Origin of the sequence: Sphingomonas sp. DC1600-2, from assembly GCF_049897605.1 — a bacterium.
In the GTDB taxonomy this organism is placed as follows: Bacteria; Pseudomonadota; Alphaproteobacteria; order Sphingomonadales; family Sphingomonadaceae; genus Sphingomonas.
Genome location: NZ_JAFCWO010000001.1, coordinates 678,005 through 732,972, shown reverse-complemented (window position 1 = coordinate 732,972; position 54,968 = coordinate 678,005). Strand labels below are relative to the sequence as shown.

57 protein-coding genes and 3 tRNA genes (2 of these 60 running past the window's edge) are annotated in these 54,968 nt (G+C 64.5%); 34 read left to right on the top strand and 26 right to left on the bottom strand.

Going from position 1 to position 54,968, the window contains the following annotated elements:
* Positions 1–1,285, top strand: the 3' portion of a protein-coding gene (locus ACP7BL_RS03390) for a PAS domain S-box protein (protein ID WP_426257640.1). The gene continues 1,613 nt to the left of window position 1, outside the view; 1,285 of the gene's 2,898 nt are visible here — the last part of the coding sequence; the start codon falls outside the window, past its left edge; the stop codon is at positions 1,283–1,285.
* Between the two features lies 1 nt (position 1,286).
* Entirely contained in the window at positions 1,287–2,006 is a 720-nt protein-coding gene (locus tag ACP7BL_RS03385; protein ID WP_033965562.1) for a response regulator transcription factor, read from the top strand.
* Here the strand turns inward: ACP7BL_RS03385 and ACP7BL_RS03380 are convergent.
* Positions 1,982–2,605, bottom strand: coding sequence for a response regulator transcription factor (locus ACP7BL_RS03380; RefSeq protein WP_033965563.1), 624 nt, complete (start codon positions 2,603–2,605; stop codon positions 1,982–1,984). The genes ACP7BL_RS03385 and ACP7BL_RS03380 overlap by 25 nt on opposite strands.
* 201 nt (positions 2,606–2,806) lie before the next feature.
* On the opposite strand from ACP7BL_RS03380, the gene ACP7BL_RS03375 reads away from it, so the two are divergent.
* The gene (locus ACP7BL_RS03375; RefSeq protein WP_426257613.1) at positions 2,807–4,204 is read left to right on the top strand and encodes a hypothetical protein; all 1,398 of its coding nucleotides are present in this window, start codon (positions 2,807–2,809) and stop codon (positions 4,202–4,204) included.
* Between the two features lie 37 nt (positions 4,205–4,241).
* Here the strand turns inward: ACP7BL_RS03375 and ACP7BL_RS03370 are convergent.
* The 3 genes from ACP7BL_RS03370 to ACP7BL_RS03360 form a co-directional block, all read right to left on the bottom strand.
* Positions 4,242–4,318, bottom strand: a tRNA-Pro gene (locus tag ACP7BL_RS03370).
* A 64-nt stretch (positions 4,319–4,382) separates the two neighbouring features.
* The gene (locus ACP7BL_RS03365; protein ID WP_426257612.1) at positions 4,383–5,069 is read right to left on the bottom strand and encodes a hypothetical protein; all 687 of its coding nucleotides are present in this window, start codon (positions 5,067–5,069) and stop codon (positions 4,383–4,385) included.
* Positions 5,070–5,098: 29 nt separating this feature from the next.
* Entirely contained in the window at positions 5,099–5,410 is a 312-nt protein-coding gene (locus tag ACP7BL_RS03360; RefSeq protein WP_033965565.1) for a putative quinol monooxygenase, read from the bottom strand.
* A 135-nt stretch (positions 5,411–5,545) separates the two neighbouring features.
* On the opposite strand from ACP7BL_RS03360, the gene yajC reads away from it, so the two are divergent.
* From yajC to ACP7BL_RS03335, 5 genes are read left to right on the top strand one after another with little or no spacing between them, the layout of a single operon-like run.
* On the top strand, positions 5,546–5,890 hold the full coding sequence (gene yajC, locus ACP7BL_RS03355; protein ID WP_033965566.1) for a preprotein translocase subunit YajC: 345 nt from the start codon (positions 5,546–5,548) through the stop codon (positions 5,888–5,890).
* 4 nt (positions 5,891–5,894) lie between these two features.
* Positions 5,895–7,484 (top strand): protein translocase subunit SecD, encoded by a 1,590-nt coding sequence (secD, locus tag ACP7BL_RS03350; RefSeq protein WP_033965567.1) that lies wholly within the window; start codon positions 5,895–5,897, stop codon positions 7,482–7,484.
* 12 nt (positions 7,485–7,496) lie between these two features.
* Positions 7,497–8,450 (top strand): protein translocase subunit SecF, encoded by a 954-nt coding sequence (gene secF / locus ACP7BL_RS03345; RefSeq protein WP_033965568.1) that lies wholly within the window; start codon positions 7,497–7,499, stop codon positions 8,448–8,450.
* A complete protein-coding gene (locus ACP7BL_RS03340) occupies positions 8,450–8,830 on the top strand; it encodes an Mth938-like domain-containing protein (protein ID WP_426257611.1) in 381 nt (126 codons plus the stop codon). The genes secF and ACP7BL_RS03340 overlap by 1 nt, the downstream gene beginning before the upstream one ends.
* A 54-nt stretch (positions 8,831–8,884) precedes the next feature.
* Complete coding sequence (locus tag ACP7BL_RS03335) at positions 8,885–10,075, top strand: DUF3089 domain-containing protein (RefSeq protein WP_426257610.1); 1,191 nt, start codon at positions 8,885–8,887, stop codon at positions 10,073–10,075.
* Here the strand turns inward: ACP7BL_RS03335 and ACP7BL_RS03330 are convergent.
* Together ACP7BL_RS03330 and ACP7BL_RS03325 are read right to left on the bottom strand one after the other, a co-directional pair.
* Entirely contained in the window at positions 10,061–11,233 is a 1,173-nt protein-coding gene (locus tag ACP7BL_RS03330) for a glycosyltransferase (RefSeq protein WP_426257609.1), read from the bottom strand. The genes ACP7BL_RS03335 and ACP7BL_RS03330 overlap by 15 nt on opposite strands.
* 61 nt (positions 11,234–11,294) lie before the next feature.
* Positions 11,295–12,119, bottom strand: coding sequence for a class I mannose-6-phosphate isomerase (locus tag ACP7BL_RS03325; protein ID WP_033965571.1), 825 nt, complete (start codon positions 12,117–12,119; stop codon positions 11,295–11,297).
* Positions 12,120–12,255: 136 nt separating this feature from the next.
* Here ACP7BL_RS03325 and ACP7BL_RS03320 point away from each other — a divergent pair, with 136 nt between their 5' ends.
* Positions 12,256–13,209, top strand: a complete 954-nt coding sequence (locus tag ACP7BL_RS03320; RefSeq protein ID WP_033965572.1) for an outer membrane protein assembly factor BamD — start codon at positions 12,256–12,258, stop codon at positions 13,207–13,209.
* A gap of 64 nt (positions 13,210–13,273) precedes the next feature.
* On the top strand, positions 13,274–14,938 hold the full coding sequence (gene recN, locus ACP7BL_RS03315) for a DNA repair protein RecN (RefSeq protein ID WP_033965574.1): 1,665 nt from the start codon (positions 13,274–13,276) through the stop codon (positions 14,936–14,938).
* Between the two features lie 89 nt (positions 14,939–15,027).
* On the opposite strand, the gene ACP7BL_RS03310 is transcribed toward recN, so the two are convergent.
* On the bottom strand, positions 15,028–15,345 hold the full coding sequence (locus ACP7BL_RS03310; protein ID WP_033965575.1) for a hypothetical protein: 318 nt from the start codon (positions 15,343–15,345) through the stop codon (positions 15,028–15,030).
* A 367-nt stretch (positions 15,346–15,712) separates the two neighbouring features.
* Here ACP7BL_RS03310 and ACP7BL_RS03305 point away from each other — a divergent pair, with 367 nt between their 5' ends.
* The 4 genes from ACP7BL_RS03305 to ACP7BL_RS03290 all read left to right on the top strand — a co-directional run bounded on the left by ACP7BL_RS03305 (position 15,713) and on the right by ACP7BL_RS03290 (position 21,888).
* On the top strand, positions 15,713–15,919 hold the full coding sequence (locus ACP7BL_RS03305) for a cold-shock protein (protein WP_010185321.1): 207 nt from the start codon (positions 15,713–15,715) through the stop codon (positions 15,917–15,919).
* 55 nt (positions 15,920–15,974) lie between these two features.
* The gene (locus ACP7BL_RS03300; RefSeq protein ID WP_231565191.1) at positions 15,975–16,202 is read left to right on the top strand and encodes a hypothetical protein; all 228 of its coding nucleotides are present in this window, start codon (positions 15,975–15,977) and stop codon (positions 16,200–16,202) included.
* Positions 16,203–16,242: 40 nt separating this feature from the next.
* A complete protein-coding gene (ligA, locus tag ACP7BL_RS03295) occupies positions 16,243–18,378 on the top strand; it encodes an NAD-dependent DNA ligase LigA (RefSeq protein WP_426257608.1) in 2,136 nt (711 codons plus the stop codon).
* 177 nt (positions 18,379–18,555) lie between these two features.
* The gene (locus ACP7BL_RS03290) at positions 18,556–21,888 is read left to right on the top strand and encodes a TonB-dependent receptor (protein WP_126847840.1); all 3,333 of its coding nucleotides are present in this window, start codon (positions 18,556–18,558) and stop codon (positions 21,886–21,888) included.
* 85 nt (positions 21,889–21,973) lie between these two features.
* Here ACP7BL_RS03290 and ACP7BL_RS03285 read toward each other — a convergent pair whose 3' ends face one another.
* Positions 21,974–22,570, bottom strand: coding sequence for an HD domain-containing protein (locus tag ACP7BL_RS03285; protein ID WP_426257607.1), 597 nt, complete (start codon positions 22,568–22,570; stop codon positions 21,974–21,976).
* A gap of 120 nt (positions 22,571–22,690) precedes the next feature.
* On the opposite strand from ACP7BL_RS03285, the gene ACP7BL_RS03280 reads away from it, so the two are divergent.
* Positions 22,691–23,815, top strand: coding sequence for a sensor histidine kinase (locus ACP7BL_RS03280; RefSeq protein WP_033965578.1), 1,125 nt, complete (start codon positions 22,691–22,693; stop codon positions 23,813–23,815).
* Positions 23,812–24,612 carry a LytR/AlgR family response regulator transcription factor gene (locus ACP7BL_RS03275; protein WP_010404257.1) on the top strand — a complete coding sequence of 267 codons (801 nt, stop codon included), beginning with the start codon at positions 23,812–23,814 and terminating at the stop codon, positions 24,610–24,612. Before ACP7BL_RS03280 ends, ACP7BL_RS03275 begins: the two co-directional genes overlap by 4 nt.
* A gap of 117 nt (positions 24,613–24,729) precedes the next feature.
* On the opposite strand, the gene ACP7BL_RS03270 is transcribed toward ACP7BL_RS03275, so the two are convergent.
* The gene (locus ACP7BL_RS03270; RefSeq protein WP_426257606.1) at positions 24,730–25,008 is read right to left on the bottom strand and encodes a DUF3297 family protein; all 279 of its coding nucleotides are present in this window, start codon (positions 25,006–25,008) and stop codon (positions 24,730–24,732) included.
* A gap of 93 nt (positions 25,009–25,101) precedes the next feature.
* Complete coding sequence (locus tag ACP7BL_RS03265) at positions 25,102–25,500, bottom strand: hypothetical protein (protein ID WP_033965581.1); 399 nt, start codon at positions 25,498–25,500, stop codon at positions 25,102–25,104.
* 142 nt (positions 25,501–25,642) lie between these two features.
* Between ACP7BL_RS03265 and ACP7BL_RS03260 the strand changes: the two genes are divergently transcribed.
* Positions 25,643–26,044 carry an EVE domain-containing protein gene (locus ACP7BL_RS03260; protein ID WP_126847834.1) on the top strand — a complete coding sequence of 134 codons (402 nt, stop codon included), beginning with the start codon at positions 25,643–25,645 and terminating at the stop codon, positions 26,042–26,044.
* Positions 26,045–26,051: 7 nt separating this feature from the next.
* Positions 26,052–26,720 carry a peptidylprolyl isomerase gene (locus ACP7BL_RS03255; RefSeq protein ID WP_426257605.1) on the top strand — a complete coding sequence of 223 codons (669 nt, stop codon included), beginning with the start codon at positions 26,052–26,054 and terminating at the stop codon, positions 26,718–26,720.
* Between the two features lie 227 nt (positions 26,721–26,947).
* Here the strand turns inward: ACP7BL_RS03255 and ACP7BL_RS03250 are convergent, their stop codons facing one another.
* The 4 genes from ACP7BL_RS03250 to ACP7BL_RS03235 form a co-directional block, all read right to left on the bottom strand.
* Complete coding sequence (locus ACP7BL_RS03250) at positions 26,948–27,595, bottom strand: outer membrane protein (RefSeq protein WP_033965583.1); 648 nt, start codon at positions 27,593–27,595, stop codon at positions 26,948–26,950.
* A gap of 202 nt (positions 27,596–27,797) precedes the next feature.
* The gene (locus ACP7BL_RS03245) at positions 27,798–28,073 is read right to left on the bottom strand and encodes a hypothetical protein (protein WP_126847830.1); all 276 of its coding nucleotides are present in this window, start codon (positions 28,071–28,073) and stop codon (positions 27,798–27,800) included.
* 308 nt (positions 28,074–28,381) lie between these two features.
* The gene (gene typA / locus ACP7BL_RS03240) at positions 28,382–30,223 is read right to left on the bottom strand and encodes a translational GTPase TypA (protein WP_033965586.1); all 1,842 of its coding nucleotides are present in this window, start codon (positions 30,221–30,223) and stop codon (positions 28,382–28,384) included.
* A 127-nt stretch (positions 30,224–30,350) separates the two neighbouring features.
* Positions 30,351–32,720, bottom strand: a complete 2,370-nt coding sequence (locus ACP7BL_RS03235; RefSeq protein ID WP_426257604.1) for a TonB-dependent receptor — start codon at positions 32,718–32,720, stop codon at positions 30,351–30,353.
* A gap of 172 nt (positions 32,721–32,892) precedes the next feature.
* Between ACP7BL_RS03235 and ACP7BL_RS03230 the strand changes: the two genes are divergently transcribed.
* Both ACP7BL_RS03230 and ACP7BL_RS03225 read left to right on the top strand, forming a co-directional pair.
* Positions 32,893–34,092, top strand: coding sequence for a toxic anion resistance protein (locus ACP7BL_RS03230; protein ID WP_426257603.1), 1,200 nt, complete (start codon positions 32,893–32,895; stop codon positions 34,090–34,092).
* Between the two features lie 5 nt (positions 34,093–34,097).
* Complete coding sequence (locus ACP7BL_RS03225; protein ID WP_033965588.1) at positions 34,098–34,790, top strand: hypothetical protein; 693 nt, start codon at positions 34,098–34,100, stop codon at positions 34,788–34,790.
* A 161-nt stretch (positions 34,791–34,951) separates the two neighbouring features.
* Here the strand turns inward: ACP7BL_RS03225 and ACP7BL_RS03220 are convergent, their stop codons facing one another.
* Genes ACP7BL_RS03220 through ubiA form a run of 3 tightly spaced genes read right to left on the bottom strand, consistent with a single transcriptional unit; the run spans position 34,952 to position 38,052 of the window.
* Positions 34,952–35,731 (bottom strand): 3'(2'),5'-bisphosphate nucleotidase CysQ, encoded by a 780-nt coding sequence (locus ACP7BL_RS03220; RefSeq protein WP_426257602.1) that lies wholly within the window; start codon positions 35,729–35,731, stop codon positions 34,952–34,954.
* Complete coding sequence (locus ACP7BL_RS03215; RefSeq protein WP_426257601.1) at positions 35,724–37,082, bottom strand: TldD/PmbA family protein; 1,359 nt, start codon at positions 37,080–37,082, stop codon at positions 35,724–35,726. The genes ACP7BL_RS03220 and ACP7BL_RS03215 overlap by 8 nt, the downstream gene beginning before the upstream one ends.
* Before the next feature lie 52 nt (positions 37,083–37,134).
* Entirely contained in the window at positions 37,135–38,052 is a 918-nt protein-coding gene (gene ubiA, locus ACP7BL_RS03210) for a 4-hydroxybenzoate octaprenyltransferase (RefSeq protein ID WP_426257600.1), read from the bottom strand.
* Positions 38,053–38,180: 128 nt separating this feature from the next.
* On the opposite strand from ubiA, the gene ACP7BL_RS03205 reads away from it, so the two are divergent.
* The 3 genes from ACP7BL_RS03205 to ACP7BL_RS03195 all read left to right on the top strand — a co-directional run bounded on the left by ACP7BL_RS03205 (position 38,181) and on the right by ACP7BL_RS03195 (position 40,564).
* Positions 38,181–38,339 (top strand): hypothetical protein, encoded by a 159-nt coding sequence (locus tag ACP7BL_RS03205; RefSeq protein WP_185867649.1) that lies wholly within the window; start codon positions 38,181–38,183, stop codon positions 38,337–38,339.
* A gap of 47 nt (positions 38,340–38,386) precedes the next feature.
* Entirely contained in the window at positions 38,387–39,127 is a 741-nt protein-coding gene (locus ACP7BL_RS03200; RefSeq protein ID WP_426257599.1) for a 16S rRNA (uracil(1498)-N(3))-methyltransferase, read from the top strand.
* 63 nt (positions 39,128–39,190) lie between these two features.
* Entirely contained in the window at positions 39,191–40,564 is a 1,374-nt protein-coding gene (locus ACP7BL_RS03195; RefSeq protein ID WP_033965593.1) for a glutamate--cysteine ligase, read from the top strand.
* Here ACP7BL_RS03195 and ACP7BL_RS03190 read toward each other — a convergent pair.
* A complete protein-coding gene (locus ACP7BL_RS03190; protein ID WP_209515369.1) occupies positions 40,561–41,037 on the bottom strand; it encodes a MarR family winged helix-turn-helix transcriptional regulator in 477 nt (158 codons plus the stop codon). The genes ACP7BL_RS03195 and ACP7BL_RS03190 overlap by 4 nt on opposite strands.
* Positions 41,038–41,074: 37 nt before the next feature.
* Between ACP7BL_RS03190 and ACP7BL_RS03185 the strand changes: the two genes are divergently transcribed.
* The 3 genes from ACP7BL_RS03185 to ACP7BL_RS03175 all read left to right on the top strand — a co-directional run bounded on the left by ACP7BL_RS03185 (position 41,075) and on the right by ACP7BL_RS03175 (position 42,722).
* A complete protein-coding gene (locus ACP7BL_RS03185; protein WP_426257598.1) occupies positions 41,075–41,659 on the top strand; it encodes an NADPH-dependent FMN reductase in 585 nt (194 codons plus the stop codon).
* A gap of 132 nt (positions 41,660–41,791) precedes the next feature.
* Complete coding sequence (locus tag ACP7BL_RS03180; protein ID WP_426257597.1) at positions 41,792–42,211, top strand: SgcJ/EcaC family oxidoreductase; 420 nt, start codon at positions 41,792–41,794, stop codon at positions 42,209–42,211.
* A 151-nt stretch (positions 42,212–42,362) separates the two neighbouring features.
* The gene (locus tag ACP7BL_RS03175; RefSeq protein ID WP_033965595.1) at positions 42,363–42,722 is read left to right on the top strand and encodes a BTAD domain-containing putative transcriptional regulator; all 360 of its coding nucleotides are present in this window, start codon (positions 42,363–42,365) and stop codon (positions 42,720–42,722) included.
* A 57-nt stretch (positions 42,723–42,779) separates the two neighbouring features.
* Here ACP7BL_RS03175 and ACP7BL_RS03170 read toward each other — a convergent pair whose 3' ends face one another.
* The 5 genes from ACP7BL_RS03170 to rutB all read right to left on the bottom strand — a co-directional run bounded on the left by ACP7BL_RS03170 (position 42,780) and on the right by rutB (position 47,201).
* Positions 42,780–44,096 carry a methyltransferase family protein gene (locus ACP7BL_RS03170; protein ID WP_426257596.1) on the bottom strand — a complete coding sequence of 439 codons (1,317 nt, stop codon included), beginning with the start codon at positions 44,094–44,096 and terminating at the stop codon, positions 42,780–42,782.
* 69 nt (positions 44,097–44,165) lie between these two features.
* Entirely contained in the window at positions 44,166–45,236 is a 1,071-nt protein-coding gene (gene rutA / locus ACP7BL_RS03165; RefSeq protein WP_033965596.1) for a pyrimidine utilization protein A, read from the bottom strand.
* A 4-nt stretch (positions 45,237–45,240) separates the two neighbouring features.
* Entirely contained in the window at positions 45,241–46,041 is an 801-nt protein-coding gene (rutD, locus tag ACP7BL_RS03160; RefSeq protein ID WP_033965597.1) for a pyrimidine utilization protein D, read from the bottom strand.
* Positions 46,042–46,081: 40 nt separating this feature from the next.
* Positions 46,082–46,465, bottom strand: coding sequence for a pyrimidine utilization protein C (gene rutC, locus ACP7BL_RS03155; protein WP_033965598.1), 384 nt, complete (start codon positions 46,463–46,465; stop codon positions 46,082–46,084).
* A 4-nt stretch (positions 46,466–46,469) separates the two neighbouring features.
* The gene (gene rutB, locus ACP7BL_RS03150) at positions 46,470–47,201 is read right to left on the bottom strand and encodes a pyrimidine utilization protein B (protein WP_137902993.1); all 732 of its coding nucleotides are present in this window, start codon (positions 47,199–47,201) and stop codon (positions 46,470–46,472) included.
* 129 nt (positions 47,202–47,330) lie between these two features.
* On the opposite strand from rutB, the gene ACP7BL_RS03145 reads away from it, so the two are divergent.
* From ACP7BL_RS03145 to mtnA, 5 genes are all read left to right on the top strand, one after another.
* Positions 47,331–47,404 (top strand) — tRNA-Gly (locus ACP7BL_RS03145).
* 20 nt (positions 47,405–47,424) lie between these two features.
* Positions 47,425–48,039 carry a methylthioribulose 1-phosphate dehydratase gene (locus tag ACP7BL_RS03140; RefSeq protein WP_137902994.1) on the top strand — a complete coding sequence of 205 codons (615 nt, stop codon included), beginning with the start codon at positions 47,425–47,427 and terminating at the stop codon, positions 48,037–48,039.
* Positions 48,036–48,578, top strand: coding sequence for a 1,2-dihydroxy-3-keto-5-methylthiopentene dioxygenase (locus ACP7BL_RS03135; RefSeq protein WP_426257595.1), 543 nt, complete (start codon positions 48,036–48,038; stop codon positions 48,576–48,578). Before ACP7BL_RS03140 ends, ACP7BL_RS03135 begins: the two co-directional genes overlap by 4 nt.
* The gene (gene mtnC, locus ACP7BL_RS03130; RefSeq protein ID WP_033965659.1) at positions 48,575–49,204 is read left to right on the top strand and encodes an acireductone synthase; all 630 of its coding nucleotides are present in this window, start codon (positions 48,575–48,577) and stop codon (positions 49,202–49,204) included. The genes ACP7BL_RS03135 and mtnC overlap by 4 nt, the downstream gene beginning before the upstream one ends.
* Positions 49,205–49,213: 9 nt before the next feature.
* Positions 49,214–50,245, top strand: a complete 1,032-nt coding sequence (gene mtnA / locus ACP7BL_RS03125; protein ID WP_426257594.1) for an S-methyl-5-thioribose-1-phosphate isomerase — start codon at positions 49,214–49,216, stop codon at positions 50,243–50,245.
* 10 nt (positions 50,246–50,255) lie between these two features.
* Here mtnA and ACP7BL_RS03120 read toward each other — a convergent pair whose 3' ends face one another.
* Together ACP7BL_RS03120 and ACP7BL_RS03115 are read right to left on the bottom strand one after the other, a co-directional pair.
* Entirely contained in the window at positions 50,256–51,398 is a 1,143-nt protein-coding gene (locus ACP7BL_RS03120) for an aminotransferase (protein WP_033965660.1), read from the bottom strand.
* A gap of 26 nt (positions 51,399–51,424) precedes the next feature.
* A tRNA-Tyr gene (locus tag ACP7BL_RS03115) sits at positions 51,425–51,510 on the bottom strand.
* Positions 51,511–51,691: 181 nt separating this feature from the next.
* Between ACP7BL_RS03115 and ACP7BL_RS03110 the strand changes: the two genes are divergently transcribed.
* The 3 genes from ACP7BL_RS03110 to ACP7BL_RS03100 all read left to right on the top strand — a co-directional run bounded on the left by ACP7BL_RS03110 (position 51,692) and on the right by ACP7BL_RS03100 (position 54,918).
* The gene (locus tag ACP7BL_RS03110) at positions 51,692–53,302 is read left to right on the top strand and encodes a M20/M25/M40 family metallo-hydrolase (RefSeq protein WP_033965661.1); all 1,611 of its coding nucleotides are present in this window, start codon (positions 51,692–51,694) and stop codon (positions 53,300–53,302) included.
* Between the two features lie 78 nt (positions 53,303–53,380).
* Positions 53,381–54,124 (top strand): 23S rRNA (guanosine(2251)-2'-O)-methyltransferase RlmB, encoded by a 744-nt coding sequence (gene rlmB, locus ACP7BL_RS03105; RefSeq protein ID WP_033965662.1) that lies wholly within the window; start codon positions 53,381–53,383, stop codon positions 54,122–54,124.
* A gap of 14 nt (positions 54,125–54,138) precedes the next feature.
* Positions 54,139–54,918, top strand: a complete 780-nt coding sequence (locus ACP7BL_RS03100) for a hypothetical protein (protein WP_260591555.1) — start codon at positions 54,139–54,141, stop codon at positions 54,916–54,918.
* 35 nt (positions 54,919–54,953) lie between these two features.
* On the opposite strand, the gene ACP7BL_RS03095 is transcribed toward ACP7BL_RS03100, so the two are convergent.
* A protein-coding gene (locus ACP7BL_RS03095; RefSeq protein ID WP_126847794.1) for a 2Fe-2S iron-sulfur cluster-binding protein crosses the window boundary here: on the bottom strand, positions 54,954–54,968 show its 3' end. 303 nt of this gene lie beyond the right edge of the window; the window shows 15 of its 318 coding nt (coding positions 304–318); its start codon lies off the right edge, out of view; the stop codon is at positions 54,954–54,956.

Genomic DNA, 54,968 nt, shown 5'->3' with positions numbered 1-54,968 from the left:
CGACATTCTCGATTTGTCGAAGATCGAGGCCGGGCATGTCACGCTGGCGCACGATCGGGTCGACCTGCGCCATCTCGCCCGAAGTTGCGCCAAACTGATCCTGCCGATCGCCATGCGCAGCGGGCTGGAATTGCAGACGGAAATCGCCGACGATGTTCCCAATATGGTGATCGGCGATGGGCTGCGGCTGCGCCAGATTATCCTGAACTTGCTCGGTAATGCCGCAAAATTCACCGAACACGGCGCAATCACGCTCAGCGTCGCGATGGTAGATGGCGATGTCGCCATTTCGGTCGGTGACACGGGCATCGGCATCGCGCCGGACCGCCAGGCCGCGATTTTCGGAGAGTTCGTCCAGGAAGACAGCTCGACCGAGCGCCGATATGGCGGCACTGGGCTCGGCCTCTCGATCTCGTCGAAATTGGCCAAATTGATGCAGGGGTCGCTGTCATTGTTCAGCGCGGTGGGGATCGGAACGACGATCACCTTGCGTGTTCCCCTGCCGGTGGCACCCCCTAATGCGCCGGCGATCAAGCCCACCCCGGCCGCGACCTTGCCGCCCGTGCCCGGCGCACGCGTGCTGGTGGCGGAAGATCACGAGGTCAACCAGCTTCTCATAAAGGCAATGTTGACACGACTCGGTTATGATCCGGTCATTGCGCGCGGCGGTATCGAGGCCATTGCGATGGTGCAGGATGCCGCGACACACGGGAATCCGTTTGGATTGGTACTGATGGACATGCAAATGCCGGACATTGACGGACTGGTCGCGACGCAACGCATCCGTCAAGGCGGCATAGCGCCCACCACCTTGCCGATCATCGCACTGACCGCAAATGCCTATGCCAGCGACATCGAGGCCTGCCGCGCGGCCGGCATGCAAGACCATCTGGCCAAGCCCGTCCGCCTCAGCGCGCTTGACCATGCCGTGCGGCGCTGGGCGATACCGCCAACGGGTGTGCCAACCGAAGCACCGCTTCCCGCAAGCGCGGATCCCGAACTGATTGCGCAGTTCGAAGCGCGTGTGCAGCGAACCTTCACCGCGCTCGACATTGCGTTGGGGGAAAACGGAGGGCCTACTACCGACCCGAAACGGGCGATCGATGACGTGCAGGAGGCTTTACACCTGCTGGCGGGCACGGCGGCTTTCTTCGGTAAAGCAGACCTGGGCACCATCGCAGCCGATCTCGACGAGCAGCTCGGTGCCGGGCATCATATCGGCACCGCGGCGTTTCTGCAGGCTGCACGAGCGCAATTGCGGGCTGCTGCTGCCGAGAGCGTGTAAGATGGCGACGATTGTCATGGTCGACGATGACGAGCTGCTATGCGCCATCGTTGCCCGTACGCTGGCACCGCTCGGCCACACGGTGGTCGCAGTCCGCGACGGGGATGATGCGGTGGACGTGTTGTGGGAATGCGGCCCCGATCTGGCGATTCTGGATTGCGCTTTGCCAGGCAAGACCGGCCTCGCCATTCTCCGCGAAATCCGCCAGTCCGCGATGTTCCAGACGTTGCCGGTGTTGATCCTGACGGCGCGGCGCAGCGAATGGCATGCGAAGCTCGCCATGGAGGCGGGTGCCAATGACTATGTCCGCAAACCCTTCAATCCGGGCGCGTTGATCGACAAGATCGAACAGTTGCTGGCGACCCCACCGCCGCCCACCGATGGCGCATCGCTGATCGACATGGCGCGCCTGGCGGATTTGCGCGCTGCCGTCGGCTATGCCCAGGCCGACACGCTCCTCGCGATGATGGCGACCGACATTGTCGAGCGCGCCAACCGGATCGCCACACTGCTAGCCGAAGAGGACTTTCGGCGCGCGGTCACCCAGGCCCATGCGCTCCGCGGCGCGGCAGACGGGATTGGCGCGCTCGATCTCGCCCAGCAGTGCCGCGCGATCGAGCAGGAGACCGAACGCAGCGGAGGCCCGATTGTCGCCTGCGCGACTGCGACCGTCGCCGCAATCGACCAGGCGCGCCGTCACGCAGCGACGTCTAGCGCCTGAAGCGCCAAGATCGCCTGCGTCCTGTTGGTGACGCGCAGTTTCTTGAAAATCTGCGCGAAATGCGTCTTCACGGTGGTTTCGGCGATGCCCAGCTCATACGCGATTTGCTTGTTCTGGCTGCCATCGGCGGCGGCGCGCAGCACGCGGAATTGCGCCGGCGACAATTCTCCAATCAACGACGGCGTCTCGACCGGATCGCTACCTTCCAGCATTTCCGGGGGAAACGAGGTTTCGCCCGACAGCAATGCCGCGATCGCCTTTACCATCGCGGACATCGGCTCGCTTTTGGGAATAAAGCCACTGGCCCCTTCCTGCGCCGCGCGCCGCATCAAGGCGGGCTGATCGCTGCTGGTGACGATTGCGATTCTCGCGTGCGGCTGCAAGCGCCGCAACATCAGCAAACCGGCCAAACCCTGTACATCCGGCAAACCAAGATCGAGGAGGATCAGGTCGAATTTGCGCTCCTGCGCCAAAGCAGTTGCGTCGGAAATCGTCCCGACCTGGTCGATAGCGATTTCGGGCTCGACTTGCTGGGCGGCCATTCCCAAGGCGGTGGCACACATCGGATGATCATCCGCGATCAAGATCGTTCGAGCCAAGCTCTGTCTCCCCCTGCTTCATCGCCTTTCGCGGCGGCCGCTAACCCGCACCGCACCGGCAGACGACCTCTGCCGTCGAAAAATACTACGGAACTTCAAGACATTCAAACGATGTTAGCGTAATTTTTAATAGTACGTCAGTCCGCATATTACGGATTGACGACGGATGAAATTTATTTGCTGCTATGGTAGCGGTTGCCAGTGAGCGGCCTTTCAACACGATGGCGTACCCGCGACCAGCGGTCGATCGCCCTGGCGTTTACGGTCGTCTTGCTCGTCGCCGTGGCGCACGGCCTGCTCTTCTGGCCGGGGATCCTCACCTGGGACGCAATTCGGCAATACGGTCAGGCCCTTAGCGGTCGATATGACGATTGGCATCCGCCCGGCATGAGCTGGCTGTGGCGGCAATTTCGGGTGTTCGGCTCCGGGCCGGCACCGATGCTCGTGCTCCAGCTTGCCCTGTATTGGAGCGGAACCGCATTGTGGCTGCGTGCAACACGGCGCGATCACCGCCGTGCTGCGCTGGTTATCGCCGTGCTGGCCTTGTCACCGGTAATGTTGGTGCTGATCGGCACGGTATTGAAAGACAGCCTGTTCGCCGGTGCGCTACTGCTGGCAAGCGGCCTGATTGCGGCCGCACGACCGGGCGAGCGCTGGGGCAGGAGCATCGCCGCGATCGTGCTGGTGGCAGCGGCGACGCTGCGCTTCAACGCCGTGCCTGCCTGCCTGCCGCTGCTCGTGCTGACGGCCCCAGCGGCCTGGCGACGGTCGCTGCCGCGCCTGGCCATGACCAGCGTGCTCGCCGCAATCCCGCTGGCCCTGGCACTGCCGCTCGCCAATGCCGCGCTCCACGCCGAGCGCAGCGGGGTCGAGCTGTCGCTGGTTATTTACGATCTCGGCGGGATCGGGCGCTTCAGCGGTGCCGCCATGTTTCCAGCGGTCGAGGTCGACGACCCGGTTGCGGTCAATGCCCAATGCTACACACCGGTATCGTGGGATCGCTATGCCTGGTGGGGAGCCGATCCGTGCGCGATCGGCTTCACCACGCTGCGCACCCCGCTCAGGGCCGGGCACGGCCCTTATGCCTGGTGGGCGAAGGCCGTGCTGGCACATCCGCTGGCTTATGCCGAGCATCGCCTCGCGCATTTCAACAGCAATTCGCGGTTCCTCGTTCACGATGCCGATTTGCCGGGGTTGTCGCTCGCGTCGGATCCCAATCCGTGGGGCTTCACGCTCGCCCCCAATGCCGCGCGCGATGCGGTGGCGACGGCGGCGCAGGCGTTGCTGCGAACGCCGTTCGGCTGGCCGATCTGCTGGCTCGCGCTCGGGGTCGGCCTGCTGGTGCTGCGGCCAGCGGTGCGGACACTCGACCCAGCGGCGGCGATGGCGTGGTCGGCGGTGCTGTACGGCTTCAGCTATCTCCCGCTGAGCGTGGCGTCCGAAGTGCGCTATCATTTGTGGACGATCGCCGCCATCGGCATCGCCGCCGCGCTGACGCTCCCCCGCGCCGATATCCGCGCGCTACCGCGCTGGCGGTGGGTTCTGGCGGGCGTGCCGTTGGTGGTGGTGGTGCTGGGCGTGGTGGTGGCGCGGCTCTAACGAGCACTGGGCAACCGCTTTGCAAGGGAGGAATCTCTGGTCGGGGCGACAGGATTCGAACCTGCGACCCCCACACCCCCAGTGTGATGCGCTACCAGGCTGCGCTACGCCCCGACCGAGGGAGGCGCGTCTAGGCTGGCGCGCGCCGCGATGCAAGCCACTTCCGCGCGAACACCCGTTATTGCTTGATCTGGCCGAGCGGCAGCAGGCGTTTGGCCAGCGCCTGGATCAGCTTGGCATCGCCGCCCTGCACCACCGCCTCCAGCTGCACCGCGTGGCGCTGCAGGATTCGGTCCAGCGGAGTCGGCGTGCTGCCCTTCGCGGCGCGCGCAAGCAAGGCTGCGGCCCCGGCATCGCTGCCGTCGATGGCGAGTCGCAGCAGCCCTTCCAGCGCGGGGAACAGCGCGCGGTCCCCGCCGAGCGCGATCGCGCGGTCGAGCGACTCGAGGCCGTCGGCCTTGCGCGCGCCAAGCGCACCGCGCGCCATCAGCGTGCCGAGCGACACGACGGCATTGAGGTGCCACGCGCCACAGGCCGCCTGCGCCTCGGCATCGCGCGGGTTGCGGCGGGCGATCGCCTCAAACTGGTCGCGCGCGGACAGCGCGTCGGCGCGGCTGCGGGTGAGCTTGGCGCGATAGCTCGTCGCCATCGCCCGCGTCATCAGCGCCTCGGCATCGGTCGGCGCACGCGCCAGCGTCACCCGCGCCGCCGCCTCGACGCTGGCGATCTGGTCCAGCGCCACCGCCTTGTCCCGCGCAAAAAACGCCATCTGAGTCAGCGCCTCGCGCCCGTTGGGCGCTTGCGCGAAGGCCGGTGTTGCGAACGGTGTCGATACCAGAACGGTAGCAGCCAGGAACAGTCTCATGGCAATCCTCCCTCGCGCGGCGGGGCGCGCTATTCTCCGCGCAGCGTCCTCCAGAACGTGCCGTCCCATGCCTTCACGCTGAAATCAACGATTCCGAAATCACCGAGCGCGCGACCGAAGGCCGTCTGGTGCGGTGCCTCGCCATGCGCGCCCAGCGCCTCGACCGAGGCCCAGCGTTCGGAAATATGCAACAGGTCTGGATCGGCGACATCGACGGCGAAGGCGTAGAGTTCACAGCCCTCTTCCGCGCGGACCTTTTCGACATGTGCCGCGAGCAACTCGGTCATCTTTGCCAGATCGCCCGGTACGGTCTTGATATGGCCCATTACGATGATCGTCATATGTCTGTCTCCAACCCGCATGTTGCGTGAACGCACACTAGATGATAGCGCCCGCCGCTTGTAACGAGGTCGCAAGATCTCGCCATCCCCGCATGCCAAGATGCGCAGGCGGGTCCAGCTTTACCAAGGTAGCCCATGTTCGCCACCCCCGCCTTCGCCCAGACCGCCGGTGCCGCTGCGCAGCCCGATGGCTTTCTCCCGATGATCGTCAGCTTCGCGCCGTTGCTGCTCGTGTTCGTCGTGTTCTACTTCCTCATCCTGCGCCCGCAGCAAGCCCGCGCCAAGGCGCAGGCCGCCGCGATCAACGCGGTCAAGAAGGGCGATTCGGTCATCACCGCGGGCGGCGTGCTCGGCAAGGTGACCAAGGTCGAGGACAAGGTGGTCGAGGTCGAGATCGCGCCGACGCTGAAGATCAAGGTCGTCAAGGCGACGCTGGCCGAGGTGACCCCGCTCGGCACCGCCAAGCCCGCGAACGACTGATCCGATGCTGGATTTCCCGCGCTGGAAGGTCGCTTCGATCCTGGGCCTGCTCGCTTGCCTGATGGCGTTGGCGATCCCTAGTTTCCTGCCCGACTCGGTGACCAATAGCTGGGGGCGCTTCCCCCACCCGAAGGTCAACCTCGGTCTCGATCTGGCGGGCGGCAGCTATTTGCTGCTTGAGGCCGACACCAAGGAACTGGTCAAGAACCGGCTCGAGGCGAAGCGCGAGGAAATCCTCAACGACATGAACAGCGCGACGCCGCCGATCCAGATCGGCGACATCGCGACCGACGGCGGCAAGCTGAGCTTCCTGCTGCGCGACGTCCGCCAGCTCGATGCCGCGCGCGAATTGCTGAACAAGCATATCGGCGGCGCGGGGATGACCGGGCAGCGCGACTGGGATCTGAGCGTCATCGACGGACAGCGCATCGTGATGACGCCGACCCAGGCCGGCATCACACAGGCCGTCAACGATGCGATGGCAACCGCCACCGATGTGGTGCGCACGCGTATCGACAAGCTCGGCACCAAGGAGCCGACCATCGTCCGCCAGGGCACCGACCGCATCGTGGTGCAGGTGCCGGGGTTGAAGGACCCCAAGGCGCTGAAGGATTTGCTCGGCAAGACCGCCAAGCTCGAATTCAAGATGGTCGACGACACGCCCTATGTGCCGGGCGGGATCGTCCCCGCAGGCAGCCAGGTACTGCCGTATCCCGAAGGCGGACCGCAGGCAAAGATCCTGGTCAAGCGCAAGGCGATCCTGACCGGCGACCAGTTGCTGAGCGCAAGCCAGGGCTTCAAGCAGGATTCGACCGAGCCGATCGTCAATTTCGGTTTCAATTCAGATGGCGGTCGCATCTTCGCACGGATCACGCAGGACAATACGGGCAAGGCCTTCGCCGTGATCGTCGATGGCCAAGTGATTTCCGCGCCGCGCATCAACACGCCAATTCTGGGTGGCTCGGGCTATATCGAAGGCCGCTTCACCGTCGAATCCGCCAACAACCTGGCGATCGCGCTCAGCTCGGGCAAATTGCCGATCACGCTGAAGGTGATCGAGGAGCATAGCGTCGGTTCGGATCTCGGCACCGACTCGATCCACGCCGGCATCCTGGCGTCGAGCATCGCTGTCGCGCTGGTCGTGGTGTTCATGATCGTCACCTACGGTCGCTTCGGTTTCTATGCCGACTACGCCGTGGTCATCAACGTGATGGTCATCATGGGCGTGCTGGCGTTGCTCAACGGCACGCTGACGCTGCCGGGTATTGCGGGCTTCGTGCTGACGATCGGCACCGCAGTCGACGCGAACGTGCTGATCAACGAGCGCATCCGCGAGGAACGCCGCCGCGGCCGCAGCGTGATCCAGTCGGTCGAACTGGGATACAAGGAAGCGAGCCGCACGATCTTCGAGGCGAACGCAACCCATGCGATTTCGGGCCTGATCATGCTGTTGCTCGGCTCGGGCCCGGTCAAGGGGTTCGCGGTCGTGCTGCTGATCGGCATCGTCACGTCGGTGTTCACCGCCGTCACCTTCACGCGGATGCTGGTCGTGTTGTGGATTCGCAAGAATCGCCCGACCGAAATCAATATTTGATCGGCCAGACATATGCGCCTGCTGAAACTCGTTCCCGATAACACCAACCTCCCGTTCGTCTCGCTGCGCAAATGGGCGTTCGGGCTGACGCTATTGTTGTCGATCGCCGCTGTTGGTCTGGTCGTCGCGCGCGGCCTCAATCTCGGCGTCGATTTCGTCGGCGGTCTGATGATCGAGGAAAAGTTCGATACACCGCCCTCGCTCGACACGCTGCGCACCACGGTCGACCGGCTGAACCTGGGCGAAGTCCGCCTGCAAAGCGTCGGCACCGACGGCAAGACCATCTCGATCAAGCTGCCCCCCCCGCACAGCACCGACGAGGGTGCCGCGAACCGCATCGTGGCCCAGGTCCAGGCGGCGGTGACCAAGCAATTTCCCGACGCGAAATTTTCCAAGCAGGACGTCGTCGGTGGCAAGGTATCGGGCGAGCTGATCGGCAAGGGCATCCTCGCGGTCGTGCTCGCGGTGATCGGCATCGGCCTGTTCGCGATCCTGCGTTTCGAATGGCAGTTCGGCGTATCGACCGTCGTCGCCATCGTCCACGACGTGCTGATGACACTTGGCTTCTTCGCGCTGACCTGGTTTGAGTTCGACCTCAATATCGTCGCCGCCGTGCTGACGATCATCGGCTATTCGATCAACGACAAGATCGTGATCGACGACCGTATCCGCGAAAACATGCGCCGCTATCGCAAGATGGACATGTCGGCGATCGTCGATCTGTCGGTCAACGAAACGCTGCCACGCACCGTCATGACCTCGGTCACCATCCTTCTCGCGCTCTTTGCCCTGCTCATCTTCGGTGGCCATGTGCTGCGCGGCTTCACCTCGGCGATGATCCTCGGCATTTTCGTCGGCACCTATTCGTCGATCTACGTGTCATCGTCACTGCTCATCTCGCTCGGCCTGCGCCCCGATCCCAAGCTGGACGATGCCCCGGTCGGCGGAACGCCCAAGGCGCGCTGATGCGGATCGAACGCGAGCGAGGAGTCGGCCCGATCATCACCGGCTTCTCGCAAGGCGGGTTCAAGGTCGAGGCCGACGCGTTTCGCGGTGTCTATCGCGCGCTACTGATCTGGCCCGACGGGTCGGACGAATGGGCCCCGCCCGCGCTTGAGGCGCTGACCGCAGAGGCGGTCTCGCCGTTGCTGGCGATCGATCCGCGGCCGGAATTTCTGCTGCTCGGCACCGGTGCGACGATGCAGCGTCCCCCACCCGCCTTCGTCCGCGCGCTGGAGGCGCAAGGGGTCGGGGTCGAGGCGATGGACAGTCGCGCCGCCGCGCGGGCCTGGGACGTGCTGCGCGGCGAGGGCCGTCAGGTCGCAGGCGCGCTCTATCCGCTTTGACGCGCGCGCAGGCGGCGTTATCCTCTTCGGAAAACGCTTGGGGAGAGTCGCGTTATGACGATGAGAGTATATCTGGCCGCCGCCGCTCTGGCCGCCACCAGCCCCGTTTTTGCCAGCGCGCAAACCGCCGACACACCGCCCGCACCCGCTGCCGCCCCCGATTACGGCAAACCCGAAAGCTGGCTCTGCCGCCCCGGCAAGGTCGATCCGTGCGACGCCAATCAGGACGCCACGGTCATCAAGGCCGATGGATCGCGCAGCACCGAGAAGTTTTCCGCGACCAGCGACCCGAAATTCGACTGCTTCTACGTCTACCCAACGGTCTCCAACGATCCGACGCCCAATAGCGACATGGTGGCAGGACCCGAGGAGGATTCGGTCGCCGCTTTCCAGGCCGGGCGCTTCGCCAAATATTGCCGCGTGTTCGCGCCGCTCTATCGCCAGGTGACGATCGCGGCGCTCCGCGCGAAGCTGATCGGCAAGCCCGACACGTCGGACCGGGCGATGGCCTATCACGACGTCAAGGCAGCGTGGGAGGAGTATCTCGCCTACGACAATCACGGGCGCGGCGTCGTGCTGATTGGCCATAGCCAAGGCGCGGGGATCCTGAAGAGCCTGGTCGCCAAGGCGATCGAGGGCACGCCGGTGCAGCAGCAGATCATCTCGGTGCTGATTCCGGGCACCACGGTCGCGGTGCCGGAGGGCAAGGACGTCGGCGGCGAGCTGCAATCGACCCCGCTCTGCCACACCGCCAAGGATGTCGGCTGCGTTGTCAGCTACGTCACCTTCCGCGCCGATGCGCCGCCGCCCGCCAACAGCCATTTCGGCATCGTTAGCGAGCCCGGCATGGTCGCGGCTTGCGTCGATCCGGCGGCGCTCACCGGCGGTGCCACCACCGACGCCTATCTCGGCGCAAAGGGCGCTGGCATGAGCAGCTTGCCGATGGGGCCGTGGACGACCGATGGCGCGCCCGTCACCACGCCGTTCGTCAAGGTGCCGGGCCTGCTCAGCACCGCCTGCGCCAGCACGGGGAAGGCCCATTATCTGGCGCTGACGATCCACGCCCAGCCGACCGACAAACGCACCGGCACGATCGTCGGCGACATCGTTTATGGCGGGATGACGCTCCGCGACTGGGGCCTGCACTTGATCGACATGCCGGTGGTGATGGGCAATCTGGTCGAGCTGAGCAACCTGCAGGCCAAGGCGTGGCTGGCCAAGCAACCCCCGTCACCGGCGGGCTGAAACCAGCCCGGCCAGATGATCGTAGAGCGCGGCAGTGTTGGCCGCCCAGGTGAAGCGTTCCGCGCCTCGGCGGACATCCTGCGCGCTCGGCGGATTGGCGAGCACATCGCCGATCGCTTCTGCAAAAGCGGACGCGCTGCGTTCGGTGATGCGCCCGAAGGCAGGCTCGGTTACCACCTCCGCCGCGCCGCCCGCGCCGGTAATCACAATCGGCGTACCGCAGGCCAGTGCCTCGACCCAGGCATTGGCGAGCCCCTCCGATGCCGATGCCAGCGCCATCACGTCGGCTGCGCCGAGCAAGGCGGGAAGGTCGTCGTGCGGGACACTACCCAATAGCCGCACGCGATCCGTCAGGCCAAGCCTCGCAATCTGCGTGGTGAGCGCGGCGCGTGCGGGGCCCTCGCCCGCGATCAACAGCGTCGCGGCTGGCAGCGACGCCATTGCCGACACGACGATGTCATGCCCTTTGCGCGGGATGAGCGCGCCGAGCGAGACGACCAGCGGCCCGGCGACGCCGTAAGCCGCCTTGGCCGCAGCGCGGTCGCGGGCTCCGAAACGATCGAGATCGACGCCGGTATGGTGCACCCGAATCCCCGCTTCAGGCAGGCCGAGCACGGCCATGTCGTGGCGCATTGCCTGCGACACGGCGAGCAGCCCGTCCGCCGCTTGCCCCGCCGCGATCACCTGCGCGGCGGTCGCGGGCGCGCGCCCCCAATGATGGATGTCCGCCCCGCGCGCCTTGATCGACACCGGCACGCCGAAATGCCGCCCCAGCGCAACCGCAGCCGGACCATCGGGGAAAAAGAACTCCGCATCGATCACGTCGAACGCGAAATCGCGGCGTAGCGCGGTGAGCAGGGGGACCAGCCGTCGCACCAGTGAACCCGCATGAAACCGCCCGCCGGTGCCGGGCAGCGCGAGAAAGCGCGGGCGGCGGATGTCGAGGCCCTTCCACGTCTCGCGCTCGGGCAAGGCCGCGAGCGGGGCATAATGCCCGTGCCGCGCAAGCGGCCAAGGCGGTATCCCCAGCGGTGCCACCACGCGCAGATCGACCCCTGGATGCGCCGCCAGCCCAAGCGTCTGCCGTTCGACAAACACGCCGAAATTGGGCCGCGACGCATCGGGAAACAGCGTCGAAAGGGTCAGTACGCGCAGCATCGGTGCGATGTAGCGCGAAACACTTACCGTTTCCCTCCCCGGCTTTCAGGGAGGGGCCGGTTCAAATGCGTTTGTCGCCGGGATACGCCAGCAGCAAGTCGCTTCCGACCTCCGCCGCAATTTCACAGCGACCGGACAGCGTCAGACACTCGCCCGCTTGCCACGCAACGCCATCGACGACACCGGCACCGGCGACCGGCACCAGCCACGCCGTCACGCCCTCGGGCAAATCGATTACGCGGTGACCGGCAGCAAAGCGCTCGACCACGAATTTCGGCCCTTCGGCCAGCACCTGATGGTCGCGGCCGTCCGGTGCAGGCGTCGGCAGCGGCACGAACGGCACGGGGTTGGATACCGCCACGCCCGCATCCAGATGCAGTTCGCGGTCGCTGCCATAATCGTACAGGCGATACGTCAGATCGACATTCTGCTGCACCTCGATCACAGTGATGCCAGCACCGATCGCGTGGATCGTCCCCGCTTCCGAATAATAGAATTCGCCCGCCTTTACCGGTTTCCAGTCGAGCAGATGCTCGATCGAACCGTCGAGCGACGCCGCGCGCAACGCCTCGTGCGTCATCGGTTCCAGCGTGCCGAGCGCGATCGTCGAATCGGGTTCGGCTGCCAGGATCAGCCACGCCTCGTCCTTGCCGCGCGGATAGCCCGCCGCCTGCGCTGCCGCATCGTCGGGGTGAACCTGCACCGACAGTTTTTCGCTGGTGAAGAGATATTTGATCAGCAGCTCGGGCTCGCCTGCATGCGGCGTCTGAAACCACACCTCACCGATCTTCTCGCCGCCAGGTGCCGGATTGGCGAAGCCGGGCCACAGTTGCGTGCGACCCCAGGGTTTCTCGACGCGTTTGGTGGCAAGCAGGGTGGCGGTCACAGGGGGTACTCCAATCGAATCCGAAAATGGCAACGCTCCGATAGCGCGAAGCGATCCGTATTGAAAACGCGCCGTCGCAAGCATGCCGTCGAAAAGGATTGTTCGCGCATCCGGGGTTAGGCTAAGGCTTACGCCGATGCGTACCCCCCTTACCCGCTCGCCCCTTTTCCGCAGCCTCGCGGTCGGCCTGATCGCCGCGACCGTGCTCACCTCCACGGGGTGCGCGCGCAACCGGACCAAGGGCGACATACCCTATGTCGCGCGCGACGTCGGCACGCTGTACACAGCAGCGAAGCAGCGGCTCGACAATAAGGAATATAAGCTGGCAGCGGCGCTGTTTGACGAGGTCGAGCGGCAGCACCCCTATTCGGTATGGGCGCGTCGTGCACAGTTGATGAGCGCGTTCAGCTATTATCTCGCGCATGATTACACCGCTTCGATCCAATCCGCACAGCGTTTCATATCGGTCCACCCCGGCAACCGCGACGCGGCTTATGCCTATTATCTCGTCGCGCTCGGCTATTATGAGCAAATCAGCGACGTCACGCGCGACCAGAAGATCACGCAGCAGGCGCTCGATGCGCTTGGCGAATTGACGCGCCGCTACCCCAACACGCGCTATGCCGCCGATGCACGACTCAAGATCGATCTCGTGCGCGACCATTTGGCCGGCAAGGAAATGGAGATCGGTCGCTTCTACGAAACGCGCGGCCAATGGCTCGCCGCGACGATGCGCTTCCGCAAGGTGGTCGACGATTATCAGACGACCACGCACGCACCCGAGGCGCTGATGCGGCTGACCGAAACCTATCTCGCGCTCGGCGTGCCCGATGAGGCTCGCAAGGCGGCGGCCGTGCTGGGGGCCAATTATCCCGGCACGCAATGGTATAGCCGCGCCTACAAATTGTCGGAGGAACACCCGCCCGTCGCGGTCGCGGCGATCGCGCCGGGCCAGTTGATCGTGCCGCTGCCCGACAAATCGCTTCCCGACAAGCCGCTCAAAACCCACGAGCCGAAGCGCGACGCGCGCGCTTTGCCGACCTCGGGCGGTTCGTCGACCAACCCAGGCAATCCGAACCCGGGTAGCTGACCGCGCGCGGCGAAAAGAACGATACCGGAACATCGATTGTTCGGGTAAAGCGGGCGGCAGACCCATGCTGATCTCTCTCGCCATCCGTGACGTCGTGCTGATCGAGGCGCTGGACCTGCACTTCGGGCAGGGCCTGGGCGTGCTGACCGGTGAGACCGGTGCGGGCAAATCGATCCTGCTCGATGCGCTGGGCCTGGCGCTCGGCGCGCGCGGCGAGGCCGGGCTGGTGCGGCAGGGTGCCGCGCAAGCCGTGGTCACCGCCACCTTCGATACGCCCCACACCACCGGGCCGATCGCCGCGCTGCTGGGCGAGAACGGCTTCGACGTCGATCCCGGCGAGCCGCTGATGATCCGCCGCATCGTCAAGGCCGATGGCGGCAGCCGCGCCTTCGTCAACGATCAGCCTGCGTCGGCGGGCCTGTTGCGCGAGCTCGCAACCTATCTCGTCGAAATCCACGGCCAGCACGATGATCGTGGGCTGCTCAACGCGCGCGGGCACCGTGCCTTGCTCGATGCGTTCGGACGGATCGACGCGGGCGCTACGGCGACCGCCTATAAAGCATGGCGCGATGCCGAAGCTGCGCTGGCGACCGCGCGCGCGACGATCGACACTGCCGCACGCGACCGTGAGTGGCTGGAACACGCCGTCGCCGAACTGCGCGCGCTCGCCCCCGAACCGGGGGAGGAAGAAGCCCTCGCCGAACGCCGCCGAACGATGCAGCGTTCGGAAAAGATCGCCGCCGATCTCGCCGCGATCGAAAGCTGGCTGGAGGGATCGGACGGTGGCCTTGCGCAACTCCGCCAGGCGGCGCGCGTACTGGAGCGGATTGCAGAGGACCACGAGGCGCTCGCCGAAGCGCTGGCGGCGGTGGACCGCGCGGTGATCGAGGGCGCGGTCGCCGAGGAGAAACTGCGCGAGGCCAAGGCCGATCTGTGGTTCGATCCCGCCGCGCTGGAGGAGGATGAGGCGCGGCTGTTCGAACTGCGCGGCATGGCGCGCAAGCACCGCGTCCAACCCGATGCACTGGCCGAGTTGGCTGACGACCTGACCGCCAAGCTGGAGGCGCTCGATGCCGGGGAAGAAGGCATCGCCGCGCTCGAAGCGAAGCTCGCCGCTGCGCGCGCGACTTATGACAGGGCCGCCGCCGCGTTGAGCGAGGCGCGCACCGCCGCCGCAGTGCGGCTCGACGCTGCGGTCAAGGGGGAGTTGATCCCGCTGAAACTCGATGCCGCCCGCTTCCGCACCGTCGTCGCGCCAGCGCCCGGCGAACAATGGTCGGCGGCGGGCAAGGACCGCGTCGAATTCGAGATTTCGACCAACCCCGGCGCGCCCTTCGCGCCATTGGTCAAGATCGCCTCGGGTGGCGAATTGTCGCGCTTCATCCTCGCGCTGAAGGTTGCGCTGGCCGATCAAGGCGGGGCCGCGACGATGATCTTCGACGAAATCGATCGTGGCGTCGGCGGTGCCGTGGCGAGTGCCATCGGGGAACGTCTGGCGCGGCTGGCGCAAGCGACGCAATTGCTGGTGGTCACGCATAGCCCGCAAGTCGCGGCGCGAGGGCAGCACCACCTGCTGATCGCCAAGAGCCATGACGGGACCGTCACCCGTACCGGCGTGACGACGCTCGACGACACGGCCCGCCGCGAGGAAATCGCACGGATGCTGTCGGGCGCGACGATCACGCCCGAGGCGCGCGCGCAAGCCGATAGGTTGTTGGAGACGGCGTAAAGCCATCCGTATCGGCAACCCGCAAACCCAGCACCGAATCCGTCACCCCGAGTTCATCCCGGGGTGACGGAACGACGGCGGATCGGCTGTTAAAACGGCATCGTCACGGTAAACATGATGCCCTTGTCATTGGTCCGCCCCTGCCCCGCATATAGATTGCCTCGCACCCCCTTGCCGAGATCGATGCCGATCCCCGGCCCGCCCACTTCCGCATATTTTTCCGGCAGCGGACGCGCGCGGAATTTCTCGGCTACGTCTTGCCTGCCGCATACAACGATGTCGCTGCCGGACTCTGCGGTGGGACAAGAGGCCGGGTGCCAGGCGGCGGGCAAATCGACACTCGCGCGATGTGACCGCTCGTCCTCTGGAGGTGCAGACTGTGCCAGGGCCAACATCATCAGGATCATGGTCGGCCCCTCTGCCGGGATGTTCGGGAAAGGCTAACGGCCATCTGCCACCGACACAATCCGCCGCCGCGCAATCTCCACGACATTCCTCGCACAACCTGCTACAGCCGTCCTATCGCGCGAGTCCGCTCTCAAGCATCGCGCGGCTGAGAGACGTCCCGCGCTCCCGCTTGCCTGGCATCGGATGCGCACTCTTGGCTCTCCTTTCCCGCTTTCTTGCACAGCCTGTCCGCTGCGGATCTTCCGCGCACGGCTGATGCGTCGCGATCGGATGCGCCGGCCGGGGCCGGACGTCGCATCCGTCTTCGATCTCGGCCCCATCCGGTACCGACGCTGCGGCGCGGCACCGGCACGTAAGGAATTAGGTATGGCTATCGGCACCGTTAAGTTCTTCAACGCCGACAAGGGTTATGGTTTCATCGCGCCCGAGGGCGGCGGTGGCGATGCCTTCGTCCACATCAGCGCGGTGGAAGCCGCTGGCATGGCGACGCTCGACCGCGACCAGCGCGTTTCCTACGAGCTGGAAGAAGACCGTCGCGGCAAGGTTTCGGCCGTGCGGCTGGCGCAAGCCTGAGCCAATACGGGGTGTCGCCAAGCGGCGGCGCCCCGCTTTCTCGTTTCCCTCCAATTTGCGGAGATATCCCACGAACACCACCGCCCTGTTCTATCGCGACCGCGCCCGTCAGGCCGAGTCCGACGCGGCTACGGCCACCCTCGACAATGTTCGCGGCCGCTGGCTGCGCGCCGCCAAGGCCTGGGACGAAATGGCCAGCCGCGCGGAAAAGACCGCCGAGCGCCGTTCGACCAACGAAGAGGCCAAGCATCTCGCCGAGATGGACGCCAGCGAAGACGATTAGCGGATTGAAACCGCTACCCGTCCTCCGCTAGCGAAGGGGGATGGCCCATGCCCTCCCCACGACCGATGATACCGCCGCAACCGAGCTGGCCCGGCTGGCGGAGGTGATCGCGCACCACAACCGCCTGTATCACACCGATGACGCGCCCGAGATTTCGGACGCGGACTATGATGCGCTGGTGCGCCGCAATGCCGCGATCGAGGCGGCGTTCCCGCATCTGGTGCGCAGCGATTCGCCGAGCGTCCAGGTCGGTGCCGCCCCCGCCGCGCATCTCGCCAAGGTCGCCCATGCGCGGCCAATGACCAGCCTCGACAATGCCTTTACCGACGAAGACGTCGCCGATTTCGTCGGCCGCGTCCGCCGCTTCCTCGCTTTGCCCGAGGACGCACCGGTAGAACTCACCGCCGAACCCAAGATTGACGGCCTGTCCTGTTCGCTCCGCTACGAAAACAGGCAGCTCGTCCAGGCGCTCACGCGCGGCGACGGGCAGGTCGGCGAAGATGTCACCGCCAATGTCCGCCACATCGCCGACATTCCGCAAAGCCTCCCCGCCGACGCGCCCGCCATCTTCGAGGTGCGCGGCGAAGTGTATATGGCCAAGGCCGATTTTGCCGCCCTCAACGCGCGCCTGCTCGCCGAGGCCGAGGGCACGGGCAAGGAGGCGCGCCAATTCGCCAACCCGCGCAACGCCGCCGCCGGATCGCTGCGCCAGAAGGACGCCGCCGTCACCGCGACGCGCCCGTTGCGTTTCTTCGCCTGGGGTTGGGGCGAGGCGAGCGCGCTGCCCGGCGCGACGCAAAGCGGAGTGATCGCCGCGATCAGAGACTGGGGCTTCCCGGTGGCGCAGGGCTTCGCCCACGCCGCGACCGCCGCGGATGCGCTGGCCGTGTATCGCACGATCGAACACCAGCGCGCCGACCTGCCGTTCGATATTGACGGCGTGGTCTACAAGCTCGACCGGCTCGACTGGCAGGAGCGGCTCGGCACCGTCGGCCGCACCCCGCGCTGGGCGATCGCGCACAAATTCCCCGCCGAACGCGCCGAGACGACCTTGCTCGCGATCGATATCCAGGTCGGCCGCACCGGCGCGCTCACGCCCGTAGCGCGGCTGGAACCCGTCACCGTCGGCGGCGTCGTCGTCGCCAACGCCACGCTCCACAATGCCGACGAGATCGAGCGGCTTGGCGCGCGCGTCGGCGACCGCGTCGTGTTGCAGCGCGCGGGCGACGTCATCCCGCAAATCGTCGAAGTGCTGACCCGCGCCGAGGAGCGCCCGGCCTTCGTCTTTCCGACCATCTGCCCCGAATGCGGCTCGCTCGCCGAGCGTGGCGAGGGCGAGGTTGTCGTGCGCTGCACCGGCGGGCTGATCTGCCCGGCGCAGCGCGTCGAGCGGTTGATTCATTTTGTCTCGCGCCACGCCTTCGACATTAGCGGCCTCGGGCTGGTGCGCATTGAGGAGTTTTTCCGCGACGGCCTCATCGCCTCCCCCGCCGACATCTTCCGTCTGCACGAACATCGCGAGGCGCTCGTCACCCGCGATCGCATGTCCGAGCTGGTCGTCGACAAATTGCTCGCGGCAATCGACCTGCGCCGCAAGATCGGACTCGACCGCTTCCTGTTCGCGCTCGGCATCCGGCATGTCGGCGAGATTACCGCGCGTGACCTGGCGCGACGTTATGTGAGCATGGCAGCGTTTTCCGACATGATCGAGCGCGTGCTGGCGGTGCGTGCCGAGATCGTCCCCGCTTTGGGTGAGACGGACGCGAAATTCGTGGTTCGCCGTGGCAAGGCGCTCGCCGTCGCGATCGAGACGGCGGGGATCGGCCCCGAAGTCGCCGATGCCTTGATCGAATTCTTTGCAGAACCGCACAATCGGGACGTAATTGCCGCCTTGCTGCGCGAGGTCGAGCCGCTCGATATCGTCCACGAAACCCGCGAATCCCCCGTCAGCGGCAAAACGGTCGTGTTCACCGGCAGCCTGGAGACGATGAGTCGCGACGAAGCCAAGGCCCAGGCGGAGGCACTCGGCGCGCGCGTGTCGGGCTCGGTGTCGGCCAAGACCGATCTGGTCGTGGCCGGCCCGGGTGCGGGCTCAAAGCTGAAAAAGGCCGCCGAATTGGGCATTTCCGTCGTCGACGAAGCGGGTTGGGCGGAGATTGTTGCGGCTGCGGGGTAAAGGGGATCGCCACGCCGAAGTCCGCCAGTGATGCCATTTTGCAACGCATCATTACTGAATGCTTCATGTACCTTGCGGAATCGTGATTGTCATCTAACCGAAATATTTAAGTCGCATGGGGGCGCCAGGCGACGAGACAGTCGCGTTTTCCGCGATCAGGAACACAGGGGCAATATCATGCGACATAATCTTCTTCTTGGCGTGGCCGTGGCCGCGCTTATGATTCCGGCTGCGGCAAGCGCCCAGGAAACGACAGCGATTATCCGCGGCTCGGTCACCGCCAACGGCGCTCCGGTTAACAATGCAACGATTACGGTCACGGACACCTCGTCGGGCACCGTTTCACGCGCATCTACGGACTCGTCTGGCAGCTTTTCGGCATCCGGCCTGCGCGCTGGCGGTCCCTATACGATCGACGTGACAAGCGCCGCCGGCAACACTCAGATCACCGGAATCTTCACGGTTGTTGGTGCTCCTTACGATCTTCCGATCGAGGTCGGCGCAAAATCTGACAGCGGTGCTGACATCGTCGTGACCGCCAAATCAATCAAACGAGCCGGCATTACGTCGGATGGTCCGCAGACCGTCCTCAACCAACGCGACGTCAGCAAAGTCGCCTCGGTCAATCGAGACATTCGCGACATCGAACGTCGCAGCCCCTTCGCGACGTTCGACCGCAGCAGCGGCGGCGGCAGCGCCGTATCCTTCGCTGGCGTAAATCCCCGCTTCAACCGCTTCACCATCAACGGCGCGCAGGTTGGCGACAACTTCGGCCTTAACCCTGATGCCAGCCCCACCAAGCGAGGCCCGGTTCCGTTTGACGCGATCGGTCAGGTGTCGGTTTCGATCGCACCGTATGATATCCGCCAGAGCAATTTCCAGGGCGGCGTCATCGACACGACCCTGCTGTCGGGCACAAATTCCTACCACCTGAACGGTTTCTATTCGCAGAGCACCGACGGTCTGCAGGGAAATCAAATCGGCGCGCTGCCCGTCGCTTTGCCAAAATATAAGAGTGAGACCTACGGCGTTACGGCCTCGGGTCCGATCATCAAGGACAAGCTGTTCGTGATGGTTTCGTATGAAAAGAACACTGACCCCCGCCCACTCAGCCCCGGAGCGGTAAACCAGGTCCCCAATCTGACCGACGCGCAGGTAGCCTCGGTCCAGTCGATCGCAAAAAGTGTTTATAACTACGACGCCGGCGGGGTTCTTGCGATTACGAACAACCTCGACGAGAAAATCGTCGGTAAAATTGACTGGAACGTCACTGAAGGCCAGCGCCTATCGCTTACTTACATCAACGCATACGATGCGCAGGACAACCTTCAAAACAGCAGCGGATCGACGACGTCGCCTGCTCTTGGTCTCGCCTCGAACGGTTACAAGCTGACCGAACTGCTGCGTACCGGTATTGCCCAGTTGAACTCGGATTGGAGTGACCGGGTCTCGACCGAAACGCGTTTCGTTTACAAGGCCTATACGCGTGGCCAGAATCCTGAATTGGGCCGCGGCTTTGCGCAGTTCCGCGTCTGCACCGCCCCGACCAGCGTCCTTACGCCGGTTGCTGGTAACGGCGACAATGCGACCTCCTGCGGCAGCGGCAACCCGGTTGTCGCGCTTGGCCCGGACATCAGCCGTCAGACCAACGCTCTGTTCACGGACACTTATGACGGCTCCTTCCTGCTGCGCTTCAAGGCTGGGCAGCACGATTTCAAGGGCCTGTTTGAATACGCCGAGAACCGCACGACCAACGCCTTCCTGCAATATAGCGCTGGCTCCTATTACTTTGACTCGATCGCCGATTTCCAGAATCGCAACGCGAGCTCTTTCGACTATCAGAACGCACTGACGCTGAACCCGAACGACACGACGTCCAATTTCAAATATGGCGTCTACACCTTCGGCCTTCAGGACGATTGGTCCGTCACACCCGAACTGCGGCTTACCTATGGCGTCCGGTACGATCTCTATGGATCGCGCAGCCAGGTTATTAACAATCCGAATTTCTACAATCGCTATGGCTTTTCGAACACCAACAATTTTGACGGTCTGGGCGCGTTCCAGCCGCGCGTAAGCTTTAGCTACAAGCCGCTTCCGTCGCTTAGCCTGCGTGGTGGCATCGGCATTTTTAGCGGCGGTACGCCCGACATCTATTTCTCGAACTCGTACGGCAACAGCGGTTTCATCCAGAACCGTATCTCGACTGTAAACCGTGCAACGGTTGCGGCGGGGAGCACGGCGACCGCAACGTGCGCGGCTCCCTATAATACCGGTGCGAATGCTGCACTCTGCGCGATTGCTCTCAACGGTGTTACGGGGTCGTCGATCCCGGGCGCAGTCAATACATTCCTCGCCTCCAATACGGCGTCGCTTCTGACGGCACCCACGGCATCGGTAGCACCGGACTTCCGCTTGCCTTCGCAGACCCGCGCAACGCTCTCGGCCGATTACCGCCTGTTCGGGGTTGATCTGGGCGCGGACTATGTATTCTCGAAGGTCAATCAGGCCGTTACCTTCACCGATCTGCGCTCGCAGATTGTCGGCACCCTGCCGGACGGCCGCCCACGCTACACTTTCCTGCCGACGCCGGGCGCTGGCATCCAAACCGCCGATACCAACACGGACATCCAGATCGGCAACACGTCGCGTGGTCGCAGCCACATTTTCACGCTGCGCGCTAACAAAGACTTTGCATGGGGCCTGTCGGTGGGTGGCAGCTACACCTGGCAGGACGTGAAGGACGTCAGCAACGCGACGTCTTCGGTGGCAAGCTCGCTTTATGCCGCCCAAGCCTCGATTGATCCGAACAACGCCAGCTACGGCATCAGCAGCAACGAAACAAAGTGGCAGTTCAAGTATAGCGTCGGCTTCGATCACGCCTTCTTCGGCGACTATCGCACCGTCGTGCAACTGTTCGGTGAAACGCGCGCCGGACAGCATTACAGCTTCTCGATGCAGGACACTTCGACGGGTCGCTCGTCGGTATTCGGCACCACCGGGAACAATGATCGTTACCTGCTCTACGTGCCGACCGGCCTCAACGATCCGTTGGTCACCTATGCCGCGAATGATACGACAACTGCGACCGCGCTCGACAACCTCATCAACAATACGCAGTTGAAGAATTTCCGCGGAAAGATTGCTCCTAAGAACATCGCCCGGGCACGCGCTAATACCCGTATCGACCTCCATCTTGAGCAGGAACTTCCGGCCTACGTCTTCCATTCGCGGATTTCGTTGTTTGCCGACATTGAGAATCTGCCCAACCTGTTGAACAAGAACTGGGGCGGTCAATATTATACCGGCTTCCCGTACACTTCGGCGGTGGTGCAGGTAACCTGCCTCAACGCGGCGGGAGCTGCACTCACGGGTGTGGTCGGGTCGGCGACCAATCCAGCCGGGGCTTGCGCCAAGTATCAATACAGCAGCTTCAAGTCGCCGAACGAAACGGTGAACACTGCTCAGTCGCTGTACCTCATCCGCGTCGGCGCACGCTTTAAGTTCTAACGCGCTCTTACCCTAAGAAAGTTGGCCGCCGTCCCCTGGGACGGCGGCCTTTTTTTTTAACTCTGCGGCCCGCCCGGCGTGAACGTCAGCTCGCCCCTGCTTCCGCCACCTTCGCATAGATGGAGGTGATCGGCCGCGCGAACACCCGGCCCACCATCGGCTCGAAGAAAGATAATGGCGCGCTGTCATAGGTCGGGTCGAATGCGGCCTGATCGTATTTCTCGCAAAACTCGGCGCAGGCCTCGAAATGCGGGTGGCCGCGGTACGATTCGCGCATGTCGCGGTCGCCGCCGATGTAATGGAAGAAATAATAGCCCTGGAACACGCCGTGCGTGTTGGCGATCCAGTGCAGTTGGTCCGACACGAACGGACGCAACATCGCCGCGCCGATCTCGGGATGATTGAAGGTCCCCAGCGTGTCGCCAATGTCGTGCAACAGCGCCATCACCACATAGGCTTCATCGCGGCCATCGCGGTACGCGCGCGTCGCGGTTTGCAGTGAATGTTCGAGCCGATCGACCGGGAAGCCGCCATAATCGCCGTCCAGCAACTGCAAATGCGTCAGCACCCGCGCAGGCAAGCCCTTGGCGAAATCGGCGAAATGGCCGGAGATGATCTTCCAGTCGGCCTGGGTGCCATGCTCCATCGCGCTGAAGCGCGCGCGGTCGGGCTGATGGTTCATGCGGCTCTCTCTCCTCTCGTCTTCCTCCGCTTGTTATGCAGCGCGAGGGCCCGCCTTATCGCGGTGGCGCGGACGATAGCGTACTTTGCGCATCGCTCCCAGCCGGGCTAAGACTGCCCCATGTCGCTTCCCCCCCAACCCGCGATCCTTTCGCGGCCCTTCTTCGAGGACAAGAACCGCGCCTTCTGGACGCTGCAGGCGGCGGGGTGGACTGGCTATCTGATCCTGCGCAGCGTTTCGAGCATTTCGAACGCCAGCGACATGACCAGCATGGTGCCGGTCGTGATCGAATCGATCGTGGGATACAGCATCACCTTGCTGCTCTCGACGCTGTATCATTATTACCGTCGCCAGCCGCGCTTTGCGATGGCAATCCTGACGGTGCTGACACTCGCCGCTGCGACTCTGGTCTATGCGGTGCTCGACGCCTTTTCGTTTTCCTTCATCAACGCGCGCAACCCCGGGCTTAACCTCGGGCTGGTATTGGGCACGATCTTCCTCAACTTCACCGTGCTCGCCGGGTGGACCGCGTTGTATTTCGGGATCAATTTCTATCTGATTGTCGAGGATCAGATCGATCAGCTCGCCGCCCTTGAGAACACCGCTTCCTCGGCGCAGCTGGCGATGCTGCGCTATCAGCTCAACCCGCATTTCCTGTTCAACACGCTCAACTCCATTTCCACGCTGGTGCTGCTGAAAGAGACCGAGCGCGCCAACGCCATGCTCGGGCGACTATCCTCGTTCCTGCGCTATACGTTGGCCAACGAACCGACCGCCAATGTGACGGTGGTGCAGGAGTTCGAAACGCTGAAGCTCTATCTCGAAATCGAGAAGATGCGCTTCGAGGATCGGTTGCGGCCGACCTTCGAGCTCGATCCGCGGGTCGCCAAGGCGCGGCTACCGTCGTTGCTGCTGCAGCCACTGGTCGAGAATGCGATCAAATATGCGGTGACGCCGCAGGAAGACGGTGCCGAAATCGCGGTAACGGCGCGGCTCGCCGGGGATAGGGTGCAGATCGTCGTATCCGACACCGGCCCCGGCTTGAACGAAAGCAGGGGACGGCCGAGCGTTTCTGCGAGCCAGACCCTTTCAACCGGGGTCGGGCTTGCCAATATCAGGGAAAGACTGGCCCAGGCTTATGGGCCGGACCATAGATTCGAGACGCGATCGATCCCGGGGGGCGGTTTCGGGGTCGAGATCGAAATCCCGTTCCAGCTCGAGGAACCGAAGAAAGAGGCCGCATGACGATCCGCACCATCCTCGTCGACGACGAAAAACTGGCAACCCAGGGCCTCGCCCTGCGGCTGGCCGCCCATGAAGATGTGGAGATCATCGATACCTGCCAGAATGGCCGCGAGGCCATCCGCTCGATCAAGACCAACAAACCCGACCTCGTTTTTCTCGACATTCAAATGCCCGGCTTTGACGGCTTTTCGGTCGTCCAGGGGCTGATGGAGGTAGAACCACCGTTATTCGTGTTCGTGACCGCTTATTCCGACCATGCGCTAAAGGCGTTCGAGACCGACGCGGTCGATTATCTGATGAAACCGGTCGAAGAGAGTCGCCTCGCCGACACGCTCGACCGTGTGCGCCAGCGCCTGACCGAAAAGCGCGGAATCGAGGAGGTCGACCGGCTGAAGGAAGTGATCGCCGAGATCGCGCCGGACTCGGTCGAGACGCTCACCGATGGCGGGGAACAGGTTTCGTCCAACCGCTTCGAAAAGCTCATCAACATCAAGGATCGCGGGCAGATCTTCCGCGTCGACGTCGACACGATCGAACTGATCGAGGCCGCCGGTGACTATATGGTCATCAAGACCGGCGACAATTCGCTGGTGCTGCGCGAGACGATGAAGGATCTCGAACGCCGCCTCGACCCGCGCCGCTTCCAGCGCGTCCACCGCTCGACCATCGTCAACCTCGATTTGGTCAAAGAGGTAAAGCCGCACACCAATGGCGAATGCTTCCTGGTGCTGCAGTCGAACGCGCAAGTGAAGGTGTCGCGCAGTTACCGCGACGTGGTGGCGCGCTTCGTCCACTAAATCGCATTACCGTCACCCCGGGCTTGTCCCGGGGTCCACCCCTGCCAATGACACGCGCGCGCAGGACACGCGGCACGGTGGATGCCGGGACAAGCCCGGCATGACGGTCACTTTGCGTTAAGTGTCGCTCGCGTCGGTCTCGGCACCCTCGGCCGGCCGCTCGAACCAGGCCTCGACCTCACCCGACAGCTTCAGCGTCAGCGGCTGTCCATGGCGATCGACCTTCTTGCCCAGGGCAACGCGAATCCAGCCTTCGGAGCGGCTATATTCCTCCACGTCATGGCGCTGCGCGCCCTTGAAGCGAATGCCGATGCCGCGCGACAGCGCCGCTTCGTCATAATGCGGGCTGCGCGGGTTGGAAGACAGGCGGTCGGGGGGGAGATCGGTCTCGGTCATGATTGCGGCTCATGGCGCAAAATGGGCGCGTACGCCAGATACGAAAACGGCGCGGAGCCGAAGCCCCGCGCCGTGTTGCCGATCGCTCCGCAATCAATCGCAGACGCGGACGCGGACCCAATCGTCATAATAGCGATCGTAGCGCCGCTCGATCCAGCAGCGGTCATAGCCCGCACGCGCGCGATAGGCGTAATAGCCGTCATTGGGGTAGTAACCGTGGCTGCGGTAATACCGGTCGTCATAATAACGATCGTAGCCGCGCTCGCGGTAATAGTCGTCGCGGTAGCGATCATTGCGGTTCGACGCGAGCGCGGCGCCCACTGCAAGGCCAGCGATACCCGCGACGATGGCGGTGCCGGTGCCGTCATTATGGCCATAATAGCGATGGCCCCATCCGCCACCCCAGCGCTGCGCCTCCGCCGGAGCCGCCGCCGTCAGAGCCGTCGCGCCGAGCGCCGCTGCCAGACCGATCTTCTTCAACAGGCTGTTCATCTCGAATCTCCTCACTCCAGCAGCCCTGCATGCATCTCCCTATAACGCATTGGCGGACTAGCTTGTTGCAACCAATATGCGAGTCGCCCTGAATGCGGGCGGAATGGTGTGTTTAACCGGTGTTCAGCGAAGGAAAGTCGCGATGGCCTATTGGCTGCTCAAATCCGAACCCGACAGCTACAGTTGGGATGATCTGCTGGCCGAGGGCAGTACCGAATGGACCGGCGTGCGCAACGCCGCCGCCGCCTTGCATCTGAAGGCGATGCAGGTCGGCGACCGCGCCTTTTTCTACCATAGCGGCGGTCCCAAGGAGATTGTCGGAACGGTCGAGATCGCGCGCACCGCCCGGCCCGATGGCGACGATCCGCGCTGGGTGTCCGTCGCGGTCAAACCGCTCGCCGCTTTGCCACGGCCCGTCCCGCTGGCGACGATCAAGGCAACGCCGGGGCTTGCCGATCTGGCGATGCTGCGCCAGTCGCGGCTTTCGGTATCGCCCGTGCGCGACGCCGAATGGACGACATTGCTGGCGCTGGGTGAAGGGTAAGGGTTTGATGCGGGTTCGCGCGTTGCTGTTGATCGGGGCGCTCGCGCTCGTCACCGCTGCCAAGGCACCCCCTGCCCCGCCCCCTTCCCGCGAACCCGCAATCGTGCGCGTGCGGCTGGTGACAGGCGCGGGGCCGATCGTGATCGCGCTCGATGCGCGCCATGCCCCGGCGACGGTCGCCAATTTCCTCGCCTATGTCGACGATGGCCGGTTCGAAGGCACCAGCTTCTACCGCGCGACACGCCGCAAGACCGCGCCCAAAACGGGTTTCGTGCAAGGCGGCATCGGCACCGATGCGCACCGCATGCTCGGTCTGGTGCCGCTCGAGCCGACCAGCCAGACCGGGATCAAGCATCTCGACGGCGTGCTGTCGATGGCGCGCTATGACCGCACCGATTCGGCCACGGGGAACTTCTCGATCATGGTCGGCCCCAACCCTTCGCTCGACGCGCGGCCGGGCTTTGTCGGCTATGCCGCCTTCGGGCGGGTGATTGCGGGGATGGACGTGGTCAAGCGGATGCTGGCCGAGCCAACCTCCCCCGGCGGGGAGGGAGCGTTCAAGGGCCAGTTGATGGTCAAGCCGATCCCGATCCTGCGCGCCGAACGGCTCGACGGCGTGGCCAAGCCGACCGGTGCGCCCAAAGTGTGGCAAATGCTCAGGGGCGTGAAGCGCTAGGGTTTTATTTTGAGGGAGAATCCACCTCCGTCACCTTGAGCCTGTCGAAGGGCTCTCTCCGCAACAGAAGGGCTCGCATAGGGCGGGGGGCGGGGCTTCGACAGGCTCAGCCCGAACGGAATTGGGATGGTCCTCTTTAAGAGGAAGCGCCCCTAGCGCCCCCGCACGCAAAAAGGGCGGGGAATGTCGCCATCCCCCGCCCCTTCCGACACGCTAAGCCGTAAGGCTTAGAAGTGCGTGATCAGGCCCATCATCGGGCGGAAGCTGTGGAAATCACCATAAGTGTTCACTTCGGCACGGATGCGGACGCCGGCATTGCCGGTGATGCCCTTCAGGCCGATGTCTTTCGGGCCGAACTCGGTGCCGATCCCGTAGGTGATGTCGCCATACTGCTTCTTGCTGGTATTGCCGGTCGAGTAGGTCGAATAATGATCGAACTCGACCCACTGATAGCCGACCTTGCCGTAGAACATGCCGCTGTCACCGGCGCGCACGCCGAAACGACCGGCTGCGCCATATTCCCAGTTGATGTTGCCAGAGACGCCTTTGGCAAGATTGCCTTCCGCACCGACGAACACCGGCCCCAGCGGCACGTTGATGCCGGCCACGCCCTGTACCAACGCGCCTGCGAGACGGTAGTTGTTGCGCAGCGAGCCATCGGCGTTCAGCGCCTGCGGGATACCGTGGTTGCGCTCGTTATCGAACTGTTCCCAGCCGCCCATCACGCCGATGTAAGGCTCGATGCCAAACGCGCGCGAGCCGTCGGGTGCGGTCGGCGTGGTGTCTGCCGGTGCGGCCGGTGCGGCGTCCTGCGCGAAAGCCGGGACGCTGGCGAAAGCCGCCAAAGCGACGGCGGCGAGTTTGAAAGTACGCATAATAATGACCTTTGTTCGACTGTTAGGGGTGCCGACGATCGCGTCGGTGTCCCGCAGCCGACCCAACAAGGGTCATCACGCTAAGTTGCACTGCAGCAAGGATAAAGTCCTGACGGCCCGTTTCGTCACATATCTGCAACAGTTTCTTGCTGCAGGATGAACGAAACGGGGAGTCTGGCGGCCCGTGCCGCGGTCGCTGCGTTCAGGCCTTGTGCGCGTAAAGCGAGCACCAGCCCGATGGCGCGATATCGCCCGCAACCAGCTTGCACGCCTTGGGGGCTTGCCACTGGAGGCAGGTGTCGCACCGCGCCTTGCCCTTGGGTTGGGGCTGATAATGGACAGCCTTTTGCGGCAGCTTGGTCGCGGCGGCGGCAGGTGCGGCGGCGACAGCGCCCACCAGCAACGCACCGCCCCCGGCCGCCGCAAGCGACAAGAGCCGACGACGCGACAAATCGGTGGATTTCGGATCGGTGGACATAGGTGCTCCTGTGGTGTTCGTGCGCTGGCAACGGGAACCGTCGCCATCGCGAGTGCAGCGCGACGGCGACGCGCCCCCGCGCGCGCTATGCGCCCTGCGGCGGAGCAAGCGAAAGCTGCGGAAGTTACTTATTGGGTGCCGCGTGGGCACCGATTAGGGCATCGCCCCATCCCCGCTCCGTCGCCGGCGATTTCTTCCACCGAGCGCCAAAAGCAGCGCAGCGCGTCAGCCCTGCCCCGCCATACCCCCAAACAAAAAGGCCGGACGCTGTCGCGCCCGGCCCCGGTGTTACCACGCTCTCGCGTCGCTTACGACTGCTTCGCCCGCGCCGCGCGCTTGCGCTCGTTCGGGTCGAGGTAGCGCTTGCGCAGGCGGATCGACTTGGGCGTCACTTCGACCATTTCGTCATCGTCGATGTACGCAATCGCCTGTTCCAGCGTCATCTTCTTGGGCGGGGTCAGGCGGATCGCGTCGTCCTTGCCGCCGGAAGCGCGGAAGTTGGTCAGCGCCTTGGTCTTCATCGGGTTGACTTCGAGATCGTCCGGCTTGGCGTTCTCGCCGACGATCATGCCCTCGTACAGCGCCTCGCCGTGCCCGACGAACAGGATGCCGCGCTCTTCGAGCGGCCCTAGCGCATAGCTATTCGCTTCGCCCGCACCGTTCGAGATCAGCACGCCGTTCTTGCGGCCTTCGATATTGCCCTTGTGCGGGCCGTAACGCTCGAACAGGCGGTTCATGATGCCGGTGCCGCGCGTGTCCGACAGGAACTCGCCGTGATAGCCGATCATCCCGCGCGACGGCGCGGAGAAGGTGATGCGCGTCTTGCCGCCGGTTGACGGACGCATGTCGGTCAGCTCGGCTTTGCGCAGGTTCATCTTCTCGACGACGGTGCCCGAATATTCCTCGTCCACATCGATGATGACCGTTTCATATGGCTCGGTCTTCTTGCCGTCCTCATCTTCCTGGAACAGCACGCGCGGACGCGAAATGCCCAGTTCGAAACCCTCACGGCGCATCGTCTCGATCAGCACGCCAAGCTGAAGCTCGCCGCGACCGGCGACTTCGAAGCTGTCCTTGTCGGCGGCTTCCACCACCTTCACGGCGACGTTCGATTCGGCTTCGCGGAACAAACGGTCGCGGATCATGCGGCTGGTCACCTTGGTGCCCTCACGCCCCGCCATCGGCGAATCGTTGACGGCAAAGCGCATCGACAGCGTGGGCGGATCGATCGGCTGTGCGTGCAGCGGCTCGGTCACGGTGATGTCGGCGATGGTGTTGGCGACGGTCGCGACGGTCAGACCGGCGAGGCTGATGATGTCGCCTGCCTTGGCTTCGTCGACCGGCACGCGGTCGAGCCCGCGGAACGACATGATCTTGGAGGCGCGACCGGTCTCGATGATCTTGCCATCATTGTCGAGCGCGTGGATCGGCTGGTTGACCTTGACCGTGCCCGAATTGACGCGGCCGGTCAGGATACGGCCGAGGAATGGATCGCGGTCGAGCAGCGTGACGAGGAAGGTGAACGGCACGCCGGCCACTTCCACGGCGGGTGGCGGAACGTGGCTGATGATCGTCTCGAACATCGGGATCAGCGTGCCTTCGCGCGCGTCCATGTCGGTCGAGGCATAGCCGTTGCGGCCCGATGCGTAGAGCACGGGGAAATCGAGCTGCTCGTCATTCGCGTCCAACGACACGAACAGGTCGAACACTTCGTCCAGCACTTCCTGGATGCGCGCGTCGTTGCGGTCGACCTTGTTGACCACGACGATCGGCTTCAGGCCCAGCGCCAGCGCCTTGCCGGTGACGAACTTGGTCTGCGGCATCGCGCCTTCCGACGAATCGACCAGCAGGACGACACCGTCGACCATCGACAGGATGCGCTCGACTTCACCGCCGAAATCGGCGTGGCCGGGGGTATCGACGATGTTGATGCGCACGCTCTCGGTTTCGCCCGGCGGAGTCCAGTCGACCGAAGTCGGCTTGGCGAGAATGGTGATGCCGCGCTCTTTTTCGAGGTCGTTCGAATCCATCGCGCGCTCTTCGATGCGCTGGTTGTCGCGGAAGGTGCCGGACTGGCGGAAGAGCTGATCGACCAGAGTTGTCTTACCATGATCGACGTGTGCGATGATGGCCACGTTGCGGAGGCTCATGTCTGTCTCGTTACAAAATCGGGAAAAGGATCGCGTGCCCCTAGCCGAAACGGTGCGGTGCAACAAGGCCGGGCAACACACTGTGCTGCCCGGCCCGTTTCGATCAAGGCTGAACGAAGTGCGGCGATCAGAACTTGCCGCTGACTTCGACGCCGTAAACGCGCGGTTCGCCACGGATATAGGTCGGAATACCGAAACCGCCACCGGTGTTGCCCGCGTCGATCAGATATTTACGGTCGAGCGCATTGCGGGCGAAACCGCCGATTTGATAACGCCCGCCCGCCAGCTCGACGCCCGCCCGGACGTTGACCAGTGCATAGCCGCCCTGGCTGATCGCCTCAGAATTGGGCAGCTCGAAATATTCCTTGCTCTGATAGGTGGCCGAGGGCGTGGCGTAGAAGGTCATGCTTCCGGCCGGAACGCGCAAGGTCGCGCCGCCCGAAGCGCTATATTTCGGCTGCAGGCGGAACTGCGCGCCCGAATAGACGCCATAGGCCGGGTTATTGGCGATCTTGCCATCGACATAGGCAAAGTTGCCGAACAGCTGCAGCAGCGAATTGACCCGCCAATTGCCCTCCAGCTCGACGCCGGGGTTGCGCGCCTTGCCCGCGCTTTGCGTGGTGGTCTTGCCCGCGCCGTCGGTAACGGTCACCTGGAAGCCGTTATAATCCTGGTAGAAGACGCCGAGCGATCCGCTGAACGCGCCGATCTTGGCCTTGATACCGCCCTCGTAATTCCACACGACTTCGTCGGGCACCACTTGCAGGCTCGGCACCGCCACGCCACCCGAAGTCGCCGCGGACAATTGCACCACCGGCGAGCGGCGGCCTTTGCTGATCGTGGCATAAAGGTTGATGCCATCGGTCAAACGATACAGCGCGTTGAAGCGCGGCAGGATCGCCGAGAAACTGCGCTGCGCAGTGAACTTGACGCCGCCCGTGCTGACCGTGGGCAATAACGGCACGCCGGCGAGCACCGAATTGGGCTGCACCGAGCTGTAACCCGACTTGCGCTTCTCGATCAGAATGCGCGCACCGGCGGTGAGCTCGAGCCGCGGGGTCGGCAGCCAGGTGCCGTCGGCGAAGACCGAATAGGTGTCGTTGGTGCCGTAGTTGGTGAAGACCGAGGAATACGGAATTGCGGTCGCCGCGCCGCGCGTCAACAGCGCGGTCGCCCCCGCCGCGGCAACGGTGCCATTCGGCAGGACGCAACCCGGGCCGCTCGGGATGCCAGCCGCGAGCAAGGCGGCGCGCGTCCCGGCGGGCAAGGCACCGGCGCAGGTCAGATAGGTGCCCTCTTCGGTCGAGAAGGGCACGCGCTGCAGATTGTTTTCGAAGAACGCGTTCCAGCCGAACGACGCGCGGTAGGTGTCGCCGGTGAAGTTGAAGCGGCCTTCATGGCTATATTGGTCGCCGCGCGCATCCTCGGCAAATTCCAGATACCAGGCCGGGCCGCCATCGGCGTCGAACACTTCGTTGCTGTTGAACTTGCGATAGCCGTTGACGGTGGTGAAGCTGACACCTGGGGCCAGTTCCGCCGTCAGCGTGAAGTTGGCGTCATAGACGTCACGCTTCAGGCCGAGCTTGGCGCCCCCCAGCACTTGCGCACTATAAGGCGAACCCGACAGTTCGGCGTAGCTATAGTCGCCGCCATTGCCGCCGGTCGGCGCTTGCGCGCGCGAACGGAACGCCGTGCCGGGGTTGCGCTGGCCGTCATAGGTCAGCACCAAAGTGGCGGTAAGCGCATCGGTCGGTGCCCAGCGCACCGAACCGCGAATGCCGCGCTGATCCTGACCATTGAGATCGTCTTGCTTGGTCTTGCCCTGATTCTGGTTGGGCACATTGGGGTCACCGGCGATGTTGCGGACAAAGCCGTCATGATATTTGTAGGCGAAGGCGAGACGCGCCGCGAGCGTGTCATTGCCGACATTGACGAAGCCCGAGACCTGGCCGCGATTGTAATTGCCGTAGGACGCAATGATCCCGGCGGAGGTTCCGGTCTTGGGCCGGGCCGAGATGATGTTCACCGCGCCAACTGCGGATGCGGTGCCGAACAGCGTCGCCTGCGGCCCCTTCACGACTTCAATACGCTCAAGATCGAACAGATCCTGATATGCGCCACGCGTGCGAGAGATGTCGACGCCGTTGTAGTATAGCGAAACGCGCGCGCCTTGCTGTGCCGAGCCGCTATCCGAGGTGATGCCACGGATCACGAAGCCAGGATTGTTGTCGCTTTGCTCCTGAATGCGCAGACCCGGAACGTACATCGCCACTTCGGCGAGCGAATTGACGCCCAGCGTTTGCATCTGTGCGCCGGTCAGCGCCGACACCGTGATCGGCACGTCCTGCAGCTTCTGCTCGCGCTTCTGCGCGGTGACGATGATGTCGCCGCCTTGCGCCTCGGGCGTCTCTGCTGCGGTGGCCGACTGGGCGAGCGCCGCCGTTGACGAACAACCGAGGAGAACGCCCGCAAACGCGAGCGAGAAGGAACGACGCATCGATAACCCCTTTTGTTTTACACACTTTGTTGCGGTGCGGTATCGGCACCTCGCGTCGGATTCGGGTCTTTATCGTGACGATTGCGTGACAATTGGTGTATTATAAAAACGATACACTTGAACCCCGCAGCATTCCGCTTCATTTAGGGGCATCCCCGGCTGGAGTGACGACATGGCGACCGCTGCCGATAGCGAAACGACCCCCCTGGTGCTGACCCCACCTGACCCGGTGCCCGCGCTCGCGCCCGAAAAGGCGGTGGGTCTCGTCCCGGTCGAAGACGGCGTGCGCACCAAGCTGCAGGCGAAGGTCGCCGATTTCGTCGACGATCTCGTCGCGCAGGATGTGAACTCGCCCGAATTCGGCAAGCGCGTCGATGCCATCTCGGCGATGGGCCAGAAGGAAATCCGCGCCGCCGCCGATCAGTCGAACCGCTTTCTTGATCGCCCGGTCAAGGCGATGGACGGCGAGACCGGGATCGGTGCCGACCTTACCGAACTGCGCCGCACGATCGAAAAGCTCGATCCCTCGGTCAACGGCAAGCTGATCTCTGGCCGGGGGATGCTGAGCAAAATCTTCGGCGGCGGCATCAACACCTATTTCGACAAATATCGTTCCTCGCAATCGCACATTTCGGCGATCCTCAAGACGCTCGCGCGCGGCAAGGACGAGCTGTTGATGGACAATGCCGCGATCGACACCGAGCGCGCCAATCTGTGGACTGCAATGGGGCGGCTCGAACAGATGATCGTGCTGTCCAAGGAAATGGATGCGCGGCTGGAAGAGAAAGCGAACGATCTCGACCATAGCGACCCGGCCAAGGCCAAGGCGATCCGCGAAAGCGCGCTCTTCTATGTCCGCCAGCGCACGCAGGACCTGCTGACGCAAATGGCGGTGACGGTGCAGGGCTATCTCGCGCTCGATCTGGTCAAGAAGAACAATGTCGAGCTGGTGAAGGGCGTCGATCGCGCCTCCACCACCACCGTCTCCGCCTTGCGCACCGCGGTGACGGTGGCGCAGGCGCTCGCCAACCAGAAGCTGGTGCTCGACCAGATCACCGCGCTCAACACGACAACCGCGAACATCATCGATGCGACGGGCAAGCTGCTCAAATCGCAAACCGCGACCATCCACGAACAGGCCGCCGCCTCGACCATCCCGGTCGAAACGCTGCAGCGCGCCTTCCAGAACATCTATGACACGATGGACGCGATCGACAGCTTCAAGCTGAAAGCGCTCGATTCGATGAAGGCGACGGTCGGCACGCTGTCCAATGAAGTCGAAAAGTCGAAGGGCTATATCGCCCGCGCCGAGGGTGCCGCGCAGAACCGCCTGTCCGGCCCCGACGCCAGCTTCAAGCTGGAAGCGGAGTAACCCCCGTGACCGATGTCGATCGCCAGATCGCACGCGCCGGCGAATTGCTCGAGCGCACCCGCGCCGGTCGCGAGGCGCTGGTCAAGCGGCGGCGGCAAGGCACCGCCATCGCCCGACGCCTCACGCTGGCGGCAAGCGCCGACCTCGCGATCGTCGTCGCGGCGATCGCGATCGGCTGGTTCGTGCCGCTCGGCATGGGTGGCGCGCTGCTGGTCGGCGCGTTGCTGGTGGCGGTGACGCTGTTCCTGTTGTTCGCAACGCTGACCCCTGCGGTGCGCGCCGAGCAACTGACGCAAGTCCCGCTGAAAGCGCTGCCGCTGATGACCGAGCAATGGCTCGATACCCAGCGCAAGCTGCTGCCCGCGCCGGCGCAGACATTGGTCGACGGCATCGGCGTGAAGCTGGAAACGCTGTCGCCACAACTCGCGACGCTCGACGAACGCGAACCCGTCGCCGCCGAAGTGCGCAAGCTGATCGGCGAGCAATTGCCCGAACTGCTCAAAGGCTATGCCAAGGTTCCCCCGCCACTGCGTGGCGTCGCGCGGAACGGCAAGAGCCCCGATGCGCAGCTGGCGGACGCGCTAAAGCTCATCGACGACGAGATCGGCGATATGTCGGCCCAGATCGCGCAGGGGGACCTCGACTCGCTCGAAACGCGTGGCCGGTTTCTGGAGATCAAGTATCGGGATGAGGTTTAGCACACAACGGCCCTTGGTCGGATCGTCTCCCCATCCGTTCGTTTCGAGCGGGGTAAGGCAAGGTCATCCTGCTTTAGCCCGGGAAGGCGTGGATTGCTGAAGGACGACCCCGCGCGGTCGGACAAACGCCGTCTTTGCTATGGTTGCCCCTTCTCGCCTGCTCAGACCGAAAGCGTCCGCGCGCGTTCGCTCAGGCGTTCGACCGCCGCCGCATGGATGCCGGGCGCGGTCGCCAGCACGCCGAACGCTTGCGCGCGCGGCGTGTTGAAGGCAAGCGGCGCGCCAAAGGCATCGGTAACCGTCGCCCCCGCTTCCGCCGCGATCAGCGCGGCGGCGGCGACGTCCCATTCATAGCCCCAGCGCAGTGTCGCCACGAGATCGGCCTCATCCGCTGCCACCATCGCGATGCGCAACGCGATCGAATTGGGCTTCGCCACCGCGACCAGATCGCGGTCGGCCTTGGGCAGGCCATCGCTTGGCACGCGCGATCCGCTGAACACGCGCCGGTCGCCGACATGGATCGCAGTGCCATTGCGCGTCGCCCCGTGCCCCAAGACCGCCTGCCACACGTCATTGCGGGCAGGTGCATCGAGGATGCCGATCGTCACCCGGCCCTGCTCGACCAGCGCCACCGACACCGCCCAGCCGTCCCGCCCACGAATAAAGTCCCGAGTGCCATCGATCGGATCGACCACCCACACCCGCCCGCAGGCGAGACGGTCGGCATTGTCGGCGGTTTCCTCGGACAGCCATCCGGCGTCGGGCAACAACGCGGACAACCGCGCGTGGAGCAATGCGTTGACGTCGAGATCGACCTGGCTGACCGGGTCGTTCGGCCCCTTTTCCCAGCGGTGAAAATCGGTGCGCCAATGCCGCAGCGCCAGCGCCCCCGCCTCCTCGGCGATCGCTGCCACTGCGTCGGCCAGGCCCGCATCAGCCACTCGCCACCGTCATCCCCTCGATCCTGAGCGTCGGCACATTGGTACCATAGCGGAATTCCAGGTCGTTCGCGGGCGTCAGGTTAAGGAACATATCCTTCAAATTGCCGGCAATGGTGAACTCGGCAACCGGCCCGGTAATCTCCCCCCGCTCGATCCGGAATCCCGCTGCCCCTCGGCTGTAATCACCGGTAACGCCGTTAACGCCCATGCCGATCAGCTCGGTGACGAACACGCCGTCGGTGATGTCGGCGATCAAGGTTTCCGGCGGGACATGGCCCGCCACCATATGCAAATTGCTGGTCGAAACCCCGGGCGCGCCGCTCACGCCGCGCGCGGCATGGCCGGTCGGCTCCAGCCCCAATTGCCGGGCGGACGCGCTGTCGAGCAGCCAGCGTTCAAGCATCCCCGCCTCAATGATCGCGGTCGGCGACACCGGCAGCCCCTCGCCATCGAACGGGCGCGAGCGCAGGCCATGCGGGCGGTGCGGATCGTCGAGCACGGTCACGCCGCTCGCAAACACCTGCGTGCCGAGCGCCTCCAGCAGGAAGCTGGTCTTGCGCGTAATCGCCTGCCCCGAAATCGCCCCGGTCAGATGCCCGAGCAGGCTGGAGCCCACACGCGGATCGAACACCACCGTCATCGGCCCGCTGGCAAGCCGTCCGGGATTGACGCGGGCGACCGCGCGCTCGCCCGCGCGCGTGCCGATCACCTCGGGCGCTTCCAGCGCGCGCAAGTGGCGCGCCGAGCTATAGGCATAGTCGCGCACCATCGCCCCGCCCTCGCCCGCCAGTACGCTGGCCGACAGGCCATAACCGGTCGCGGCATAAGCGGCGGCAAAGCCGTGGCTGGTGGCGAGCGCCCAGATCGAGCGCGAGGCGCTGGCAGAGCCGCCCTCGCTATTGGTGACGCCCGCCACTGCCCGCGCGGCATCTTCTGCGGCCAGCGCCGCATCGCGCAGCCCCTCGGGGCTGGGCTCGCTGCCACCCTGCGCCAAATCGTCGATATCGAGCAACGGGGGGGTGCCGTGCATCAGCCGCTCGGCCGGGGCGAGACCGGCCCAGGCATCCTCGGGTGCCTCGCGCGCCATCGCGATCGCGCGGTCGACCAAAGCGGCAAGGGCACCGTCCGACAGATCGGAGGTGGACACGCTCGCCGAACGCTTGCCGACGAACACGCGCAGGCCAAGCTCGGCGCTTTCCGACCGCCCGACATCCTCCAGCGCGCCCAGCCGCACCGAAATGTCGAGCGCGGTGTCGGCGGCATACACCGCATCGGCGGCATCGGCCCCGGCAGCGCGCGCGCGGGAGACGATAGCGGCGGCGCGATCGCGCCCTTGGTCTGGGGTCAACATGAGCGAAGACTTAGGAGCGGCGGCATCACCGCGCAACCGCACGCAGTGTCGTTCAATAAGGCCAGGGTGTGCCCACCACCACACAGGCCAGGAACATCAGCAGCCCGGCAAAGCGGTTGGAGCGGAAGCGGCGCAGCGCGCCCGCGCCGTTATCGGGCGACAAGGTTGCGACTTGCCAAAGGAAATGCCCCGCCACCGGCAGCAGCGCGACCAGCGCCAACCAATCGGGCCGCAACACCCAGATCGCCCCCGCCCACAGCGCCAGCGCCGCCAGATAGAACAACCCGACGCCCAAGCGCACCCGCTCACCCATCCGCAGCGCCGAGGAGCGCACCCCGATCAACGCATCATCCTCACGGTCCTGTAGCGCATAGATGGTGTCATAGCCGACCACCCAGCAAATCGACCCGGCATAAAGCAGCAGGCCGGGCGCGGTGAGCGCGCCCATGATGTCGCTCCACCCGACCAGTGCCGCCCAGGAAAAGACGAGGCCCAACCACACTTGCGGCCACCAGGTAATGCGCTTCATGAAGGGATAGGCAGCGACCGGGGCAAGGCTCAGCAGCGCGACCACGCCCGCATACAGGGTGAGTTGCAGCAGCACGAGCAGGCCAAGCAGGCACAACACCAGCAGCCAAACCCACGCCGCCTTCAGCGACACCGCCCCGCTCGCCAGCGGACGGCTGCGCGTGCGCGCCACTTGCCGGTCGAGATCGCGGTCGACAATGTCGTTATACACGCACCCCGCGCCGCGCATGGCGATGCTGCCGAGCAGCAGCCACAGGATCAAATCCCAGCGCGATACTGCCCCGCCTGCCAGCGCCACACCCCACGCCCCCGGCCAGAACAACAGCCACCACCCGATCGGCCGATCGAATCGCGCCAGCAGCGCAAACGGGCGGACCGCAGCGGGCAACAGGCCGACAAGGCCGCGATGTTCGGTATCCGGGGTAAGATCGGCAGCAGTCATGCGCGCTCCATGCACCAGCCAGCGGCCGCGCAACAGCCCCGGCGCGCATCGCCTCGACTTCGCCACGCTCTGCGCCGATAGCGGTGCCAAGACCCGAATAAGGGCGCGGTTTTCCAAAGGCGGGCAGCGTGATCCATCTCTCCGTCGCGATCGGGCGGTTCTTCGAGGCGTTGCTGTGGGCGGTGGCGCGCGGCGTCGGCGTGATGGCGGGATGGGCGATGCTGGCGGTGGTGGGGCTCGCCCTGTTCGCCGTGGCGCTGCGGGCGCTGTGGCAGGGACGCAAGTGAACGCCGCCGATTTGCCAGGCCCCACGCCCCTGCTCTAAGGCGCAGCCATGCCCGCCACCCCCGCCTGGCCCCCGCAATCGACTCCGCGCCTGTTCGTCGAGTCCCCGCTCGGCCTTGGCCCACTGCGGATCGATGGCCCGCAGGCGCATTATCTGGTCAGCGTGATGCGGATGAAGGCGGGCGATCCGGCCAAGCTGTTCGACGGCACATCGGGCGAATGGCTGGGCGTCGCCGCCAGTGTCGGCAAGCGCGACCTGGTGCTCGACGTCACCCAAAAGCTGCGCGAGGCCGAGACGGTGCCCGACCTGTGGCTGTGCGCCGCCCCGATCAAGAAAGGCCGGATCGACTGGGTCGCCGAGAAAGCGTGCGAGCTTGGCGTCGCGCGCCTCATACCGGTGCTGACCCGCCGCACGATCGTCGACCGGTTGAACGGCGAGCGGCTGCGCGCGCATATGATCGAGGCGGCCGAACAATGCGGTCGCACGGCGGTGCCCGAGCTGACCGAGCCAGTGAAGCTGTCCGCCCTGCTGCGCGACTGGCCCGCAGACCGCGCGCTGTTCTTCGCCGACGAAACTGGCGGTGCGCCCGCTTTGGCAGCAATGCGCGCGGCAAGTGGTGCGGCAGCGATCCTGATCGGTCCTGAAGGCGGCTTCGACGATGACGAACGCGCCGCGATCCGAGCCGTGCCAAGTGCTGTCGCCATCGGCCTGGGCCCGCGCATTCTGCGCGCGGACACGGCAGCAGCGGCGGCGGTCGCGCTGTGGATGGCCGCGCGCGGCGATTGGTGAGGCGCATCGGTAGCTAAACGAAACGCGCTGGCGGGCGGCCTCAGGCGGCGCTAAGGCGCGATCATGACCACGCGCCCCGAAACCAAAAAGAGCTCTCCCGTGATCGAATCGCGCGACCAGCTCGTCGCCAGCTTCGCGCGGGGCGAGAAGGCTCCCGATCGCTGGCGGATTGGCACCGAGCATGAGAAGTTCGTCTATGCCGATAGCGATCATCACGCGCCGAGCTACACCGAAAAGGGCGGCATTCGGGATTTGCTGGACGCGTTGACCGCATTCGGTTGGGAACCCGTGCTGGAAGGCGGCAACGTCATCGCGCTGAACGGCACCGACGGATCGATCAGCCTCGAACCGGCCGGCCAGTTCGAACTGTCGGGTGCCCCGCTCGAAAATCTGCACCAGACCTGCGCCGAGACCGGGCGGCATCTGCAGCAGATCAAGACGATCGGCGACAAATTCGGCATCGGTTTCCTCGGCCTCGGCATGTGGCCCGACAAGACCCGCGCCGAGCTGCCGATCATGCCCAAGGGCCGCTATGCGATCATGCTGCGCCACATGCCGCGCGTCGGCAGCATGGGCCTCGACATGATGCTGCGCACCTGCACGATCCAGGTGAACCTCGATTACAGTTCCGAAGCCGACATGGTGCAGAAGTTCCGCGTCGGGTTGGCGCTGCAACCGCTCGCCACCGCCTTGTTCGCCAATTCGCCCTTCACCGAGGGCAAACCCAACGGGATGCTGTCGTACCGCAGCCACATCTGGTCCGACACCGATCCCGCGCGCACCGGCATGTTGCCGTTCGTGTTCGAGGACGGTTTTGGATATGATCGCTACACCGAATACGCGCTCGATGTGCCGATGTACTTCGTCTATCGCGACGGTCGCTATCTCGATGCTGCGGGCCTGTCCTTCCGCGATTTCCTGAAGGGCGAATTGTCGGTCCTGCCCGGCGAGAAGCCGACGCTCGACGACTGGAATGACCACCTCTCCACCGCCTTCCCCGAAGTGCGGCTGAAGACCTTTCTCGAAATGCGCGGGGCCGATGGCGGCCCGTGGGGGCGGATTTGCGCACTGCCTGCTCTGTGGGTCGGCCTGCTCTACGATCAGGGTGCGCTCGATGCGGCGTGGGATGTGGTCAAGCACTGGACGATCGAGGAACGCCAGGCGCTGCGCGATGCAGTGCCCAAGCTCGGGCTCGACGCACCGATCGCAGGCGGGCGCACCTTGCGCGCGATCGCGGGTGAAGTGATCGACATCGCCAGCGCCGGCCTCACCGCGCGGGGCCGCATCGATTCGAGCGGCAGCAACGAAACCGGGTTCCTCGATCCGCTGCGCGAGATCGTGCGCAGCGGCAAGGTGCCCGCCGAATTGCTGCTGGAGAAATATCACGGCGTGTGGAACGGCGACGTGTCGAAAGTGTATGACGAGCTGCGGTTCTAGCCGCGCTCTGCTTCGCTTCCTGCCTGCGCGGCGTGGGCAAGCGACTCCACGAACTTCGCATTCAAGCGGCCAAGGTCGGCCAAATCATCCTCACTCCAGGCGGCGAGCGCGCGCGCCAGCAAGCGCTGCCGCGCCGCCGCAACCGAGCGCGCCAGCGCCTCGCCCGCGGGAGCGAGCGTGACCATCCGGATTCGCCGGTCCGTTTCGCCGGGAATCTTGGCGATAAGGCCCAATTGTTCGAGCTTCGCAATCTGGCGGCTAACCGTCGTCGAGTCCCGCCCCACCTGATCGGCCAGCGCCGCCACGCTCAGCGTGCCCCGCGTGGCGATCCCCACCAACAGCGGCACCAGCGCGCGGTCGAGCACCACACCCGCCTCTTTCAGCAACAGGTCCACGCGCTGCGGGCTGCTGAAAAACCCCAGCAGATCAACGAGCGCGCGAGCGACGGTATCGATACTAGCTGTATTATACACTCTTTACCTCAAGCCTCCAAAGTGGCATAAAGGCTGCATGATACACACATCCCCCACGCTCGTCATCGCCGGCAGTGTAAGACCCCGCCGGATCTCCCCGCAGATTGCGCAATGGATCGCCACGCTGGGCCGGTCGCAAAACGACGACACCTTCGAAGTCGTCGATTTGCGCGATTGGCCGTTGCCGATGGATGATGAGGCGGAAATGCCGCAGCGCGCCAGCTACGCCTCGGCATTGACCCGCGAATGGAGCCGGAAGATCGCCAGCGCGGCGGCATTTATCTTCGTCACACCACAATATAATTGGGGTTATCCGGCAGCTCTAAAAAACGCGATCGACCACCTCTACCGCGAATGGGCCGACAAGCCGGTCATGATCGTATCTTATGGCGGGCACGGCGGAGGCAAGGCTGCGGCACAGTTGCAGGAGGTGTGCGAAGGGATCGGGATGCGGCCGATCGCTGCGCGGCCCGCGCTGCGCCTGTCACGGACGCAGATCGAGGCCAATTCGGGCGAGATCGACCCTGCGGAGGCGTTCGCCGGACATATTGCGGACGTGCGCGCGGCACTGGCCGAACTGTCCCACTCGCGCAATGCGACCACCCAGCCGACCGCCGCATAAAGAGGACCGATCGGCGGTCGTGGCACGTCACGGAATGGCCGCAAGCAACGATGATCCTTTCTGCCAAAATGTCATATCGAAGTGGTATGCTCGTCTGTAGTTCTAAACATTCAACCACTGGGGGGAATGAACATGGTCGATCATCCGGAACGGATTACAGAGTGCTTTGAAGCAGCCTGGAACGCGCACGACATGGTCGCGTTTGGCGCGCTGTTCCATCCGGATGCCACGTTCGTAAATCGCTTTGCGACCTATTGGCGCGGCATCGACCAGATCATCGCAGGACACCGCTTCATTCATGACTCGATTTACAGCGATTCGACGCTGCGAGTCGATCCGGCGGACGTCGACTGGGCCGGGGACGCGGTTGCAATCCTGCACTTCTGGACGCGGCTCTCCGCCGGTGTCGCAGATCCGGCCGGGCCGCATGCCGTCGACACGCTGATCCTGGCGATCGCCACCCGGCGTGACGGCGATTGGCGCATTCGGGCGGCGGAAAATGTCACCCTCGCCGACCCAAGGACCGGCAAGGATATTTTACGCGCAGACTAACGATCAGATTTTTTCTATCCTTTTAATAGTTTACTGGCGTTCTCGGCACGAAAGGTCGCGCCGGTTTCTCATCCAAAAATACCACTTCACAAAAGTGCCTCATAAGTGTCATCATTCTGTAACCGAATGACTCGGTGAGAGGATGAATCCCATGACCAAAATGATCGCTTTGAGCTTGCTTGTCCTGGCGCCGCTGTCGGCACCGGCAGTGGCGAACCCCACGGCAGCGACACCGTCAACGCAGACTGCTGCCCAAAATGCAGATGCCATCTCGGCGCTGGAGACACGGGTTCGGCTCAACCCGGATGATGGCGGACGCCATATCGAACTGGCCGCCGCGTATTTGCGCAGTGGACGCACGGCTGAAGCACTGGTCGCCTTCCGTCGCGCCCGCGCGCTTGACAATGAAATGCTGGAAACGCCGACGGGCGACGCGATCTGGTCGCATCAGATTGCCGACAGCGTGCTTGCCCGCGCGGCCGCGCGCCCGGTGCAGCTCTCTTCCCGCTGATAGCCTGAACACTGCGGACCCTCGGGGCATCCTCGGATGCCCCGAAACCGCGCGGCGCTAGACCCGGACCGTGCGCTTGCCGCCAACCCAGGCGAAGAAACGCGGCACCAGCCCGTTGCGCTCGATCCATTCCGAATAATCGCGATACGTCGGGTCCATCCCGAGATACCGCTCCTCGGTCTTGGCACGCCAATAATAGACTCCGCTGACCACCCCCAGCAGGATCGTCGCCCGCACCGCGTCGAGCCAGGAGCCCGTCGTCAGCACGGGCACGGTCGAAATCCACCAGAACAAATTCTTCGACAGATAGGCCGGGTGGCGCGAAAACGCATAAGGCCCGTGCGTCAAAATGCCGCGATGCGTCAGGTTGGAAAAGCGAAAACCAAACGCGACCGTCGCCCAGGCATAAATTGCCGTCAAACCGACCAGCACTGTACCGATCGCGACCAGCACCACCGGATGTCCGGCGAACCAGACCGACCAGCCATCGGAGCCATAGGTGCCGGGATGATAATCGAGCGGCCCGTTTTCGGCCATCAGCGTGAAGGGAGGGTAACAAATCAGCGCCGCCATCCACGCCGCCGCAAACGGGTTTGCACTGCGAATGTGCGAATCGAGTGGACGGAAGGTGAGGATATAGCCGGCCGTCGCGAACGCGCAGTCGATCACGAACATGAAGCCGATCAACCAATTGGCCAGCGCCACCGGATTGTGCAGCACCTCCACGACATTCCCGTGGATGAACCCGGCGAACCCCGGCGGCACCACCGCCAGCATGAACGCCAGGAAAAAGGCCTTCACGCCCCAACTGCGCAAATGGTTATACAGCGCCTCACGGTCGATCGGCTCGTCGAGCCCCATCAGCCACGCGCCGAGCGCCCAAGCGCCATCCTTGGGCGCGACCAGGCGACGATCGATCCACAGCACATAGGGGATCGAACCGACCAGCAGCAGCGGTGCGGCGACGCCGAAACACGCCATCGCAAAGGGAAAGCCGCCCCATTGGTTGCTCCAGTAAAAGCGCCCGGTGCCATAGATCAACGCGATGCCCGCCCAGGTCGCCCATAACCCCGCGAGCTTGGTCAGCGACACATCGAGCGTTTCACGCCACGGCTTCGGGGTGCTCCAGTCAATGCCGGTCGAGGCGCGACGGTGGACCTTGTCGACCAATACCGCCCACAGCACCATCGGCAGCGCGCAGGCCGCGATATTGACGAGCGCCGCATAGGGCCCGTCCATGCCATAATAACGCGCGATCGCGACCCACAGGAACAGGCCGCCGAGACCCGCCAACCCGCAGCCAGTGCTGACCGCCGAGACCGGGCGGGGATCGGCCGCCTTGGCGGCCCGCGCGAGGGCAGTGTCATGAAACATCGCAGGCGGCGTAGCGCAGGAAGGGTTAGCGATGCGTAAAGGACAATCCCGGCAACTGGCGGCAGTCCGCTATCGCCCCACCCCGGCACGGCATTGCATCAACGGTTGAATGCGCGTGCCAAATGCCTCCACGCCTTCGACGAAATCGTCGAAGGTCAGCAGCACGCCGCCGGTATTGGGCACCGCTGCCATTTCGTCGAGCATCCGCGCGACATTGGCATAGGAGCCGACCAGCGTGCCCATATTGATGTTGACCGCTCCTTCCGGTGCCGCAAGCTGGCGGACGTTGGTGTCCTTATTGTGGGTGTCCTTCGCGCCCTGGTCGGCCAGCCAGGCGATCGCCTCGAGATCGGCACCGTCATTATAGGACTGCCACTTCGCCATCGCCGCTTCATCGGTTTCGGCGGCAATGATCATGACAAGCACGAAGATCGACACGTCGCGCCCGGTCTTTGCGGTGGCCGCCGCCAGCCGCGCATTGTTCGACGCGAACGCCGTCGGCGTGTTCACCCCCTTGCCCAGGCAGAAGGCATAATCCGCCCATTTCGCCGAGAAAGCGAGCCCGTCATCGGAGGAGCCCGCGCAGATGATCTTCATGTCGCCGCTCGGCACCGGGCGGACGCGACAATCGTCCATTTGATAATAATCGCCCTTGAAGTCGCTCTCGCCGGTTTCCCACAGCTCGCGCAGGATATGGGCATATTCGTCGAGCATCGTGTAGCGATTGCGGAAATGCTCGTCGCCGGGCCACAGCCCCATCTGGGTATATTCGGGCGGCTGCCAGCCGGTGATGAGGTTGAGCCCGAACCGCCCATGACTGATCGAATCGATCGTGTTGCACATCCGCGCGGCGAAGGCGGGCGGGATGATGAGCGTCGGGCAGGTCGCGAAGATCTTGATCTTCTCCGTCACCGCCGCCAGCCCCGCCATCAGCGTGAAGCTTTCCAGGCCATATTCCCAGAATTCGGTCTTGCCCCCGAAACCGCGCAGCTTGATCATCGACAGCAGGAAGTCGAGCCCGTGTTTTTCCGCCGATTGCGCGATCGTCTTGTTGAGATCGAACGACGGCAGGTATTGCGGAGCGTTTTCGGAAATCAACCAGCCATTGTTGTTGATGGGGACGAAGACGCCGACTTGCATGGTGTTACCCTTCCGCGATTTCGCCCGCCAGCCAGGCGAGCACGAAGCTGTTGAACGCATCCGGATCGACCACGTTGACGGCATGGCCGCCATGTTCCGCCCGGCAGAAACCCGCGATCGGCAAACCGTTGGCAAGCGCGACCCCGGCATTGGACGGCACCAGCATGTCGTCATCCGAACACACGACCAACACTGGCCGGTGGATCTCACGCAGGCGATCGGCGATGTCGAAGGTGGCCAGCGCGGCGATGCGTTTTTCCATCGTGGCGACGCCCGGAAACTGCGCCAGTTGCGCGGGCAGTTCCGCCTCCAGCGCCGCGTGATGCGCCGAAATCCAGTTGGCCGGATACAGGAAGATCGGCTGCGCCCGCAGATACGCCTCCACACCGCTATCGCGCAGCAATGCAAGCCGCGCGTCGAAACAGCGCAGGAAATGCGGATCGGGGGACGCCCAGCCATTGACCACGACGAACTTGTCGATCCGCTCCGGTGCCAACAGCGCCAGCGCCAGCGCCGCCACACCGCCCGCGGCATGGCCGACGATCGTCGCGCGCGCCACGCCGAGCGTGTCGAGCAGCGTCAGCATGTCCGCGGCAAAGTCCTCGACCGACACCGTTTCGGGCAAAGCGCGATCGCTGCGGCCAGTCCCGCGATGGTCATAGGCGATGACGTGATAGCGCTCGGCAAGCGCCGCGATATTGGGTGCCCAATAGCTCGCCGAGCCGCCAAGGCCCGACGACAGGAGGAGCGGCGGCGCAGCGGCGCTGCCGTGGGTCTCGTAATACAGGCCTGCGGCGTGCGGCATGATTCAGCCTTGCATCGACAGCGATGGCGTGCCGAGCATCTCAACCAAGATGCGCGACCGAGGCGATTTCCACCAGGCAATCCGGCTTCACCAGATCGGCGCGGATGCAGTAGCGCGCAGGCTTTGCGCCCGGAAAATATTCGGCATACACGCCATTGAAGGCCGCATAATCGGCCAGGTCTTTCAGGAAGATGTGGTTCATCGCGACATCTTCCAGCGTCGCGCCCGCCGCTTCCAGCGTCACCTTGATAACGTCCAGCACATGCCGCGTCTGTGCGGCGGCATCGCCGACATGCAGCACCGCCCCGCCCTCGCCAAGCGCCAGCACGCCCGAGACATAGACGGTATTCCCCGCCTTGGCCCCAGCCGAATACGGCGCGATCGGGGTCGGGAATTGCGGGGGATTGATCGCTTCGAAGGGCATGAACCTACTCCTTGGGCGACTGGCCGAACGACCCGCAGAAATCTGCGGCCGTACTGATCCAGCCGAAGAATTTCTCGACATTGTAGACGCTGGCCGCCTGCATTTCGGGCGGGCCGAGATGATGCGTGGCATCCTCCAGCATCACTCCGAAATATTCGAGATGGAAGCCATCGCGCAACGTGCTCTCGACGCAGACGTTGCTGGCAATCCCGACGAACACGATGTTGCGAATGCCGCGCGAGCGCAGCGTCGAATCCAGCTGCGAATTGAAGAACGCCGAATAGCGCGTCTTATGGACGCGAAGGTCGCCCGGTTGCGGGGTCAGCGCATCGACGATCTCATAATCCCACCCACCGCGCGCCAGCAAGGTGCCCGCCAGTTCGGGGCGCTGGCGCATCGTCTTCAGCGCGTTCGATTTGTGCCAGTTGGGCGAGCCCGGCCCGCCCGCCTCGCGATACTCGGGGTCCCAGCCATTTTGCAGGAACACCACCTGCACGCCCGCAGCCCGCGCCGTATCGAGCACCGTCGCGATCTTGCCGATCGTCCCCGCCGCGCCCGAAATGTCGAAACCCGCCAAATCGACATAGCCGCCCTTGCTAGCATAGGCGTTCTGCATGTCGATCACCACGACGGCGGTATGCTCGGGCGCGAGCCGCAACGCCTCGGGCCGGGCCGGGAGCGTCACCGCCGTGTCGCCATCCCCGCCGGGGCAGATCACGGTCTGATCGTCGGCCACGCAACACTCCCTCGCGAAAGCGTCCGATCCTGTCGTGGATGTCGCACAAGTGCAAGGGCCGCATCTTGCGCACCGGCTTTACCCACGCTAACCGGGGCAGATCGCCGCAGCAGCGCGCGCAGCCGGCGAGCGGGTATAGTACAATGGTAGTACAGCAGCCTTCCAAGCTGAATACACGGGTTCGATTCCCGTTACCCGCTCCAGCCCGTGTCCCGGCACAGGCATGACCGCAATCTCCTTTCCCAAGGCGCAGGACGCGATCGTCGCGGTCGGGCGCTGGCTTGATGGCAAAGGCTGGGCTCCCGCGACATCGGGCAATTATTCGGCGCGGCTGGACGACGGCAGCTTCGCCGTCACCGTATCCGGTCGCCACAAGGGACGCCTGACGCGTGACGATGTGATGCGCGTGGATGCCGAAGGCGTGTCGCTCGACGGAAAGAAACCCTCCGCCGAAACCGCGCTGCACCTGACGCTATACCGTCTGTTTCCCGCATGCGGCGCAATACTGCACAGCCACTCGGCCACCGCAGTAGGCCTCAGCCGCGCGACGCCAGGCGATGGATATACCCTTACCGGCCACGAAATGCTGAAGGCCCTGCCCGGCATCGTGACGCATGAGACATCGGCGGTGCTGCCGATCGTCGACAACAGCCAGGACATGGCCGTGCTCGACGCGGCAATCACCCCTCGCCTGCTGGCACCGGGTGCAATCCCGGCCTATCTCATCCGCAGCCACGGTTTGTATGGCTGGGGCCAGGACATGGCCGAGGCCGAGCGCGTGATCGAGGCGGTGGAATGGATGATCGCCGCCGAACTGGCCGAAAGGAGCTTTCGATGAGCCGCCTGCAAGTCTTTGCCGAGGATGACGCCGCCACGGCGCTGCTCGACACCACCGACGCTGCTGAGATCGAGGCGACGCTGCAGGAGGCCGGGGTCCGTTTCGAACGCTGGCCGCTCAAGCCCGTCACAGCCGACAGCGATGTGCTCACGGTCTATGCGGACGAAGTGGCGCGGCTGACGGCAGACGGCGGCTATCAGTCGATCGATGTCGCGCGGATCGCGCCCGATCATCCCGACCGCGCGACGCTGCGCGAAAAATTCCTGTCCGAACACACGCATGGCGAGGATGAAGTGCGCTTCTTCATCGACGGCGAAGGGCTGTTCACGCTCCACCATGACGGGCGCGTGTTCAACATGCTGTGCTGCGCGGGGGATTTGATCTCGGTGCCAGCCGGGATGCGGCATTGGTTCGATATGGGGGCAGCCCCGCGCTTTACCGCGATCCGGCTGTTCGTGAACCCCGATGGCTGGGTCGCCGCCTTTACCGGCAGCGACATTGCCGAGCGCTTCCCGCGCCTGGAACCCGCAACCGCGTGAAGGCGATCCTCACCGATATCGAGGGCACCACGTCAAGCATCGCCTTCGTCGCGGAGGTGTTGTTTCCGTATGCCCGTACACGCCTGGCCGACTATATTGCGGCGCACCCGGCGGAAACCGCGCCGATCCTGGCCGAAGTCGCCGCCAGCGAACCCGGCGACGCGGTCGCCACGCTGCTGCGCTGGATCGATGAAGATCGAAAGGCGACCCCGCTCAAGGCGCTGCAAGGCATGATCTGGGCCGATGGCTATGCCTCCGGCGCTTTTACCGGGCATATCTATCCCGATGCGGCCGCAGGCTTGCATCGCTGGCACGCGGCGGGGATCAAGCTCTACGTCTTTTCGTCCGGCTCAGTGCCCGCGCAGAAACTGCTTTTCGGACATAGTGAGGCAGGTGATCTGACCCCGCTCTTTTCGGGCTATTTCGACACCACCACCGGGCCGAAGCGTGAGGCCTCCTCCTATGCCAGGATCGCCGCGGCGATCGGGATGTCGCCGGGCGAGGTGCTGTTCCTGTCGGACACGCCCGAGGAAATCGCAGCAGCACGCGGTGCGGGGATGAACGCGCGACTGATCGATCGCTCGGGCGACGGCGGGGATATCATCACCTTCGACGATCTCTTTTAAGGACCCGCGATGATCCTCCAAGGCACGCATCAACGCTCGATCACGCGCACCGCCGATGGTGCCGGCGCGCGCATTCTTGACCAGCGCGAACTGCCGTGGACCGTGAAATGGGTCGAACTCCGCTCAGCGCGCGATGCCGAGCGGGCAATCCGGGAGATGTGGACGCGCGGCGCGCCACTGATCGGTGCGACCGCAGCCTATGGGCTGGCGATGGCACTGGCGGAGGACGGATCGGACGGCGCGCTTGATGCGGCCTACACGCTGCTGCTCGACTCGCGCCCGACCGCGGTCAATCTGAAATGGGCGCTCGATCAGGTGATGGAGGCCGTACGCCCGCTCCCCGCCACCGACCGTGCCGAAGCCGCGTTCGCGCGCGCCGATGCCATTTGCGACGAGGATGTCGCGCTGAACCAGGCGATCGGCGAACACGGCCTCGCGCTGTTCCGCACGCTTCATGCGAAGCACCCGGATCGTCCGCTCAACATCCTGACGCATTGCAACGCAGGGTGGCTGGCGACGGTCGATTACGGCACCGCCACCGCGCCGATCTATCTGGCGCATGACGCCGGTATTCCAGTGCATGTCTGGGTCGACGAAACCCGCCCACGCAACCAGGGCGCGTTGCTCACCGCGTTCGAACTGGCCGGGCACGGCGTGCCGCACACCGTTATCGCCGACAATGCCGGTGGCCATTTGATGGTGACGGGCCAGGTCGATGCCGTCATCGTCGGCACCGACCGCGTGACGGCCAATGGCGATGTCTGCAACAAGATCGGCACCTATCTGAAGGCGCTCGCCGCAAAGGACACGGGCGTGCCCTTCTATGTCGCTTTGCCTTACACCACCTTCGACGCAAGCACCGCGACGGGGGCGGACATTCCGATCGAGGAGCGCTCGGGCGACGAAGTGACCCATGTCGCAGGGGAAGGCGGGCGCATCCGCGTCACCGCCTCCGGCACCGCGAACCCGGCCTTCGACGTGACGCCCGCGCGGCTGGTGACGGGCTACCTGACCGAGCGGGGGCTACTGAAAACGATTTGACGCGAGCGCATCACGGTCGCCGCGCCATCCGTTCCAGCGCAGCATCCAGCGTCGCGTCCTGCTTGGCGAAGCACAGTCGCACGACGCTCCGTACCGCGTCCTCGGCATAAAAGGCAGACACCGGGATCGTCGCCACTCCCGCCTCCTCCAGCAGCCAGCGCGCGAACAGGACATCGTCCATGTCGACGCCCGAGGCGATCAGGTCGATATTGAGGAAATAGGTCGCCGCACTCGGCAGCACGCTATAACCGAGTCCGGTCAACCCCGCCGCCAGACGATCGCGCGAGCGCTGATAGCCCGCGCGCATGTCCTCGAAATACCCGATATTTTTGCACAGCCCGAACGCCGCCGCCGCCTGCAAATTGGGGGGCGTGGTGAAGGTCAGGAACTGATGCGCCTTGGCCAGCACCGAGGAGATCGCGGGCGCGGCGCACATCCAGCCGACCTTCCACCCCGTCAGCGAGAAGATCTTGCCGGCCGAACCGATCTTGACCGTGCGAGCCCGCATCCCGGGCTGCGCCATCAGCGAGCGGTGGTGCCGCCCGTCGAACACGACATGCTCCCACACTTCATCGCAGATCGCGATCGCATCATGGCTCACACAGAAATCGGCGAGCAACGCGAGTTCATCGGGCGCGATCATCGTACCCGTCGGGTTGAGCGGCGAATTGAGCAGCACCAACCGCGTCCGGTCGCTGGCCACCGCCGCCAACGCATCGGCGGTGATGCGCCATTCAGGCGGCTCGAGCCGAACCAGCTTCGCCACGCCCCCGGCGCGCTGCACTAGCGGCAGATAGGCGTCGTAGAGCGGCTGGAACATCACCACTTCGTCGCCCGGCGACACCAAAGCGAAGATCGCCGCTGCCAGCGCCTCGGTCGCACCAGACGTAACGATTACCTCGCTCGGATCGAGATCGAGCCCCTGATGCACGCGGTAATGGTCCGCCACCGCCTGCCGCAGCGCGGGCGTGCCTGCCATCGGCGGATATTGGTTCGACTCCTCGATCAGCGCGCGCGCCGCTTCGGCGAGCACATCCTCGGGGCCGCGCCCGTCGGGGAAACCCTGGCCAAGATTGATCGCGCCGGTCGCCCGAGCACGCGCCGACATCGCTTCGAAAATGGTGGTGCCGAGCGCGGTGTAAACCGAGTTCATCGCTTGCTTCCTTCCGGCAAGAAGGTTGGTGGACAGGGCTGGATTCGAACCAGCGTACGCTTGCACGGGCAGATTTACAGTCTGCTGCCTTTAACCACTCGGCCACCTGTCCCCAGGCGCGCATCCTTTGGGAAAGGATGGTCGCTTCAAAAAAAGCGAGGCGTGCCAATGCCGACCACATGCGCCCCTGTCAACGGCTAAGGTCAACCACATTGCGACAAGAGCGACCTTGCACGCGCCTCGCGCCGCGCATACCCACGCGGACACAGTCATTTTTCGTTGGGGGTTTCATCATGCGTCGTGTCTTGCTTCTTGCCACCTGCGCAGCGCTCGTCACCGCGCCCGCGCTCGGCCAGTCGGTTGATCGCACGCAAACCACGCGAATCATCGACGAGGGCATTGCCCATAGCGAAGTGATGCTGACCGCAGAACATCTCGCCGACGTGATCGGCCCGCGCATGACCAATTCCCCCGCGATGCGCACGGCGGAGACCTGGACCCAGGCGAAGTTCACCGAATGGGGGCTGAAGAACGTCCACAAGGAAGGCTTCGATTTCGGTCGCGGCTGGTCCATCGTCAGTTCCAGCGTGAAGATGCTGACCCCGCGCCCGATCCAGCTCACCGCGATCCCCATTGCGTGGACGCCCGGCACCAACGGGCCGATTGCGGCACCGGTCATCGTCGCGCCGATTTCACGCGTGCGCGATTTCGACAAGTGGCGCGGCAAGCTGTCGGGCAAGATCGTCATGGTCACGCTGCCCAACACTGGCTCCGAACCGGGCGAGGCTCCCTTCCAGCGCTATACCGGCGAAGAACTTGGCAAGCTCGACCAATATCAACAGCCCACCTACAATCCCGAAGCCGCCGACCGCCGCCTGAAGCGCCTCGATTTTGCGAAGAAGCTCGATGCCTTCCTGAAGAGCGAGGGGGCGGTCGCAATGGCGACGATGGCGTATCGCGACGGCAAACTCGTCAGCGGCGAGGGCTACACCTTCGGGGTCGGCGATACGCCGTCGCTGCCCGCAGTTCAGATCGCAGCGGAGGATTATCGCCGCCTTGCCCGCCTCGCCAAGATCGGCCCTGCACCGACAGTGGAGATCAACAGCGACGTGCGCTTCGACGATAGCGACACGCGCGCCTATAACGTCATCGCCGAAATCCCCGGTTCCGATCCCAAGGCCGGTTATGTGATGGCCGGTGCCCATCTCGATTCGTGGGTCGCGGGCGATGGTGCTGCCGACAATGGTGCCGGCTCGGCAATGGTGATGGAAGCCGCGCGGATCATCGCCAAAACCGGCATCCGCCCCAAGCGCACGATCCGCTTCGCCTTGTGGGCGGGCGAGGAGCAGGGCTTGCTCGGCTCGCTTTCTTATGTCGAAAGCCACCTCGCCACGCGTGGCAACCCGAGCGACCCGAAACAGACCGGGCTTGCGCTGTACATGGGCTGGTCCAACCGTTGGCCGATCACGCCAAAGCCCGGCTGGGGCGAGCTGGCCGCGTATTTCAACCTCGACAATGGCTCGGGCAAGGTGCGCGGCATCTATGCCGAGAACAATCCGGCGGTGGTGCCGATCTTCCGCGAGTGGCTCGCCCCGTTCGGCCCGATGGGGGCGAAGGACGTGGTGATCCGCACCACCGGCGGCACCGACCATGTCTTCATGCAGGCGGTCGGCGCGCCCGGCTTCCAGTTCATCCAGGATCCGCTCGACTATGACAGCCGCGTCCACCATTCCAGCATCGACACCTTCGACCATTTGAAGGGCAATGACATGCGCCAGGCCTCGACCATTCTCGCGTCGTTCCTGGTCAATGCCGCCAATGCCGAAAAGGCCCTGCCCCGCCCGCCCTTGCCGACCAAACCGGCGGTGACCGAGCCTTTCGCTTATTCCGACGAGGATGAATAAACCCGTGTCTGTACCGCTTGCCTTTGACCTTATGCTTACTGCGCGCGCGCTGCGCGCTTCGATCGTGGAGACCAACTGATGGCTCGCCGTGGACATCGCCCGTCACAGGCCCCTGCCGGTCGCCCCCGTTTTTGGGGACGCCACGCCGTCACCGCAGCACTCGCCAACCCCGAACGGGTAGTGCGCAAGCTCTGGGTGACGCGTGAGGCCGCCGCCAGCCTCGACATCCCGCCGGTGATCCCGATCGTCTATGCCGATGTTGCCGATCTCGCACGGCTGGTGCCGGGCGATGCCCCGCATCAGGGGCTGGTGGCTGAGGTCGATCCGCTGGAGGATATGTGGCTCGGCGATTTGCTGCAGCAGGGCGAAGGCGACCAGCGCCCGTTGCTGGTGCTCGACCAGGTGACCGACCCGCACAATGTCGGCGCGATCATGCGCTCGGCCGCCGCGTTCGATGCGCTCGGCATTGTCACGCCCGACCGGCATGCGCCACCCGAATCGGGCACGATCGCGCGGGCGGCCTCGGGTGCGCTCGAAATCGTGCCATGGGTGCGTGTGGTCAACCTCGCGCGCGCGCTCGAGGAGATCGCTGAAGCCGGTTTCTGGCGCGTCGGGCTGACCGGCGAGGCTACGCAGACCTTAACCCAGGCAATGGGCACGCAGCGCGTCGCGCTGGTGCTGGGTGCCGAGGGCGAAGGGATGCGGCAGAATACGGCATCGCATTGCGACGAGCTTGCGCGTTTGCCGATCTCCCATAAGGTTGAAAGCCTGAACGTGTCGAACGCAGCGGCCATCGCGCTGTACGCGGTGGCGTCACGCTGAACGGGAGGTTCGACATGACGGCACGTCTCGCGCGGCGGCTGACGCTAAAGCTGCTGGGCGTGCTGCTCTTGCCATTTGCCTTGGCCAGCTGCGTGCTGACCCCCGGCACGTTCGTGTCGAGCTTGCGGATCGACGCCGACCGGCACTTCACCTTCACCTATGTCGGGGAGGTGATCGCGGTCGATTTGGGCGGCGAGTTCGCCAAGGGTATGAAGGATGGCGGCGACGGCGATGCCAAGGGGACCGACCCCGCCGCCACCGACGATGAAGAACCCACGCTCCAGAAAATCGCCAAGCAGAAACCGGTCCCGAAGGACACCAAGCCCGCCGAAACCGACGGCAAGGCCGCAACCGACGCCAAGAACCGCGCGATCGCCGCGACGCTCGCCAAGGAAATTGGCTATCGCAAGGTGAGCTATCTCGGCGATGGCAAGTTCAGCATCGACTATGCCATTTCCGGCACGCTCGATCGCGGCTTCCTGTGGCCGTACAATCTGGACGCGGAGGTGCTGTTTCCGTTCATCGCGCTGGAAGTGCGGGCGAACAATACGGTGCGGATCAAGGCACCGGGCTATGCCAATCAGAGCGACGCCAGCAAGGGGCTGGCAGGCGGCATGACCGACAAGGGGCCGACAAGCCAGCTCGACGGCACCTTCACGCTCGATACCGATGCCGAGATCGTCAGCCAGAATCAGGAAGATGGTGCGGTGACGACGGGCACGCGCAAGACCGTGACGTGGAAGGCGACACCGACCACCAAGGATGCACCAACGGCGGTGTTACGCTTCAAATAGGGTACGGGCGGCGACCGCGCCGCCCGCTTGCCGCCTCAATCCTCGGCGGC

What these genes read in the sequence shown, in the direction of transcription:
- ACP7BL_RS03110 (WP_033965661.1), top strand. Translation starts at nt 51,692, where the DNA reads ATGCGTCGTGTCTTGCTTCTTGCCACCTGCGCAGCGCTCGTCACCGCG.
- typA (WP_033965586.1), bottom strand. Translation starts at nt 30,223, where the DNA reads ATGAGCCTCCGCAACGTGGCCATCATCGCACACGTCGATCATGGTAAG.
- mtnA (WP_426257594.1), top strand. Translation starts at nt 49,214, where the DNA reads ATGATCCTCCAAGGCACGCATCAACGCTCGATCACGCGCACCGCCGAT.
- ACP7BL_RS03185 (WP_426257598.1), top strand. Translation starts at nt 41,075, where the DNA reads ATGATACACACATCCCCCACGCTCGTCATCGCCGGCAGTGTAAGACCC.
- recN (WP_033965574.1), top strand. Translation starts at nt 13,274, where the DNA reads ATGCTGATCTCTCTCGCCATCCGTGACGTCGTGCTGATCGAGGCGCTG.
- ACP7BL_RS03230 (WP_426257603.1), top strand. Translation starts at nt 32,893, where the DNA reads ATGGCGACCGCTGCCGATAGCGAAACGACCCCCCTGGTGCTGACCCCA.
- ACP7BL_RS03275 (WP_010404257.1), top strand. Translation starts at nt 23,812, where the DNA reads ATGACGATCCGCACCATCCTCGTCGACGACGAAAAACTGGCAACCCAG.
- rutC (WP_033965598.1), bottom strand. Translation starts at nt 46,465, where the DNA reads ATGCCCTTCGAAGCGATCAATCCCCCGCAATTCCCGACCCCGATCGCG.
- ACP7BL_RS03280 (WP_033965578.1), top strand. Translation starts at nt 22,691, where the DNA reads ATGTCGCTTCCCCCCCAACCCGCGATCCTTTCGCGGCCCTTCTTCGAG.
- ACP7BL_RS03365 (WP_426257612.1), bottom strand. Translation starts at nt 5,069, where the DNA reads ATGAGACTGTTCCTGGCTGCTACCGTTCTGGTATCGACACCGTTCGCA.
- ACP7BL_RS03180 (WP_426257597.1), top strand. Translation starts at nt 41,792, where the DNA reads ATGGTCGATCATCCGGAACGGATTACAGAGTGCTTTGAAGCAGCCTGG.
- ACP7BL_RS03265 (WP_033965581.1), bottom strand. Translation starts at nt 25,500, where the DNA reads ATGAACAGCCTGTTGAAGAAGATCGGTCTGGCAGCGGCGCTCGGCGCG.
- ACP7BL_RS03270 (WP_426257606.1), bottom strand. Translation starts at nt 25,008, where the DNA reads ATGACCGAGACCGATCTCCCCCCCGACCGCCTGTCTTCCAACCCGCGC.
- ACP7BL_RS03320 (WP_033965572.1), top strand. Translation starts at nt 12,256, where the DNA reads ATGCGTACCCCCCTTACCCGCTCGCCCCTTTTCCGCAGCCTCGCGGTC.
- ACP7BL_RS03340 (WP_426257611.1), top strand. Translation starts at nt 8,450, where the DNA reads ATGCGGATCGAACGCGAGCGAGGAGTCGGCCCGATCATCACCGGCTTC.
- rutA (WP_033965596.1), bottom strand. Translation starts at nt 45,236, where the DNA reads ATGCAAGTCGGCGTCTTCGTCCCCATCAACAACAATGGCTGGTTGATT.
- ACP7BL_RS03245 (WP_126847830.1), bottom strand. Translation starts at nt 28,073, where the DNA reads ATGTCCACCGATCCGAAATCCACCGATTTGTCGCGTCGTCGGCTCTTG.
- ACP7BL_RS03260 (WP_126847834.1), top strand. Translation starts at nt 25,643, where the DNA reads ATGGCCTATTGGCTGCTCAAATCCGAACCCGACAGCTACAGTTGGGAT.
- ligA (WP_426257608.1), top strand. Translation starts at nt 16,243, where the DNA reads ATGGCCCATGCCCTCCCCACGACCGATGATACCGCCGCAACCGAGCTG.
- ACP7BL_RS03385 (WP_033965562.1), top strand. Translation starts at nt 1,287, where the DNA reads ATGGCGACGATTGTCATGGTCGACGATGACGAGCTGCTATGCGCCATC.
- rlmB (WP_033965662.1), top strand. Translation starts at nt 53,381, where the DNA reads ATGGCTCGCCGTGGACATCGCCCGTCACAGGCCCCTGCCGGTCGCCCC.
- ACP7BL_RS03335 (WP_426257610.1), top strand. Translation starts at nt 8,885, where the DNA reads ATGACGATGAGAGTATATCTGGCCGCCGCCGCTCTGGCCGCCACCAGC.
- secD (WP_033965567.1), top strand. Translation starts at nt 5,895, where the DNA reads ATGCTGGATTTCCCGCGCTGGAAGGTCGCTTCGATCCTGGGCCTGCTC.
- rutD (WP_033965597.1), bottom strand. Translation starts at nt 46,041, where the DNA reads ATGCCGCACGCCGCAGGCCTGTATTACGAGACCCACGGCAGCGCCGCT.
- ACP7BL_RS03200 (WP_426257599.1), top strand. Translation starts at nt 38,387, where the DNA reads ATGCCCGCCACCCCCGCCTGGCCCCCGCAATCGACTCCGCGCCTGTTC.
- ACP7BL_RS03285 (WP_426257607.1), bottom strand. Translation starts at nt 22,570, where the DNA reads ATGAACCATCAGCCCGACCGCGCGCGCTTCAGCGCGATGGAGCATGGC.
- ACP7BL_RS03215 (WP_426257601.1), bottom strand. Translation starts at nt 37,082, where the DNA reads ATGTTGACCCCAGACCAAGGGCGCGATCGCGCCGCCGCTATCGTCTCC.
- ACP7BL_RS03120 (WP_033965660.1), bottom strand. Translation starts at nt 51,398, where the DNA reads ATGAACTCGGTTTACACCGCGCTCGGCACCACCATTTTCGAAGCGATG.
- ACP7BL_RS03360 (WP_033965565.1), bottom strand. Translation starts at nt 5,410, where the DNA reads ATGACGATCATCGTAATGGGCCATATCAAGACCGTACCGGGCGATCTG.
- secF (WP_033965568.1), top strand. Translation starts at nt 7,497, where the DNA reads ATGCGCCTGCTGAAACTCGTTCCCGATAACACCAACCTCCCGTTCGTC.
- yajC (WP_033965566.1), top strand. Translation starts at nt 5,546, where the DNA reads ATGTTCGCCACCCCCGCCTTCGCCCAGACCGCCGGTGCCGCTGCGCAG.
- ACP7BL_RS03140 (WP_137902994.1), top strand. Translation starts at nt 47,425, where the DNA reads ATGACCGCAATCTCCTTTCCCAAGGCGCAGGACGCGATCGTCGCGGTC.
- ACP7BL_RS03170 (WP_426257596.1), bottom strand. Translation starts at nt 44,096, where the DNA reads ATGTTTCATGACACTGCCCTCGCGCGGGCCGCCAAGGCGGCCGATCCC.
- ACP7BL_RS03305 (WP_010185321.1), top strand. Translation starts at nt 15,713, where the DNA reads ATGGCTATCGGCACCGTTAAGTTCTTCAACGCCGACAAGGGTTATGGT.
- ACP7BL_RS03195 (WP_033965593.1), top strand. Translation starts at nt 39,191, where the DNA reads ATGACCACGCGCCCCGAAACCAAAAAGAGCTCTCCCGTGATCGAATCG.
- ACP7BL_RS03100 (WP_260591555.1), top strand. Translation starts at nt 54,139, where the DNA reads ATGACGGCACGTCTCGCGCGGCGGCTGACGCTAAAGCTGCTGGGCGTG.
- ubiA (WP_426257600.1), bottom strand. Translation starts at nt 38,052, where the DNA reads ATGACTGCTGCCGATCTTACCCCGGATACCGAACATCGCGGCCTTGTC.
- ACP7BL_RS03310 (WP_033965575.1), bottom strand. Translation starts at nt 15,345, where the DNA reads ATGATCCTGATGATGTTGGCCCTGGCACAGTCTGCACCTCCAGAGGAC.
- ACP7BL_RS03235 (WP_426257604.1), bottom strand. Translation starts at nt 32,720, where the DNA reads ATGCGTCGTTCCTTCTCGCTCGCGTTTGCGGGCGTTCTCCTCGGTTGT.
- ACP7BL_RS03330 (WP_426257609.1), bottom strand. Translation starts at nt 11,233, where the DNA reads ATGCTGCGCGTACTGACCCTTTCGACGCTGTTTCCCGATGCGTCGCGG.
- ACP7BL_RS03250 (WP_033965583.1), bottom strand. Translation starts at nt 27,595, where the DNA reads ATGCGTACTTTCAAACTCGCCGCCGTCGCTTTGGCGGCTTTCGCCAGC.
- ACP7BL_RS03175 (WP_033965595.1), top strand. Translation starts at nt 42,363, where the DNA reads ATGACCAAAATGATCGCTTTGAGCTTGCTTGTCCTGGCGCCGCTGTCG.
- ACP7BL_RS03255 (WP_426257605.1), top strand. Translation starts at nt 26,052, where the DNA reads ATGCGGGTTCGCGCGTTGCTGTTGATCGGGGCGCTCGCGCTCGTCACC.
- ACP7BL_RS03135 (WP_426257595.1), top strand. Translation starts at nt 48,036, where the DNA reads ATGAGCCGCCTGCAAGTCTTTGCCGAGGATGACGCCGCCACGGCGCTG.
- ACP7BL_RS03290 (WP_126847840.1), top strand. Translation starts at nt 18,556, where the DNA reads ATGCGACATAATCTTCTTCTTGGCGTGGCCGTGGCCGCGCTTATGATT.